This window comes from Actinophytocola sp. NPDC049390 (assembly GCF_044466355.1).
Classification (GTDB): Bacteria; Actinomycetota; Actinomycetes; order Mycobacteriales; family Pseudonocardiaceae; genus Actinophytocola.
Map to the genome: position 1 here is coordinate 1,402,675 of NZ_JBITMQ010000001.1, position 57,671 is coordinate 1,460,345.

Here is a 57,671-nt window from a genome sequence, read left to right on the forward strand (position 1 = left end):
GTGGTTCGGGGCGGCGCGGGGGGGGGGGCGGGGGGGGGGGGGGGGGGGCGGGGGGCGGGGGGGGGGGGGGGGGGGGTTGGGGGGGGGGGGGGGGGCGGGGGGGGCCCCCCCCCCCCCCGCCACGAGTCAGCGGAACACGCGTGTCACGGTGCGGTCCCGTTGCCGTGCTCGCTGGTTCAGCAGACGGCGAGGCTGACGTCGCTGCGGCACATGCCGATGCTGATCGTGCTCCACGAGGCCGCGTCCTCCCCGCTCTCGACGGCGAGCTGGGACATCTCCTGCAGGGCGAGGATGTTCTGCATTGTTTTCTCCTTTTCCTTGTGGTGATTCGTACGCTGCTATCCGGTGGTTCCGGGCAACGTGCGTTCGTGGCGCTGTCGGCCGCCGAGCCGGTCGACGGTGAACAGCGGATCCTGGCCTGGTTCGAGCAGCGTGTGCAGGAACAACAGCACTCCGGCTGAGCCGCTCCAGAGGTCGGCGCTGTACCGGCTGCGTCCCTCGCCGAGGAACCGGACCCCGTGCTCCCACGGGACGGCGTACTTGAACAGCGCCGTTCCGGTCCGGGTGGCCATGCCGGCGCTGGTGGTGTCACCGGTGAGCCTGGCGTGCTCGGCCAGCGCGAAGCCGAGACCGGTTATTCCCTGGTACAGGCCGGCCATGACGGTGAACGGGCCACCGAGCCGCAGCCGCAGCCGCTCCTGGGCGTCCTGGAGCCGCTCGTCGTCACGGGCCGCGAGGCACCGGGTGGTGACGAGCAGCATGCCCGCCGAACCGCAGTGCACGTACGGCATGCTGCGGGAGTCCCGGTCCGAGACCGGGAAGGCCAGGTCGGGCGCGTCCGGTGCGCTCGCGCGGTCGAGTTCCTCGTGCAGCAGCCGGACGGCACGGTCGAGCAGGCGGTCGTCCCCGGTGACCGCCGCGAGTTGCTGGAGCATCAGCGCGATCCCGCACCGGCCCTCGAGCAGGCCGGTGGCGTTGTCCTTGCCCAGCCCCGGAGTCAGGTCGTCGGGCAGCGCCAGCGTGATGGCCTCGGCGCGGTCGAGGTGGTGGCGGTCACCGGTGTGCCCGAACATCGCGAGGTGGGCCATGGCGACACCGGCCGACCCGCTGCCGTAGGTGTGGCAGCTGCCGGTGATCGGGTGCCGGTCCGCCGCGTCGAGCAACCGCCGTGCGTCGTCGAGGTGGCCGAGATCGGCGAGCACCCATGCGATCCCGCTGCCGCCGTACATGAGACCGGGCGCGAACTCGCCTTCCCTCGCCTGGGTGCGCAACCGGTCGACCGCGGCGGCGGGGACCGGCTCGTCCGCGGCGCGCAGCGCGTGGACCACGCCCGCGGTGCCGAACGCGACACACGCCGGGTTCGTGCCGAACCCCTTCGGCACGGTCGGGTAGGTCCACTGTGGATCATCCGGTCGCGCCATCGCGGCCAGTCCGGTCGCGACCTTCGCACGGAGCTCGCGCAGGTGCCGGAGCGGGTCCGCGGCGACCTCGCCGGGCGCCGGACAGCCGTTCCCGGCCGGGGAGGGGCGGTGGAAGCGCGTCGCGGCCGACCACAGCGCCTCCGGCACGTCACCGAGCTCGTCGAGCTCGTGGCGCAGGTGGGACAGGGCGTCCGGGTGCCGCTCGATCACCTGCGCCATCGGCGCCATGAGGAACTGGGCGATCGCGGCCAGCCCGTACTCGTCGTAGACGACCGGGTCGTCGCCGACCAGGGCGGGCGGCGGGGTGAACCCCTCCGTGCCCATCGGCCGCAGGTCGTCGGTGTCGAGGCGGTGGGCGGCCTCGAAGTCGACGAGGCGCACGCCGAGGTCGTCTGTGACGAGCACGTTGGTGGGGCTGACGTCGACGAAGACGTAGCCGTGCTCGTGCAGCACGGCGAACAACTTCTCCAGCGCCGTCATGATGCGGACACACTTGTCGTGGTACTGGGCCATCTCCGCCCTGGTCGGTGCGGAGCGGATCAGGGTGTTGTGCGCGACCATCCAGTTCTTCAGCGGCGTGCCCTCGACGAATTCCATGACGAGGAACTCGTGTTCCCACTCCGTGAAGTACTCGACCGGTTCCGGCGCGACGCCGGGGCAGGCCTCGTGCAGTTCGCGCAACGTCCGCCACTCGCGCCGCAGTCGTTCCGGCGCGCACCGCCCGCCCCAGTCGACCCCGGTGTGCCCGCGTGCCTCCTTGACGAGGACGGTGCGCCCGGTCGCCTCGTGCCGGGCGCGGTAGGCGCCGCCCGCGTTGCTGTGCTGGAGCGCTGCCTGGAACGTGATGCCGTGGAAGCTGGTGCTGGGCGTCTCTTCCGCGGTGTCCTCGAGGAACGGGTCCGTGACGGTCGGCGGGAGCACGAACGACACGTGCCTGCGGTCCTCGACGGGTTCGCCGTCCGGGCCGAGGACGACGGGCAGCCCGGTGCCGTCCGGTTGCCGCACCAGCTGTCTGGCGAACGAACCGTAGCGGTAGTGGACTGTCCTGGAGTCCCGGTAGCGGCGGTCGCTGAGGATGTACGGACCGTCCTCATCGGACAGGTCGGCGCGCAGCCGCTCCATGATCGCCCGCGCCGCCGCCTCGTCCGCCGGGTACAGGGCGCAGAACTTGCCGCTCTGTGGCCGTGCCGCGTGTTTGTGGTTCAGCAGCAGGAAGTGCAGCCGCGCCGACAGGTGCTTGAACGGGACCCCGTGGTCGGCGCAGGCACGTGCGACCACGTCGAGCACGGGGGAGAGCCGGTCCGGGCGGGCGGACACGTGCACCTTCCACCCCTGTCGCGGTGTCGTGTGCCCGGCCGGGCGCCAGAACCGCCACATGCCCTCGGTGACCTCGGCCCAGTCCGGCGGCATGGCCGAGGGCCGGTACGACGCGCCGACGTCGGCGGCCGCCTCGAGGGGCAGGTAGTAGTCGGGGTCGGCGAAGGTGAAAGAGATCTCCTGCATCGTTCCTCCTAGTCGCCGGGCCGAAGGTCGGCGGCGAACAGATCCCGGTAGACGCCCGGGCGTTCGATCAACGTCTCGTGCGTGCCGTGCTGGACGATCCGGCCCCTGTCCAGCACCACGATCTGGTCCGCGGCCCGCGCCGCGCTCAGCCGGTGGGAGATCACGACCCTGGTCACCGGCAGTGTGTCGAGGGCGGCGTTGACGGCGCGCTCGGTCCGCGGGTCGAGGTGGCTCGTCGCCTCGTCCAGGACCAGCAGGCCCGGCTTGCTGAGCAACGCTCTGGCCAGCGCCATCCGCTGTCGCTGTCCCGAGGACAGGGCCGCGCCGCCGTCGCCGATCTCCGTGTCGTACCGCCTCGGCAACGCCAGGATGTCGTGGTGCAGCCCCGCGATCGTCGTCGCTTCGACGATCTCGTCCTCGCTCGCGTCCGGGCGGCCCAGCGTGAGGTTGTCCCGGACGGTGCCGCTGAACAGGCTCAGGTCCTGGAGCACGGCGCCGCAGCGGGAGCGGAACGCGGACAGGTCCATCTCCTGGATCGGTACGCCGTCGTAGCCCACCGCGCCGGACTCGGCGGCCACGAGGCCGAGCACCAGCAGCCCCAGTGAGCTCTTGCCGGAACCGGTCCTGCCGACGACGCAGATCGTGCTGCCCGGCCGCGCCCGCAGCGTGATGTCCTGGAGCACGGGCGGCTGGTCGTCGCGGTAGCGGAACGAGACCCCGCTCAGCTCGACGCCCAGCGCACGGCCCGGCGCGGGTGTCCTGGTACCGCCGGACTCGGCTGGTGCGTCCAGGACGTCGAACACGCGCTCCATCTGCACCACCACCGTCTGGTAGATCTGGCCGACGTTCGCGAACGTGTCCAGTGGTGCGAGCACCGCCAGCGCCACGGCATTCGCCGCGAGCATCCCGCCGAGGCTCACCCGGCCGTCGATGACGAGCCAGGCGCCGACGACGAGCAACGCCAGGGGGCCGAGCGTGCTCACCGCGCGCTGCGCGCCCGTCAGCCAGGCCGCCGCACGTCCTCTGCGGAGCATTGCCTCCTGGTAGCGGGTGAACAGGCGGGACCAGCGGACCAGCAGGCGATCGGCCAGGCCGTTGGCCTTGATGGAGATCACGGCGTTGAGCAGCTCGGTCACGTGGTTCTGCTCGTCGGTCTTGGCGACCAGTTCCCGTTGGACCAGGTTGCGCAGTGCGCGGTGGCTCGCGCCGACCAGGGCCGCGTACAACACGATCAGCGGGAGGACGGCGGGCACATAGGCCGGGGCGAGCACGACCAACCCGATCAGGTAACCGGTCAGCAGGACACCGTCGAGGACGGTGGTCATCAGCTGCTGCGTCAGTGTCTCCCTGGTACTGGACACACTGGACAGTCGCATGAGGAGGTCGCCGCGGCCCCGGTCGAGGAAGAAGCCGACCGGCAGCCGCAGCAGGTGGCCGATGAGCCTGCCGGTCAGCGCCTCGTCGGCCCGTCTGCGCAGCGCGAGGAGAGCGAGGGCACGCAGCAGGCTGAGCACGCCGGCGAGGAGCGCGGTGCCGACGACGGCGACCGCGAGCACCCCGAGCAGCCCGGTGTCACCACGCGGGATGACGGAGTCGACCACGGCCTTGGTGAGCAGCGGTGTGCCGAGACCGATGCCGTGCATCGCGGCGGCGAGCAGCAGCGTCGACAGCAGGAGCCCGCGTCCGCCCGGTGCGCTGAACAGGGTCTTGACGTAGCGCACCACGACCGCGTCCCGGGTTCTGGTCCGCCTGGGACTGAAGTGGGCGGCCGGGGTGAGGTGCAGGGCGGTGTCGTCGTGGCGCCGGTCGAACTCGACCCGTTGCCACCGCTGCCGTCCGAGTGCCGGATCGACGACCCACGCGCGGTGGCGGTCGGCACGGGCCACCACGACGAAGTGCTGCTGGCCGCGTATGACGATCGCCGGTGTGGTCACCTCGGCGCCGAGCGGTCCGATGGCCGCCGACATGCCGGAACGCTCCGCGGCCACCGCGATGTCGTCGAGCGTGGCACCACTGCCGTGCCGGTGCAGGATCGCCCGGGTCTCGGTCACCGACGTGTCCCGGCCGTGGTGGCTCAGTACGGCCGCAAGGCACGCCGCTCCGGTCTCCCCGTGGTTGAGTGCGTACCGGACCGGCGTCCGGCGGCGAGTACGGGCCGGTGGTCGTTCGAGTGTCCGTACAGTCAACCCACTCACCTTTCCTCCGCCGTTCCCGCCTTGCTCTGGAACGGACAGTAGGAGCGGGAGCCGGGCACGCAGTAGGTGTTTCGCCGTCCACATGCGGCCATGGGCACTGACCGGATCAGGACACGTGCCGCCGAGATTGATCGTCCCTTGTGGACTGATGACGGTTCGCCGCACCCGGCATCCCGACAAACTTGGGTGGCGGTCACTCATGCGGCCACCGGGGCGGACGGCGCACTCTGCCGAAGTGATCCGACGACACGACGGAGGTGGTCATGGCATTGAGCGATCTCGGCTTCGAGCCGGTACAGGAACGCGTCTACAACGCCTTGCTGGACAGACCCGACCTGACGTTCGCAGACCTGGCCGCGGCGGCGGGCGGCGACGGGCCGGCCGTCGCGGTCGCCGTCGAGCGTCTGGTGGCTCTCGGGGCGGCGCGACCGGAGTCGTCCAGGCCCTGCGGGGTGGCACTGGTGAACCCGGCTGTCGCGATCGCCGGGTTGATCGAACGCCTCGAGAGCGACCTGCTGCGCAGGCACCGAGGCGTGGTCGAGACACGCGGTGAACTGATCGAGCTGGCGGCTCGGTTCCAGCACTCGCCCGGCCGGTCTGGCACCGCCGACGTCGAGCACCACTCCGGTGCCGACGCGATCGGGGAGGTGCTCGCCGAGCTCTCCTTCTTCACCAGGGACAGCGTTCTCACCGTGCACCGCGGCGGCCGTCATGGCATGGGACCGGACAGCGCCTGGTCCTCGCTGCACCAGCGTGCCCTGCGGAGAGGAGCGCTGTTGCGGATCCTGTGCCACCGGGAACTGCTCGCCGACGAACGTCAGGTCACCCGGGCGCGCGAGCTGGGGGCCTCCGGCGCGCAGTACCGGATCACCACTCTCGTGCCTGACCCCGTTGTCGTCATCGACCAGCGCGTCGCGGTGGTGCCCGCCGATCCCCAGGACATCGACCAGGGGATCCTGGTGATACGCCAGCCCGCGCTGCTCAACGGCGTCGTCCGGCTTTTCGAGCGGATGTGGGTCGACGGCGAGCAGGCGGCGTGGGACAGTCGTGGCGAACCGGAGCCCACCGATGCGGACCGCCGGGTGCTGGCGCTGCTCGCCGAGGGACACACAGACGAGGCGATCGCGCGCACCGTCGGCTGCTCGGCCCGCACTCTCCGGCGGCGGATCGCCGTGTTGATGACCTGGCTCGCGGCGGCCAGCAGGTTCGAGGCAGGTGCGGCTGCCGTCAGGAAGGGCTGGCTGTGAGTGGCCACGCCCGGAAACTAATTTGCGTGGCCGGTACCCATGACTTCGATCGCGGGGCTGGTCAGGATCCGACCATGGACAGCACAGCGGCGGGGATCGCGTCGGCGGCGGGGCTCGCGCCCGGTTGGTGGACGAACGCTCTCGCGTTGCACGAGCGGTTCACGCCGGCGCCATCGCGAACACCCCACGCGAACGCCGACCCGTTCGAACTCCGCCTGGCGGATCTCGGGCTGGATCCCGCCGACGTGGCGAACGCGGCCGCTGCCGTCGGCGGGCTCGCACCGGCATGGGCGGACATCGTGGACGAGGTGGTTCTCGGCGCGGACCACACTGAGAACCGCCGGGTCGACGGTGACTGGGAGGTCGCGTTCGGCCAGGTGTTCGCCCCGTTCGTCGCCTTCGCGGCCGAGCGGATCACCGCCGCGTTCACCGCCGGGGGGCCGTCGGAGTCGGTCGACCTCGACGCGTTCGTGGCCGCTGTCTCCCGCACCCTGACCGACCGGCTCGTGGCGACGGGAACCCGAACCCTGGTGACTGAGCTGCGCCTGCACGCCGACCGCGGTGCCCTCGTCGGGCGCGACCCGGTCAGCCGGTTCCACGACTTCGTCGCGCAGATGAGCACCGGCACCGCGCGAGCGCGGCTGTTCACCCGCTACCCGGTGCTGGCGCGCCTGCTCGCACAGATGACCGACGCTGCGGTGACGGCGGCGGTGGAGCTGCTCGACCGGTTCCGGCAGGACCGGCACGACGTGGTGACGACGCTCTTCCCGGACGGCGACCCCGGGGTTCTCGTCGGCGCCGACTTCGGGCTGGGCGACCCGCACCGCGGCCGGTCGGTGGCCACGCTCGCCTTCTCCGGGGGTGCCCGGCTGGTCTACAAGCCACGAGACGTGACGCTCCAGCGACACCTCGCCGGCATGGTGGCCTGGCTCAACGACCACGTCGAAGGCCTCGGTCTTCGTGCCGTGCCCACTCTGGTGCGGGAGGGGTACGGGTGGTCGGCGTACGTCGAGGCCGCACCTCTGACCGACGTCGCGCTCGCCGATCGCTTCTACTTCCGGCAGGGCGCACTGCTGGCGCTGTTGCACGCGGTCCGCGCCACCGACATGCACTACGCGAATGTCATCGCCGCGGGTGACACACCGGTCGTGGTCGACGTCGAGACGCTGTTCCACCCGGCGCTGACGGCGGACCAGGGCGGTGACCCGGCCGCCGCCGCGCTCGCCGACTCGGTCTACCGGACCGCGTTGCTGCCGTTGATCGCGGTCGGCGACCACGGGACATGGGACCTTTCGGGACTGGGCGGTGACGCCGACCGGTCTCCCGTGAGCAGGGTGTCGTGGCAGGACGCGGGCACGGACCGCATGCGCCTCGTCCGCGTCGCTGCCGAGGCACGAACCGCGTCGAACCGGCCGAGGGCAGGCACGGAGGCGCTCGAGCCGCGGGCACACCAGGCCGCGCTGTGCGACGGCTTTCGCACGGCCCACGACCGGATCGCGGCACACAAGTCCGCGTTCGCGGAGCTGGTCAGGGCCTGCGAGAACGTGCTCACCCGCGTGGTGTTCCGGCCCACCTGGATCTACACGAGCATGCTCGACGAGAGCACACACCCTGACCTGCTCGCCGACGGGCTGTCCCGTGACAGGGCGCTCGCGATGCTGTGCTCGGCGACAGCGACCGGTCCGCTTCGGCGGCTGGCGGCACACGAGATCGCGGACCTGTGGGCGGGTGACGTGCCGATGTTCACCATGACGGCAGGCCGTGCCGTCGTGTGTGACTCCGCGGGAGATCCGACCGGCGTTCGCCTTCCTACGCCGGGACTGCACCAGGCGCTTGACGCGCTCGACGCCATGGACGACACCACCCGGCGAGATCAGGAGTGGGTCGTCGCGGCGACATTGGCCACCCGCAGCCAGGCGACCGCACACGTCGCCGATCACGTCGCCGAGCCGCTGCCCGCCGGAGCCCCGGCCGACCCCGATGCCCTGATCGCCGCGGCGTGCACGATGGGGGACCGGCTCGTCGCTTCTGCCCACCGGGGGCGGGAGCGCGTCAACTGGCTCGGTGTCGAGTTGGTGGAGGAACGACAGTGGCTCGTGCTGCCGCTCGGCGCCGGGTTGGCGACCGGCTACCTCGGTGTCGCACTGTTTCTCGCGCAGCTGGGTGCGGCAACCGGGATCGCACGCTACACCGAGCACGCGGCGCTCGCCGTGCGTGCACTGCCCACCGCGCTCGGCCACATCGCCTCGCGGCCCGCGCTCGTGGACGCGGTCGGGTGTGGCGGGCTGACCGGGCTCGGGGGAATCGCCTACGGTGCGGCACGGGTGGGCGCGTTGCTGGACGACGCGGGCCTGCGCGATGCCGCGGAGTTCGCGGTCGGACTGGCCGGCGAGGTCGCGGGCCGCACCACCGATCCGACGTGGACCGCGGGTCACGCCGGTTGTCTCGCTGCGATGACCGCGGTGCACACCGACCTCGGGTTTTCGGCAGCGGCGGACGTCGCGAACGACTGCGCAGAACTGCTTGGCGCCTTCTTCGCCGGGCGTGACGGTCCAGGAGCGGGCCTGCCCGGCGGGTTCGCCAGGGGACGGGCCGGCATCGGCTGGGCCCTGGCCAACCACGGTTCGCCGGCACACGCGGACCTCGGTCGGCACGTCGCGTCGACGGCGACCGCCGACGCGGCGCGCGGTGGCTGGTGTTCCGGACCGGCAGGCGCGCTGCTGGCCGTTGCCTCCGCCGGGATCGGCGCGGACACCCCGTGGCCAGAACCGGACCCGGACGTCGGCCGACCAGGAGACCTGAGCCTGTGTCATGGCGAGCTGGGTGTCGTCGAGGTGCTCGGTGCGCTCGGACGCCAGGGCCCGGTACCCGACGACATCGCCGTGGGGTTGCGCCGACGCGTCAGCCGGGTGCTCGCCACGGTGCAGCACGACGAGCCGTGGTGCGGCGTCCCGGACCGGCTTGCCACACCTGGCCTGCTCAACGGCCTGTCCGGCATCGGCTACGCGCTTCTGCGGCTCGCGGCCCCGGACACGACGCCGTCGGTGCTCCTCCTCGAACCCGCGGACCCGCCGCGATTTCCCGTTTCACCAGCCCGAACAGAGAGGAACAGGGGATGAACGAGAACGACCACACGGCGCACGAGGCAGCACGACTGGCGACCGGTTCGGACCTGCTCGCCGACGAACACCCGGCCGGCCCGGTCTGGTGCTTCCCGGTCGTGACGTTCGGGAGGAGCGTCGCGGCTCTCGCCATCACGGCGGCACCGATCGGCATACTCGCGCTGGGGTTGCTCTCCGGGGATCCGGACATCGTCGCCGGCACACACACCACATGCTGTCCGACCGGCCCCTGATCGGCCCCAAGCCGTTGCGCCAAAGTTCGTCATCCTCGCTGAACCGCCGGTTCGTCGTACATCGCAGGCTTAAGGTGCGTTGGTGCTCCTCCACTCGCCGACCCTCGTGGGCAGAGACGACGTGCTCATGGCATTGCACCGCGATCTGGCCGCGGCCGCGGACGGCGGAGGCAGGACGGTTTTCGTCACGGGCCCCAGCGGTATCGGCAAGACCCGACTGGTGAACGCGGTGGCGGACGCCGCGTTCACCGGCGGGATGACGCTCATGCGGGGCAGAGCGAGCACGCTCGACCCGTTGATGCCGTTCCGGCCGCTGGCGGAGGCACTGCTGTCGATGTTGCGCGTGACCCCGCTCGACCCCGCCGACCTGGGGCCATACGGTCCCATCCTCGGTCGGCTGGTGCCGGACTGGAGTGTGCCCGGTGCGAGCCGGGAAGACGACCTCCTCGTCGTGCTGGCGGAAGGTGTCGTGCGCGTGACCCGGCTGGCGGCCGGACAGCGCGGATGCCTCGTCGTCATCGACGACCTGCAGAACGCCGATTCCGAGACCCTGGCTGTGCTCGAGTACCTGATCGACAACATCGGTCAGCAGCCGACCATGATCCTCGGCGCGCTGCTCGACCAGGACTGCGCTGCCATGACGATGGCGCGCTCCGCGGTGCGCCGGGGCCGCGCGACCCTGCTCGCGCTCGATCCGCTGACTCGCGGCGACCTGGAAGGCCTGATCGCCAACTGTCTCGGTGCGCCACCTGGGAAGGTGGCCGCCGAAGCGGTCGAGGTGGTGCTCGCGGGCAGCGGTGGCAACCCCTGCCTGGCCGAGGAAATCGTCGCCGACCTCGTGGACCACAAGGTTCTCGTCGAGACCGCGGGGCAGTGGCTGCTCACCGAGGCGGTGCCCGCCGGCGCGGGTACCGACCTCGCCCACCCGATCGGCGGCCGGTTCGTGAAACTCTCCGAGCAGGCCCGTGCCGTGCTGTCGGTCGCCGCCGCGTTCGGTATGCGGTTCCCGCTGCCGGTGGTCCAGCAGGTGATCGGGGCGAACGACCAGCACCTCCTGCGGCTGTTGCAGACGGAGGCCATCGCGCACTTCGTGCGGCCGGACGAGCAGAGCGCCGACTGGTATCGGTTCCGGCATCAGCTGACGTGGCAGGCGGTGACGGGTCAGCTGCCCGACGACGAACGGGCGGGGCTCGCACGCGTCGTGGCCGGTACGGTCGAGACCCTGTACCCCGGCCTTGACGGGGAGTGGTGCCAGATCGCGGCCACTCTGTGGCTGGCGGCAGGTGAGGGCGGCCGCGCCGGCGAGTTGCTCACCGAGCTCGGTCGCCGGACCCTGACGATCGGGGCGGCCAAGCCGGCCGTCGCGCTCCTCGAGCAGGCGTGGCAGTTGCTCGCCGATTCGAGCGTGGAACGCCGGGCCCAGACACTCGACGTGCTGATCCTGGCCCTTGTCGAGGCCGGGTACGTGCGCCGTGCCATCGCGGCGGTCGCCGAACTCGACCGGCTCGCGAGCGTGCCCGCACGTCGGCGGGCGGTCATTCACACGAAGGCCGCGTGGGCAGCCATGATCGCCGGCTACACGGACGACGGGCTCACTCATGTCGCGTCGGCGCGACGGCTGCTCGGCGACGACCCGGATGCCGTACAGCTCGCGGAGGTCGACATCGTGGCCGCGCACCTCGCGCTGGACCTGCCAGGTGGTGGGCAGTTGGCGATAGCCGAGGATCTGGCCCGCAACGCGGCACGCATCGCGGACCGCATGGACCTGCCGGAGATCGCCTGTCAGGCGTGGCAGCTGCTGGGCGCGGTGACCCGGCCACGTGATCCGGCGGAGGCGACCGCGTGCCTCGAGCGTGCACTGTCGATCGCGAGCAGGCGCGGTCTGCCGATCGCCGAGATGCACACGCTGATCCGGCTCGGCAACGATGACGCGCTGCGCGCGGGCGAGATCACCCGCCTGGAGCTGGCGCGGGAACGCGCGAGTGAGGTCGGCGCCGTCACCGCGCAGTGCCAGGCGGAGGCCAGCATCGCCCTGCACCTGGTCCTGAGGGGCGAGTTCGACGACGCCGCTGCGCTCGTCAGCCGGGTGCTCGACACCACGATCACGATGCAGCTCGTCGAGATCACCCAGTACGTGCTGCTGTTGCGTGCCGTGCTCGGCGCCCATCGCGGGTCGCGGGCGGAGCTCGACGACGCGCTGTCCGAGTTCGAACAGCACAAGGGTGACGCTGTTCTGCACGCACCACGGGTGCATGGCCTGGCCAAGGTGTTCTGCGCCCTGCTGGAGGAGCGGCGAGATGTCGCCGTCCAGGAGATGGCTGCCGCCGAGGCGGCGCACATCCCCAGTTCCACCGTGTTCCACCTCTCGGGCACGTACGGCATGCGTCCGCTGCTCCGGGCACTCGCCGGTGATCTCACCGTGGGCGAGCTGACCGAACTCATGGCCAATCCGGCGTCCGCTCTGCGCTGGGACCGGCAGTTCGCGACCTTCGCCAAGGCGGTGCTGCTCGGCCGGCTCGGGAGAGGTGCCGAGGCGGTCGCGGAGGTCGACGAGGCGCTGCGGGAGGGACAGCCGTATCCGATGGGCCGTCATCTCGGCCTGCGCCTGGTCGGTGAGGCCGCACTGGACGACGACTGGGGCGAGCCGGTGCCCTGGCTGCGCGCGGCGGAGGCCTACTTCCGGCGCATCGAGGTACCACCCGTGGTCGGCGCGTGCCGCCGCCTTCTCCGCCGCGCCGGCGTCCGCGTGCTCCAGAACCGGGACGGTGCCGAACAGATCCCGCCGGATCTGCGCCTTCGCGGTGTGACAGCTCGTGAGTACGAGGTCCTTCGGCTGTTGGCCGATCGCCTGGGAAACCGGGAGATCGCCGAACAGTTGCACCTGTCGACGAGGACCGTCGAGCGCCACGTCTCCAACCTGATCAGCAAGACCAATCTGCCCAACCGCGGTGCGCTGCGCGACTTCGTCATGACGAAGCTCCACCGCCTGCGGCAGGGATGACGAGCAAGCGCACCGGAGCCGTCAGGGCGAGGCGATCCATGACGTTCGTGTCTGAGGGCATCTAAATGAACCCGTGGCGGACCGCTGTCGCCACCGCGTGGGCGCGGTTGCGTGCATTGAGGCGGGACATGAGTTCGTAGATGACGTTCTTCACCGTGTGCTCCGAGCACGACAGGCTGCCCGCGATGCCCGCGTTGCCCAGTCCGTCGGCCATCAGGCGGAGCACCGCCACCTGGCGGTTGGTCAGCCGCGGGGGCGGGGCGGGCCGACAACCCGGACTCGCCGCTCCGCCCAGTGCGCGGACCAGCAGTTCGTTCGGCACGCGGCTGTCGCCGGCTCGCGCTGCCGTCAGTGCCGACGCCAGTTGTGCCGGTGTGGTCGTGGGGGCAGGGAGGACGGCGCTCACGCCGGCCCGCAGGGCGCACAGCAGATCCTCGCGGGTGAGCGTGTCCACCATGACCACGAGGCATTCGCACCCGGACGCCGCCGCGAGGGCCTTGGCCATCGTCGGTGCGGCGGACAGCACCACACCGGCCGGCACCGGCGACGGGACGACCGCCACATCGAGGCCGTCGAGCATGGCGAACACCGACGGACCGGCGATCACGTGGACCGGCAGCACGTCCGCGGACAGCGTCGGCGCGCTCACAGCAACCCCGCCCGCAACGCGTACGCCACCGCGTGCGCGCGGTTCCGCAGCCGGAACCGGCTGATCACGTCGTGCACCACGCTCGCCACCGTCCTCGGCGAGTAGCTCAGCTCCCGCGCGATCTCGTCCGTGTCCTGACCGTCGGCCACCAGCCGCAGCACGTCGCGTTCCCGCTCACTCAACGCCGAACGCGCGCCCCGCGCACTCGGCGCGCCGGTCAGGAGGTCCGCCAGCATCTCCGGCAACACGGTGGTGTCACCGTCGGCGGCGGCCACGACCGCCCGCGCGAGCCGGTCGGCGTTCGCCTCGCGCCTGCGCAGCAGCCCTCGGGCGCCCGCCGCCAGGGCGTGCAGGGCCGCTGTCGTTGTCAGCTCCGTCGCCACCAGCACGATGTCCGGACGGTGAGCGGCGTTGCGGGTGCGCCGCACGAGGTCCAGTTCGCGCTCGTCCACGTCGTCCACGACCACGACCACGACCCTCGGGTTCTCGACAGGGGACACCACCACGACGTCGGGCCGGGCGCGCAGGACGGTCATCGCGCCGGACTCCACCATCGGGTCCAGCGCCGCGACGCTCACGGGGACGGGGTCACGCATCTCTACTCCTCCTCGCCGGCCGGAACCATGGGAGAAGCCTCGCCTGCGGTGCGTACCCGCACATCCGGTGCGTGCCCGCACATTCACCCGTACGTCGCCACCTGCACGAACACGTCATCGGGACGTGCGGGGCCCGCGGTCCGCGGTGCGGGTGCGGGACGGCAGGCGCGAGAATGTGCGGGTTCGACCCTCATGACGTGGGTGTCGCCGCCCGGCAGTGTGTGGCACATGACGCCTACCAGCCCGAACACGGGGCCCACGACCTGGCCGGACCCGGCCTGGTGGGCACCGGCGCTGGCGCTGCACGAGCGTGGCACCGACCGCGGGCACGCCGCCGCGTCGGCCGCGGCCGACGTGCCCGCCGCGCTGGCGGCGCGGGTGCCCCGGCCCGCGTGGGTCGACACCGCCGAGCGGGTCGTGCGCGCGGCGGAACCCGTGACCGACCTCGCGGAGCTGGGGGAGACGTGGCGGGACGCCTTCGGCCGCGTGCTGGCGCCGTTCGTCGCCGACGCTGCCGAACGGATCGCCGCGGCCGCGCCGGAGCACCCGGCCCTGCCCGGTGTCAGCTCTGCCCTGCGCCACAGCCTTGTCGCACAGGCCGTCCGCACGCTGGTCACCGAACTGCACGCCTGGCGTGCCGCGGGTCGCCTCATCGGCGGCGACGGCCGCGCCCGCTTCCGCGACTTCGCCCGTGTGATCGCCTCCCCGGCGGGCCTGACCGAACTGTTCTGCCGCTACCCGGTGCTGGCGCGGCTGCTCGCCCAGACCACCGACGCCACCGTGGCCGCCACGCTGGAGTTGCTGGCACGCCTCGCCGAGGACCGCGCCATGATCGTGTCGGACCTGCTCGGCGGCACGGACCCGGGCCCGGTCACCGCCATCGTGCCCGGACGCGGTGACCGCCACAACGGCGGCCGGTCGGTGGCCTTCATCGACTTCGCCGACGGCAGCCGTATCGTCTACAAACCGCGTGACGTGACGACCCAGGTCCGGGTCGGCCGGTTCCTCGGACTGCTGGCGGAGGTGCTTCCCGGGCAGTGCCCGCGCGCGGTCACGACGCTCGCCCGGCCCGGGTACGGCTGGTCCGAGTTCGCCCCGGCCCGTGAGCTGACCGGTCCTGCCGGCGCCGACCGGTTCTACCGCCGCCAGGGCGCACTGCTCGCGGTGCTGCACCTGCTGCGCGCCACGGACATGCACTACGAGAACGTCATCGCCGAGGGTGACGTGCCGGTCCTGATCGACACCGAGACGCTGTTCAACGCCGAGCTCACGGCGGGCACCGGTGACCCGGCCACCGACATGTTGTCCTCGTCCGTCTACCGCACCTCGCTGCTGCCGCTCATGGTCGTCGGTGAGCAGGGGGTCGCCGACCTCTCCGGGCTGGGCGGCGACCGCGGCGGTGCCTCCCCGACGAGCGTGGTCGACTGGCTCGACGCCGGTACCGACCGGATGCGTATCACCCGTCGTGAGCTGGTGATGACCGGTTCGGCGAACCGGCCGCGCGTCGGCGGGGCCGACCTCGACCCCGTTGACCACGAGCAGGCCCTGCTGACCGGGTTCCGGCAGGCGTACGACGCCATCACCGCGCACGCCGCCGACTTCGCGGCGCTGATCAGGGCGTGCGCGGACCTGGAGGTCCGGGTGGTGGCCCGGCCGAGCTGGGTGTACGCGACTTTGCTCGACGAGACCACCCACCCGGACGTGCTGCGCGACGGGCTCGACCGCGACGAGGCGCTGTCCGTGCTGTACGCCGGTCGTGCCGGGCACCCGCTGTTCGGCAGGCTGGTCACGCACGAACTGGCCGCCATGTGGGACGGCGACGTGCCGATGTTCCTGGCTTGCGCGGGCACCGGTGAGCTGCGGTCGCCGAACGGGACACCCCTGCCGGTGGCGCTGCCCAAGGCGGGCGTGACGGCGGCGCTGGAGACGCTCGCCGGGATGGGCGAAGTGGACCGGCACGCACAGGAGTGGATCATTTCGGCCACCCTCGCCACTCGCGGCGGCTCCCACGCGCACCCGCGGGCCGGCGCGCTGCCCGGGGTCTCCGCGAACTCGGTGGTACACCCGGACGTGCTGGTCACGGCGGCCCGTGCGATGGCGGACCGGATCGTCGCCCACGCGGCGGGCGGGGAGCACGTCAACTGGCTCGGCCTGGAGCACGTCGACGGCCAGTGGCTGGTGCTGCCGATGGGCGCGAGCCTGGGCACCGGCTACCTCGGCGTCGCGTTGTTCCTCGCCCAGCTCGCCGAGGTCACCGGCATCGGCCGGTACGCGGAGCAGGCCGCCCGCGTTGTCGCGGACGCACCCGCGTTCACCGACGCGTTCGCGGCCCGGCCAGAGCTGGCCGAGGCGGCGGGCTGGGGTGGCCTGACCGGTCTCGGCGGCATCACCTACGCGCTGGCCCGGCTCGGCCGTCTGCTCGACACCCCGGTCCTGCGGGACTGCGCCGCGCACCTCACCGAGCTGGCCGCCAAGTCCGCGGGCAGCACGACCGAGCTCGGCTGGGCGAGCGGCCTCGCCGGGTGCCTCGCCGCCATGACCGCCGTGCACACCGACCTCGGGGTCGACACCGCGGCGACGGTGGCACGCGAGTGCGCGGACCGGCTCGCCGATCTCGTCGACCAGGACGCGGGCACGCGCCCGCTGTCCTTCGCCGACGGCCTCGCCGGCGCCGCCTGGGCGCTCCGCACGGCCGGTCCTGACGCGGTCCACCGGGACGCCGGGCGCCGTGCGGCAGCGCTGGTCGCGGCTCGTGCCACGGCCACCTCCGGCGGCTGGTGCGAGGGCGGGCCCGGCCTGGCGCTCGCCGCATCGTGTGCACCGGATCAGGTGTCCGCCGCCGACATCGTCGCCATGGCCGACGGACCCGTGCGCCGAGACCTGTCGCTCTGCCACGGCGAGTTGGGCGTGCTCGAGGTGCTCACCACGCTCGCGGGCACCGACCCGTACCGGGAGCTCGCCGCCCGCGCGCTGTCGCGCCGCATCGGTCCCGTGCTGGAACTGCTGCGCAGGCACGGGCCCGTGTGCGGCACGCCGGGCTCGACCCCCACACCAGGTCTGCTGACCGGCTTCGCCGGCATCGGCTACGGGATGTTGCGGCTCGCCGCTCCACGCGACGTGCCCCCCGTGTTGTTGCTACGACCAGAAGAACGCTGAACCGCACATCGAAATCCGTTGGAAGAGAAAGGAAACCCCATGTCCGGGATCCAGAACGAGACTGTCGCCGGCACCACCGCCGAGGCCGGGACCGACGCACCGGCAGGCCGCCTGCGCCTGCTGCCCTCGGTCACCTTCGGCGTCCGCGCCGCCGCTCTGGCCCGGGTCGCGCTGCCGGTGGCCATGGTGACCGCGGGGCTGGTCGCGGGCGGGCCGGTGGCGGGTGCCGAGAACCTGGTCACCATGGACACCACCTGCTGCCCACCGCAGGTCTGACGCCACCAGGGGACGGGACCGCCGCGCCGCGACGGTCCCGCTCCCGTTGCTTCGCCCACCACGTCCTTACGCAGTGGCCAAGTACCATTACTTCTCGTGTACCACGGATCGACAGCGATGATCGGGCGCGATCGCGAGCTGAGGACCGTCGGGACCGCACTGGCCCGTACCAGGAACGGCCAGGGAGGAGCGGTGTTCATCGCCGGTGATGCCGGCGTCGGGAAGTCCCGGCTCCTAGCCTCGATCAGCGAGTCGGCGTACGCGGCGGGCATGAGCCTGATGCGTGGCCGCGCCAGCACGATCGGGCCGACCGCCCCGTTCCGCCCACTGACCGAGGCGATTCTGTACCTGCTGCGCGCGGATCGGATCGACCCGGCCGCGCTCGGCCCCTACGGGCCGATCCTCGGCCGCGTCGTGCCGGGGTGGGGTGACCCGGCCTCCGGTCGCGACGGCGAGTCGCTCGTCGTCCTCGCCGAGGCGATGCTGCAGCTCACGGCGCTGACCGGCCGGGACCGGGGCTGCCTGCTCACACTCGACGACCTGCACAACGCGGATGCCGAGACGCTCGCTGTGCTGGAGTACCTGGTCGACAACGTCGACTCGCAGCCGACGCTGGTCGTAGGCGGCATCCGGGACCGGGACAGCACCGCCTACACGCTCGCGCGCACCGCGGCCCAGCGCGGCCGGTGCACGCTGATCGAGCTGGACCCCCTGAACGCCGACGAGCTGCGTGGCATGGCCGCCGCGTGCCTGGACGTACCCGCCGAACGGGTGCGCGCGGACGTGATGGCCCTGCTGTGGGCCGGTAGCACCGGCAACCCGTTCATGGCCGAGGAGATGCTCCGGGTCATGGTCGACGACGAGGTCATCGTGCGGGACGGGGACACGTGGGCCCTCGCCGTTGGTGCGGACAACGCGACGCTCGGGCTCGTCGGCCCGCTCGCGGGACGGGTCGCGAACGTCGGCCCGCGGACGCGCGAGGTGCTCTCGGCGGCCGCCACCTTCGGCACCCGCTTCCCGCTCGCCGTCATCCAGCTCGCCACCGGGCTGTCCGACCAGGTGCTGCTGAGTCTGCTGCAGGACGACCTGGCGAGCCGGCTGGTCACGATCGACGAGCAGACCGCGGACTGGTACGCCTTCCACCACCAGCTCAGCCGGGACGCGGTGCTGGCACAGCTGGACCGGGCGGAGCAGGCGCGGCTCGCGGGCAAGGTCGCCGACGCCGTCGACACCGTCTACCCGGACCACCCCGGCGAGTGGTGTGAGGTGGCGGCACGCCTGCGGCTGGACGCTGGTGACCGCGTGGCCGCGGGGGAGCTCTTCGCCGAGGCGGGTCGGCGCGCACTGGCGATCGGCGCGGCGACCTCCGCGGTGTCGCTGCTGGAACGGGCGTGGGAGCTGCTCGCCGAAGCGCCGCCGTCGCGGGCGGAAGCGCTGGAACAGCTCGTGCTCGCGCTGGCCGAGGCAGGTCAGGTGGAGCGGGCGCTGACCGAGATCAGCACGCTGGACCAGGTCAGCGGGTTGCCGCCGCGGCGGCGCGCGAACCTGCACACGCGGCTGGCATGGGCGGCGGCGGTCGCCGGGCGGGTGGACGAGGCCATGCGGCAGGTGGAGGTCGCGCGGGAACTGCTGGGTGCGGACGCGCCCGCGGAGGACCTCGCGCCGATCGACGTCGTGGCGGCGCACCTCGCCCTGGACCAGACCGGTGGGGACCGGTTCCCCGACGCGGAGCGGATGGCGAGGCAGGCGGCGACGGTCGCCGAGACCGTGCCGCTGCCGGTGGTCGCGTGCCAGGCGTGGCAGTTGCTGGGCGCGATCGTGCGCCATCGCGAGCCGGACGAGGCGACCCGGTGCCTGGAACGGGCGAACTCCCTCGCCGTGCGGCACGGGTTGCCGATCTGGGAGATCCACGCACTGATCCGGTTGGGCAACGACGACGCGCTGCGCACGGCGGACACGACGAGGCTCGAGCAGGCAAGGGACAAGGCGGGTGAGGTCGGTGCGGTGACCGCTCGATACCAGGCGGAGTCGAGCATCGCGCTGCACACCATCCTGCGCGGCGAGTACGCGACCGCGCGGACGATCACCGACGAGGTCCTGGCGTCGACCGCGCGGCTCAAGCTGCTGGAGACGACGCGGTACGTGGCCTTGCTGCGGGCCGTGCTCGCCGGGCACGAGGGCAACCGCGACGCGATGACCACGGCGCTGGGCGTGTTCGAGCACTGGGGCGGCAACCTGGCGCTGCACGCACCGAGGGTGCACGGGCTGGCCGGGGCGTTCTGCGCGCTGCTGGACGAAGACCGCGACCTGGCACAGGACGAGCTGGCCCGCGCGGTGAGCGGTGCCGACAGCGGGTCGAGCGTGTACTACCTGTCTGGCAGGCACGGGCTGGACGTGCTGCTGCGGGTGCTGTCGGCGAAGGCGGGCTGGCCGGAGTACGAGGCGGTGGCGGCGGACCCGGCGAGCACGTTGCGGTGGGACCGGCAGTTCACGTCGTTCGCGCACGCGGTGTTGCTCGGCCGCTCCGGCCGCGGTGCCGAGGCGGCCGGAGCGATGGACGACGCGCTGGCACTGGCGGAACCGTTCGAGATGAGTCGCCACCTGGGTCTGCGACTGGTCGCCGAGGCGGCGTTGGCGGACGGCTGGGGCGATGCGGCCGGGTGGTTGCGCACGGCGGAGGGGTACTTCCACCGCCGGGACGTGCGGGCGGTGTCGGCCTCGTGCCGGGCGTTGCTGCGGAAGGCGGGCGCGAAGGTCCCGCAGCACCGGACGGGCGCGGACGCCATCCCGGCCGTGCTGCGCTCGGCGGGGGTGACGGTGCGGGAGTTCGAGGTGCTCGGTCTGCTGGTCGGAAGGCTCGGCAACCAGGAGATCGCGGCGCGGTTGCACCTGTCGCCCCGGACGGTGGAACGGCACGTCGGGAACCTGATGACGAAGACGGGCCTGCCGAACCGCATCGCTCTCGGCGAGTTCGCGGCCGAGCTCGTGGCGGATCCGGCAGACCCGGCCTGATCTCACACGGGTACCGGGGCGTGGTCGAGAGCCGTTGTCCAGTCGACCGTCGCGCCGTGCGTGTGTGCTTTCGCCATGGCGGTCAGGAACCTGCGCTGTCCGCCGTCGTACCTTCTCAGTGTGGCGATCACCGTGGGGTCCGCCGCGCGGAGGGTGTTGGCGATCGCCGGGGCGAGGATCGGGTGCGGGCTCGTCTCCACGTAGGTGCCGTGGCCGTCCGCCCGCAGCGCTCGGGTCGCCTGTTCGAAGTGGACGGTCTGTCGCAGGTTCCGGTACCAGTACTCGGTTCCGAGTACCCTCGTGTCGGCGAGCAGGCGGCCCGTCACCGTCGAGTAGAACGGGGTTCGTGCCTGGCCCGGTGCCACCCCTGCGAGATCGCGCGCCAGCCGGTCGCGGATCGACTCCACCGCCGGGGAATGGGACGCGTAGTCGACCTTCACGTGCCGAACCGTCACCTCCTCACCCGCGAACGTCTCCTCCAGTTCCCGCAGCGCCCAGGTGGCTCCTGCCACCACCGTCGACGCGGGGCTGTTCACCACCGCCACCGCGATGTGGTCCGCCCACGGGGTGATGCGCGACGCCAACTCCGCGGCGGGCAACGAGATCGACACCATCGCGCCCGTGTCCGACAGCTCGGCGAGCGCCTTGCTGCGCAGTGCCACGATCCGCGCCGCGTCGGCCAGGGACAGCGCGCCCGCGACGTGCGCCGCCGCGATCTCGCCCTGTGAGTGGCCTACGACGGCGTCGGGCTCGACGCCGTACGAGCGCCACAACCCGGCGAGCGCCACCATGATCGCGAACAGTGCGGGCTGCACGACGTCCGTTCGCTCGAAAGGCTCCGGGTCCGCCGTGGTCAGCACATCGTGCAGCGACCAGTCGACGTGTGCGCCCAACGCGTCGGCGCACGCGTCGATGTGCTCGCGGAACACCGGCGACATCGCGTACAGGTCCTTCCCCATGCCGGGCCACTGCGAACCCTGCCCGGGGAACACGAACACCACCTTGCCCGGGTCGGCCGGACCGGCCTGCGTCAGGTTGCGGGCCTGTTCCCCTGCCGCGAGTGCGGCGAGCCCGTCGAGGAACTCCTCCCGTCCCGCGCCCACGATCACGGCGCGGTGCGCGAGGCCGGGACCACCGGCCAGGCCACGCGCGAAGCGGGCCGGGTCCAGATCGGGGAGTGACGTGGCGAACTCGTGGAGGCGAGCGGCGGTGGCCCGCAGGCTGGTGCCGGACTCCGCCGACACCAGCCACGGGACCACGGCCCTATTGTCGGCGAGCATCACTCCGCCACCCTGGTGCGGTAGGTCCACCGGTAGACGGCGACCTCGTGGTCGTCGACCCGGTCGACCCGGCCGGTCGGTTCGAAGTGCTCGTACCCGGCCATCCTCGGCACCCGGACGTGCCCGGGGTCCGCGGTCCGCCAGCGCCTGGGGAGGTCGACCGGACCGCCTTCGAGGAGTACTTCAGTCATCGTCATCTCCACTTCGTGACACGGTGTTCTCCTGGGTGTCGTCCACGGCCACGAAGCGCAGCTCCGAGGTGTAGCGGTTGCCGGCGCCGTCGGTGAGCCACGTCTGCTCGGGGCTGGGCAGCATCTCGCTGATGGTCATGCGTCCGTGCGGGTCGTCCCGCATGAGCCTGCGCACGGCCTTCGCGAATATGTTGACGTACACCGGGCTGTGGAAGTCCACGTAGAACGGGCGCGGTTCGGTCGGCGAGACCACGAAGACGAACCGGGGCAGGTCCCGCGCCGCACGCCACTGCTGGGCGCGGACGTACCGGCGTGCCTCGCTCTTCTCGTTCGCGAAGTCCATCGTGGACGGTTCGAACCGCCACGTCTCCCTCGTCACGACCATGCGGTCGATCGTGATGCGGGGGAAGTGGTCGGCGTCGGCGGGGACGATGCGGAACAGGTCCAGCGCGAGCACCGTCATCGCCTGGGAGAAGACGTCCACCACGTCGAACACCGCGCCGTCGGGGAGCACGGCCACCAGCTCGCCGTCCCGGTCCTCGACCCGGGCGTCCGCGCTCGCGACCGTGCGCGGGCGCTGCGGGTCGGCGCTTGCGTCCGCGAGCGCGACGGTGTAGTCCTGGTCGCGGACCAGCGCGTACCGGGTGCGCAGCGAGAGGCGGGCACGGCTCGCCTTGGGCTGCAACGGCATCAGCCGCGGTGTGGGGTGGTCGGCGTCGATGAGTGAGAGCAGCTCCGCGCGATCGGGGTGCTGGTGCACGAACAGCGAAGCGCCGAGCGTGTTCATGGCGATGTGCATCTCGCCGATCGCCAGCTCGTAGTCGCCGCGGTTCACCGCGTCCGCGTCGTCGGCGACCACCAGCATGTCCGGGCACGCGTAACGGGCCGTGGACCACTGGTGTCCGGTCTCACCGAAGGCCTCCCGGACCCGGTCGGCGATCTCCGCGCTGGTCAGCCGAACCCGGCGGGCGCCGGGCGGCGGAGCCAGGATGCTCTCCCAGTGCTTGCAGAACAGCCGGTGGATGTCGGTCGCGTCGGCGACGGCCTCGCCGTGCGTCATACCGATGCACGCGAACCACAGCGTCGACAGGTCCACGGCGGGCTGTCCGGCCTTGGCCGCCTGCTTGTCGAAGATGCGGCGCATGTGCTCGCGCACGCGCTCGGTCAGCGTGGACGTCAGCCAGTTCGCGCTCGACAGCAACAGGTCCATCGGGCCCAGCGCGTCGAGCAGGTCGGTGCCGAGCCGGACGCGGGTGGCGCGGCGGCTGTCGGAGTAGATCACCGCGCGAGACGTGCTCGTGCCCTGGCCCTTCTGCCGCTGCGCGGCCGTCTGGGTCATGTCCGTGAAGTCGGTTTCGAGCGCCTCCATCGCGGCCGTGAGCGCCTCGGGGTCGTGCAGCGACTCACGAACGCGGTCGCGGCCGGCCTCCAGGACGTCCAGCTTCGCCAACGCCGGATCACGCAGTGCGGGGTCGCCGATGCGGTTCAGGATCTCGCGCAGCCGCCGCTCCGGGTAGGTGTCGGCGGGCACCTCGAGCTGCCACACGATCCAGCGGCGCCGCACGAGGCCGTGCAGCACGGCGGGCACGTCCACGCCCTCACCGAGCTCCCGCTGGATGTCCCGGGCCGGGCGTACGCCGTCGCACAGCTCGAGCACACGGCGCTGCACGGGGTCGATCGTCACCGGGCGCAGGCCGGGCACGGCGATCTCGTCGCCGAGGATCCGCACGAACGGCATCCGCGTGGGGGCGACCCATTCGCGTACCGCCGGGTCGTCGCTGACTGTCCTGGCGAGCGCGTCGATGGCCCAGCTCGCGAAGTACACGTTCTGCTCGGCGATCAGGCCGTCGTGCTCGTGGTCGAACTCGACACCGCGAACGGACTCGTCCCACGAACCCCAGCCGACCGGGCCGAAGAAGCCGATGGTGTCGTTCTTGACGCAGAAGCGCTGCCAGTAGTGCGCGACGAACTCCTCGCGCTGGCGGGCCATGCTCGGCCGTTTCCCGAGTTCCGGTTCCCATTTCAGGAACGGCTCGATCCCCGATTTCAGCACGGCCCGGTTCTGCCACGCCACCGCCGCCTGGAATGACGGCTGGGCCGCGATGTCGAGCAGTGCCCTGGACATCTCCAGTGCCGAGACGTCGAAGAGGTTCTCGAATTCCTGCCACTTCGGCCCGGTCAGCTGCTTGGCCTCGGCGAACTCCGCCGCGGCCGCCGCCAGCTCGGCGGGCGCGAGTCGCAGCACCCCGTCGGCCGGGAAACCCGGGCCGCGCAGGCCGAACTGGTCCCAGAACCGCCACTTGCCGACCCGCGGCGCCGACGCGTCGTTCATCTCCGCTCTCCGTTCAGTCGAGGCCGTGCGGTCAGTCCAGATCGCCGACGGCGGTGGCCAGGTCGGCCGGGGTTGGGCAGGCGAAGACGAGCGCGATGGGGACCTCGACGTCGAGTGCGGCGGTGAGCCGCGTGACGATCTGGAAGGCCACCATGGAGTCTCCGCCAGCCTCGTAGAAGTCGCTGTAGGGCCCGAGCTCGTCGCGGCGGAGCGTCTCGCGGTACGTGGACACGATCAGGTCGAGCACATCGGTGGTGGCGCTGGTCATGATTTCTGCCGTCCTTCCGAACCTTCGTGGACTACCCGGAAAAACGTATGGCGGTAATCACGCCACGCGCAATTGATCCGGGGTGGTCGAAGGTGACCACCTCGTCGTGGCCGGAAGTGCCCAGCTGGCAACGGTCCCGTTCTCTGACAGGTTGGGAATCGCCAGAAAGAACCAGGCGCCGAACCCGGTGGAGATCAGCATGTCGATGACGATTGGCCCGCCCGTGGAACACGCGGAACCGCGGGCAGGCCGCACCCCGTTGTCGTTCGCACAGCAACGCCTGTGGTTTCTCGACCAGTTGGAACCCGACGGCGACGAGTACCTGATCCGTCGCGCCCTGCGCCTTTCGGGACCGGTGGACGTGACGGCCCTCGAGGTGGCGCTGTCGGGTGTGGTGGCGCGGCACGACGCGCTGCGCACCCGGTTCGCCGCGGGCGAGGACGGCCGCCCGTACGCGGTCGTCGACCCACCTGCCCCGGTGCCGGTGCGGGTGGTCGAGGTGACCGCCGACGAGGTCGACACGGAGGTGAACGCCGCGGCCGTGGCACCTTTCGACCTGGCCACCGGGCCACTGCTGCGCGCGGTGCTCGTGCGGTCCGGCCCGGAGGACGCGGTGCTCGTGGTCTCCGTGCACCACATCGTCTTCGACGGCCTGTCCGAACCGGTCCTCGCCCGCGAGCTGGGCGTGCTGTACGCGGTCGCCACCGGCGACCCCGCCGCCACGCTCCCCGACGTGCCGGTCCGGTACGCCGACTACGCGGTGTGGCAGCACCGGCGCCTCACCGACGACCGGCAGCGGATGCTGCTCGACTACTGGCGCGACAAGCTCTCCGGTCTGCAGCCTCTGCGGTTGCCGACCGACCGGCCGAGGAAGGCGGTGCGCAGCACCGCCGGTGACGCGGTCCGGTTCACCGTCCCCGCCGACACGCTCCGCGCGCTCGCCCGCACCGCGGGCCGGGCGGGTGCGAGCCTGTTCATGGCTCTGCTGGGCGGTTTCCAGGTGATGCTGTCCCGCTACAGCGGTCAGGACGACGTCGCCGTCGGCACCGCCGTCGCCGGCCGCGCTCTGCCCGGCACCGAGAACCTGATCGGGTTGTTCGTCAACAGCCTGGTCCTGCGCACGGACCTGTCGGGCGACCCGACGTTCGCCGAGCTGCTCGGCCGGGTGCGCGACACTGCCGTCGGCGCCTTCGGGCACCTGGACCTGCCGTTCGAACGACTCGTCGAGGAGCTGGCCCCGGAGCGGGACCTGTCCCGCAACCCGTTGTTCGATGCCATGCTGGTGCTGCAGAAGAACCCGCCGGGGTCCGCGTGGCAGCTCAGCGGGGTCGACGTCGAGCCGTACCCGCTGTCCGCCCCCGACTCCGAGACCGACCTGACCGTCCACCTCACGCAGCAGGACGACGGCAGCGCCGTCGGGAGGCTGTACTTCGGCACCGAGCTGTTCGACCGGTCCACTGTGGAGCGGATGTGCGAGCACTTCCTGGTCCTGCTGAACGAGTTCGCCGAGCACGCGGACGTGCCGATCTCGAACGTGAGCATGATCTCCGCCGTCGAACGCGAGAAGGTCCTGGTCGAGTGGAACGACACGGCCGGTGGCTTCCCGGCCGGGAAGCTGCTCCACGAGCTGGTCGCCGAGCAGGCCCTGCTACGCCGGGACGAGCCCGCGGTGGTCGGCGGCGGTGCGGTCCTCACCCACGGGGAACTGGACGCCCGCGCCTGCCGCCTGGCACACCACCTCCGTGCGCTGGGGGTGCGGCCGGGCGCGCTCGTCGGTGTGTTTCTGGAACGGCGGCCCGAGCTGGTCGTGGCCCTGCTGGCGATCCTCAAGGCGGGCGGCGCGTACGTGCCCCTCGACCCGGAGCACCCGGCCGACCGCGTCGGGTTCATGCTCGACGACACCGCCGCCCGGCTCGTGATCACCCGGGAGGATCTGAGCGACCGACTGCCGGCGACCACCGACCGCCTGCTGATCGACACCGACTGGCCGACGGTGGCGACGTACCCGGCGACCGGTCCCGCACCCGTCGCAACCCCTCGGGACCTCGCGTACGTCATCTACACCTCCGGCTCGACCGGCCGCCCCAAGGGCGTGATGGTCGAGCACGAGGGCATCGTCAACTACGTCGCGGGCATGCAGCACGAATTCCCGCTGTGGCCCGGCGACGCCTTCCTGCAGGCGACCCCGCTGACCTTCGACGTGTCGGCGTACGAGATCTTCTGGCCGCTGTGGCAGGGCGGCACGGTCGTCCTGGTCCCGGGCGCGACCCGTCTCGACATGGCGCACGTGTCCTCGCTCATGCGGGAGCACCGGGTCGTCGGCCTGCACTTCGTGCCCAGCCTCATGGACATGTTCGTCAACGAGGTGAACCCCGCGGACTGCACCGCGCTGCGGTACGCGTTCTGCAGCGGCGAGGCCCTGTCGCGGACGCTCGTGCGGCGGTTCGGAGAGCGGTTCACCGGCAACCTGATCAACCTGTACGGCGCCACCGAGGTCTCGGTCGACACCACCTGGTGGCGTGCCGAGCCGGACACCCCGGTCCTCGCCGGCCGCCCGATGCTCAACCAGACCGTGTACGTGCTGGACGCGGCGCGGCAGCCCGTGCCGGTCGGCGTGGTGGGGGAGGTGTACCTCGGTGGCCGGTGCGTCGGCCGCGGCTACTGGAACCGGCCGGACCTGACGCGGGAGCGGTTCCTCCCGGACCCGTTCCGGGAGGGCGGCCGCATGTACCGGACGGGCGATCTCGGCCGGTTCACCCCGGACGGGTGCCTGGACTTCCTTGGCCGCGCCGACACCCAGGTGAAGCTGCGCGGCGTGCGCATCGAGCTGGGGGAGATCGAGGCGGCGCTGCTGTCCGATCCGGACGTCGGGGCGTGCGCGGTCGTGGTGCGGGAGGACCACGCCGGCGACAGGAACCTCGTCGCCTACTGCGTGCGCGACGGTGACGGAGAACTGGACACCGCCGCCGTGCGCGAGCGGTGCGCGGCCACGCTGCCAACGGTGATGGTGCCCGCGGTGTTCATGGCTCTGCCCGAACTCCCGTTGACGGCCAACGGAAAGGTCGACCGCAAGCGCCTGCCCGAGCCCGATCCCGCGCACCTCGTGACCGGCGCCGCGCACGTGGCCCCGCGCGACGAGGTCGAGGAGGCCATCGCCGGGCTGTGGACCGACGTGCTCGGCGTCCGCGACCCCGGCGTCCACGACGACTTCTTCGCGTCCGGCGGCCACTCGCTGCGCGCCGTCCAGCTGGTGAACCAGGTGGAACGGCTCACCGGCGTCCGCATCAGCCTCCGGGCCCTCTTCCTCACGCCGACGATCGCCGGCATCAAGACCCAGCTGCTCGCACTGATCGAGGACCAGTCATGAACGACAGCACCACCGCAGGATCCCAAGCCCTCCTGCTGTCCCGCATCCGCGACCGGCGGAACCACCAGTTGCCCCGGCGGGACCCGTCCCGGCCGGTGCCGCTGTCCTCGGCCCAGCGCGGGCTGTGGTTCCTCGACCGTCTCGCGCCAGGGCGCAGCGACTACGTCGTGCCGATCGCCCTGCGGGTGACCGGGGACCTGGACGTTCCCGCCCTCGCGGACGCGCTCACCCGGCTGGTCTCCCGGCACGAGGTGCTGCGCACCCGGTTCGTGGCGGACGAGTCCGGACAGCCGCGCCAGGTCGTCGAGCCGCCGGTACCGGTGACGGTCGCGGTGGACGACCTCACCGGGCAGGACGAGGCCGCGGTCCGGGCACGGATCGACGCCGTCGCGGCCGAGCCGTTCGACCTCGCGGCAGGACCGCTGCTGCGTGCCGTGCTGGTACGCACCGACCCGGACGTGGCGACGCTCGTGCTGTGCCTGCACCACATCGTGTTCGACGGCTGGTCCGAAGCGGTCCTCGCCCGTGAACTGCGGGACCTGTACGCCGGGGAAGAACTGCCGGAGCTGCCGGTCCAGTACGGCGACTACGCCGCCTGGTACGACGAGCAGCTGGGCACCGACCGCATGCGGCGGCAGCTGGAGTACTGGCGCACCCGCCTTGCGGGCCTGCAGCCGTTGCAGCTACCGATCGACCGGCAGCGCCAGGCGGACGGGTCCGCCGGCGGCGACGCCGTCCGGTTCACCGTCTCGGCCACGACCGTCACCGCACTGCGGGCCGCCGCCGCGACGGTCGACGCGAACCTGTTCATGGCCGTGCTCGGCGCGTACCAGATCCTGCTGTCCCGCTACACCGGCCAGACCGACCTCGCGGTCGGCACCCCGTCTGCGGGGCGCAACCGCACGGAGACCGAGAACCTCATCGGCCTGTTCGTGAACAGCCTGGTGCTGCGCACCGACCTGTCCGGTGACCCGACGTACACCGAGGTGCTCACGCGGGTCAAGGAGACGGCGCTGGCCGCGTACGACAACCAGGATCTGCCGTTCGAGCGGATCGTCGAGGAACTGGCCCCGCGGCGGGACGCGAGCCGCAACCCGTTCTTCCAGACCACGTTCGTCCTGCAGACCGTCGACGAGACCCAACCGTGGCAGCTGCCCGGCGTCACGGTCGAGCGGACCCCGGTCTCCGGCGGGCTCGGCAAGTTCGACCTGAACCTGACACTCCGCGAGACGAGCGACGGCGCGCTTACCGGGTACGTCGACTACCCGGTGGACATGTTCGAGCGCGTCACCGTCGAGCGGCTCGTCGGCCACTTCCAGACGCTCCTGGCGCGGCTCGCCGAGCAGCCCACCGCACCGCTGTCGAACGTCTCGCTGCTCGCCGCCGACGACCGCCACCGGATGGTGGTGGAGTGGAACGACACCGCCGGTGAGTTCCCGAGTGGACGGACGATCCACGACCTCCTCGCCGAGCAGGCCACCGCACACCCGGACGCGCCCGCGGTCCGGTACGGCGACGTGGTGCTGTCCAACGGCGAGCTGGACGCGCGGGCGTGCCGGCTAGCCCACTATCTGCGTGAGCGGGGCGTCGGGCCGGATGTGATGGTGGGGGTGTTCCTCGACCGCACCCCGGACCTCGTCGTGACGTTGCTGGCGATCATGAAGGCCGGTGGTGCGTGGGTGCCGATGGACCCGGAGTACCCGGCCGACCGGCTGGCGTACCTGATGGCCGACACGGCCGCACCGCTCGTGGTCACCCAGGAGAACCTGACCGACCGGCTGCCCGGGCACATCAACCGCCTGGTCGTGGACGAGGAGTGGCCCGCGATCGCGACGTACTCGTCCGGCGAGCCGGAGCCGCTCGCCGGTCCGCACGACCTCGCGTACGTGATTTACACGTCCGGGTCCACCGGCAAGCCCAAGGGCGTGATGATCGAGCACGAGGGTGTGGTCAACTACCTGCACTGGTGCGACCGGAACTACCCGCCCGCCGGTGACGTCGGCACGCTGCTGTACTCGCCCGTCGCGTTCGACCTGACCGTCACGGCGTTGTTCCTGCCGCTGCTGCAGGGACTTCCCATCGACATCCCGGTGCCGCAGGCTGGCGAGTCCGCGTTCAGCGCGGCGGTCGAGCTGCTGCTGTCCGGTGCGTCGGTGAGCTTCCTGAAGATGACGCCGTCGCACGCCGAGCTGCTGGTGACGTCGGCGGAGGCGGCCGGTGTGACGCTCGACGTGGGCACGATGGTGCTCGGTGGTGAGGAGCTGACCGCTGACCTCGCACGCCGCATCCTCGCGGTGTGCCGGCCGGGCTGCGCGATCTTCAACGAGTACGGCGCGACGGAGTGCTCGGTCGCGAACGTCATGTCGGAGACCCGGCGCGTCGCGGACAGCGCCACCGGCGGTGTCTCCGTCGGCGGGCCCATCACCAACACGACCGCCTACATCGTGGACGCGCACGACAACCCCGTTCCGATCGGTGTGGCGGGGGAGGCGCTGCTGGGCGGTATCTGCGTGGCCCGTGGGTACCTGAACCGGGAAGAGCTGACGGCAGAGCGGTTCGTGGAGCTTGACCTGGGTGACGGGCCACAGCGCCTGTATCGGACGGGTGACCTGTGCAAGTGGCTGCCCAGCGGTGAGATGGAGTTCATCGGCCGCATCGACAACCAGGTGAAACTCCGGGGTTACCGCATCGAACTCGGCGAGATCGAGGCGACGTTCATCGACCACCCCGCGGTCTCGGCCGCGGCGGTCGTGGTCCGTGAGGACACGCCAGGTGTGAAGCGGCTAGTCGCCTACCTCGTCGGCACGGACGTACCGGACGCCGACGAGCTGAAGGCGTACGCGGGACGCACCCTGCCCGCGTACATGCTGCCCAGCGCGTTCGTGACGCTCGACACGCTTCCGTTGACCCCCAACGGGAAGACCGACAAGACGGCGCTGCCCGCCCCGGCCGCCGAAGCCGCGGACCACACCCCGCCCCGCACGCCGACCGAGCACCTCGTCGCAGGCATCTGGCAGGACGTCCTCGGCGTGACCCGCCCCGGCGTCCACGACAACTTCTTCGACCACGGTGGACATTCCCTGCTCGCCATCAAGCTCACCACCCGGCTCGGGCGGGAGCTGGGCGTCGACGTCCCGCTGCGGGCGGTGTTCCAGGCCCCGACGATCGCGGAGCTGAGTGACCTGCTGCCGCGCCTGCACGCCGCGGACGAGGACACGATCCCGGTCGCACCGCGCCACCAGGCGATGCCGCTCCCACTGTCGTCGCCGCAGCGTGCGCTGTGGTTCCTCGACCAGCTGGAGCCGGGACGCAGCGACTACGTGGTCCCGATCGCGCTGCGGATCACCGGTGACCTGGACGTGGCGGCCCTCGAAGAGGCACTGACCCGGCTGGTCGCCCGGCACGAGGTGCTGCGCACCCGGTTCGCCGCCGACGAGACGGGCAGGCCGCACCAGGTGGTCGACCCACCGTCCGATGTGGACGTGACGGTCGTCGACGTGACCGGCGACGAGCAGGCAGCCGCGCAGATCAGCGCGGCCGCCACCGCGTCGTTCGACCTCACCGCGGGGCCGCTCCTGCGCACGGTCCTCGTGCGGACCGGCCCTGGTGCGGCGACGCTGGTGCTCTGCCTGCACCACATCCTGTTCGACGGCTGGTCCGAGGCGATCCTGGCGCGCGAGCTGCGCCACCACTACGCCGCCGCCACCGGTGTGACGCTCGGGAACCTGCCCGAGCTGCCCGTCCAGTACGCCGACTACGCCGCCTGGCAGCACGGCCGCCTCGCCACCGACTCGCTGCGTGCCCAGCTCGACTTCTGGCGCGAGCGGCTGTCCGGGCTGGAGCCCCTGCGGCTGCCCACCGACCGGCCACGCCTGGCGAACCGGTCGATGCGTGGTGACGTCGTCGGCTTCACCGTTCCGGCCGAGACCGTCACAACGCTGCGGGACATCGCGGGCGGCGCGAACGCGAGCCTGTTCATGGCTCTGCTGGCCGGGTTCCAGGTGATGCTGTCGCGCTACAGCGGCCAGGACGACATCGCCGTCGGCACTCCCATCGCGGGCCGAGGAAGGGCCGAGGTCGAGAACCTCATCGGGTTCTTCGTGAACAGCCTGGTGCTGCGCACGGACCTGTCCGGTGACCCGACCTTCGCCGAACTGCTCGGCCGGGTGCGCGACACCGCACTGGCCGCCTACGACCACCAGGAACTGCCGTTCGAGCGGATCGTCGAGGAGCTGGCGCCGCAGCGCGAGGTCGCCCGCAACCCGTTGTTCCAGGCCATGCTCGTGCTGCGCACCGGCGGCGAGGCCCAGGCGTGGGAGCTGCCCGGGGTCACGGTCCGGCCCGCGCCGGTCGACGGCGGCCTCGGCAAGTTCGACCTGAACCTGACGCTCCACGAGACGGCCGACGGCGGGCTCACGGCCCAGTTCGACTACCCGTCCGACCTGTTCGACCGCGCCACCGTCGAGCGGATGGGCACGCACTTCGCGACGCTGCTCGGCCGCCTCGCCGCCGACCCGGCCGCCCGGCTGTCGACGGTCCCCATGCTTACCGCCGCCGAGCGCGCCGTCCTCGAAGCGTGGGAGGCCGCGGCGCAGGCACGGGTGCTCGACGCCGCCGGGCACCCCGTGCCTGTCGGTGTGCCCGGCGAGCTGGTCCGGGACGGCCAGCGCACCGGTGACCTCGTGACGTGGTCGCCCGCCGGCGAGCTGCGGTTCGTCTGCCGGATCGAGGACCGGGTGACGGTCCACGGCGAGCAGGTCGTGCTGAGCGACGTGGACGACGCGCTGTCCGCGCACCCGGCGGTGACCTCGGCCGCGACCGCGGTGCACGACGGTGAGCTGGTCGGGTACGTGACCGGCACACCGGAACCAGGCGACCTGCGGCAGTTCCTCGGCGACCGGCTGCCGGCGGGTTCGGTGCCCACCGCGTTCGTCACGCTGCCGGAACTGCCCCGCACGAGCGCGGGCACCGTCGACCGTGCCGCGCTGCCCAAGCCGGGCGTGGCGCCCGCGGACGTGCCGTACAGCGCGACCGAGAGGGTCATCGCCGACATCTGGCGGGAGCTGCTCGGTGTCCCCGAGGTCCGCGTGACCGACAACTTCTTCGCGCTCGGCGGTGACTCGATCATCAGCCTGCAGGTCATCGCGCGGGCGAAGAAGTTCGGCATCCAGCTGACCCCGCGGCTGTTCTTCCAGCACCAGACCGTCGCCGCGATCGCGGCCAACGCCCGCGCCACCGGCTCGGTGCTCGCCGACCAGGGCAAGATCGTCGGTGACGTGCCGCTCACCCCGGTCCAGCACTGGTTCTTCGAGCTGGACATGGCGGAGCCGGCGCACTTCAACCAGGTCGAGCTGCTCGAGACGGACGGTCTCGACGACGAGGTGCTGGCACGTGCGCTGTCGGCGCTCACCGACCACCACGACGCGCTGCGCCTGCGGGTGCGCCGGGGCGACGACGGCCAGTGGCGACAGAACTTCGCCGACGACGCCGGGCCCGGCGTGCTCACCTGCCACGACCTGTCCGGTCTCGGCGGGAACGAGGTGTGGCCCGCGATGAAGCGGATCGCCGACGAGGTCCAGCGCGGCATGGACCTCGCGGACGGGCCGGTCATCCGTGCCGCCCTGTTCGACCTGGGCGCACAGCACGGGCAGCGGCTGCTGATCGCGGTGCACCACCTGGCGGTCGACGGCGTCTCGTGGCGGATCCTCCTGGAGGACCTCGGCACGGCGTACCGGCAGGCGGCGCAGGGCCGCACCGCGTTGCTGCCCGCCAAGACGACGTCGGTGCGCACGTGGGCGGAGAAGCTCGTGCGTTACGCCCGCTCGCCCGGCGGGCTCGCCGAGCTGGAGTACTGGACCGCGCAGGCCGCGGGCCGCCCGCTGCCGCGCGACCACGAGGGCGGGAACACCGAGCGCTCCGCCGCCACGGTCCGGGTCGAACTCACCGAGGACGAGACGACCGCGCTGCTGCAGGACGTGCCCCGCGCGTTCCACACGCAGATCAACGACGCGCTGCTGATGGCCGTCGGCACCGCGGTGCACGCGTGGACCGGGGACGACGCGGTCACCGTCGGCCTGGAGGGCCACGGCCGCGAGGACCTCTTCCCCGACGTCGACACCTCCCGCACGGTCGGCTGGTTCACGAGCGTCTTCCCGGTCGCGCTGACCGGCATGGCGCAGTCGGACCCGGCGATCCGGCTCAAGGACGTCAGCGAGCAGCTGCGCGGGATCCCGCACCGCGGGATCGGCTACGGCATCCTGCGCTACCTCGGAGACACGCCCACCAGGCAGTCGCTCGCCGACGCCACACCGGAGATCAACTTCAACTACCTCGGCCAGTTCGCCGCGGACGTACCCGGCATCGGCGGGTACGCCGCCGCCGGTGAACCCCGGGGCCGGTCCTACAGCGACACCGGCATCCGCCGCCACCTGCTGGACATCCTGTCGGCGGTCGAACGCGGCCGCCTCTCCGTCGACGTCTCGTACTCCACGGAGATCCACGACCGGGCGACCGTCGAACGGTTCGCCGAGAACATCACGAAGACCCTGCGCGCGCTGCTCGACCTCGCCGCCGAGCGGAACGAGGGCGGCGCCGGCACGGCACAGGTGCCCCTCGCCGAGCTCGAGGCGGATGAGCTGGCCGCGATCATGAGGAGGTTCAGCGCATGAGCGCCCCGAACGTGGAAGACGTCTACGGCCTGTCGCCGATGCAGTTCGGCATGCTCTTCGACTCGCTGCGCGACGACGACGGCATCAGCCCCTACCAGGTGCAGATGGTCGAGGAGATCACCGGGCCGCTGGACGACGAGTGCTTCCTCGACGCGTGGCAGCACCTCGTCGACCGGCACTCCATCCTGCGCAGTGCGTTCCTGTGGGAGGACGTGTCGACTCCCGTCCAGGTGGCGCAGCGCGGCGCGGAGCTACCTCGGGAGGCGCTGGACTGGCGCGAGCACGACGCCGCGACGCAGGAGGAGATGTTGCGGCAGCTGCTCGCCGACGACTGGCGTGCGGGTTTCGACCTGGCGCGGCCGCCGTTGCTGCGCGTGAAGGTCGTCCGGACCGCCGACGAGACACGCACGGTCGTGTGGTCGTTCCACCACCTCCTGCTCGACGGCTGGAGCATCCAGGTCCTCAAGAAGGAGCTGTTCGAGATCTACGACGCCGCCGTGCGCGGCAGGGAACCCGGCCTGGCACCCGCCGTCCCGTACGTCCGGTACGCGACGTGGCTGCACGAGCAGCCCGCCGAGCCGGCCCGGGAGTTCTGGCGCGGGTACCTGCGTGGCATGGGCGAGCCGACCGAACTGCCCGTCCAGCACAGCGCCCGGCGCGGTGTCGACGAGCACGTGCTCGTCCTCGACCCCGAGCGGTCCGCCGCGGTGCGCCGGTTCGCCCGCGAACAGCGGATCACGGTCAACACGGTGGTGCAGGGTGTGTGGTCGGCGCTGCTGTCCCGCTACACCGGCGGCGACGACGTGCTCTACGGCGCCACGACGTCCGGGCGGTCGATCGAGCTGCCCGGCGTCGAGGAGATGGTGGGGCTGTTCATCAACACGTTGCCCGTGCGGTCGCGTGTGGACGGTCAGGCCGCGGTCGCGGACTGGCTGCGGGACCTGCAGGTGGCGCAGATCGAGCTGCGGCAGTGGGAGCACACGAGCCTCGTCGATGTGCGGGAGTGCGCCGAGATCCCACACAGCAAGCCGCTGTTCCAGTCGATCCTGGTGTTCGAGAACTACCCGGACCTGGGCGGTGGGGACGGCCCGGTCCTGCGGACCGTCGGGTGCGTCGAGCGCACCGGGTACCCGCTGACGGTCGTGGTGTCGGCCGGTGAGGTGGTGGACGTCAAGTTCGCCTACGACCGCGCGCTGTTCGACGCGGAGACGATCGAACGGCTCGCCGGGCACTTCGCCGCGCTGCTGAACGGGTTCGTGGCCGCACCGGACGCGCGCCTCGCCGACGTGCCGATGCTGGGCGCGGACGAGCTTCGGCGGATGGTGGTGGAGTGGAACGACACCGCCGGTGAGTTCCCGAGTGGACGGACGATCCACGGACTGCTGGCCGAACAGGCGGTGGCACACCCGGACCGGCCCGCGGTGACGTGTGGCGATGTCGTGCTGTCCAGTGCGGAGCTGGACGCGCGGGCGTGCCGGATGGCGCACCACCTGCGTGCACGCGGCGTCGGGCCCGACGTCTTGGTGGCGGTGTTCCTGGATCGCTCGCCGGACCTGGTCGTCACGTTGCTGGCGATCATGAAGGCGGGCGGTGCGTGGGTCCCGATGGATCCGGAGTACCCGGCCGATCGCCTCGCGTACCTGGTCGAGGACACGGCCGCGCCACTGGTGGTCACGCAGGCGAGCCTCGCCGGCCGGCTGCCCGCCCGCACCACGAAGGTGCTCGTGGACGAGGAGTGGCCCGCCATCGCCGCGCACCCCGCCACCGAGCCACAACCCCTCGCCGGTCCGCACGACCTGGCGTACGTCATCTACACGTCGGGTTCGACGGGTAGGCCCAAGGGTGTGATGATCGAGCACGAGGGTGTGGTCAACTACCTGCACTGGTGCGCGGAGAACTACCCGCCCGCCGGTGACATCGGCACGCTGCTGTACTCGCCCGTGGCGTTCGACCTGACCGTCACGGCGTTGTTCCTGCCGCTGCTGCAAGGGCTTCCCATCGACATCCCGGTGCCACCGCCGGGGGAGTCGGCGTTCAGCGCCGCCACCGAGCAGCTGCTGTCCGGAGCGTCGGTGAGCTTCCTCAAGCTCACGCCGTCGCACGCCGAACTGCTCGTCACCGCCGCCGAGGCCGCCGACATCACCCTCGACGTGCGGACCATGGTGCTCGGCGGTGAGGAGCTGACCGCCGATCTCGCACGCCGCATCCTCGCGGTGTGCGGGCCGGACACCGCGATCTTCAACGAGTACGGCGCGACGGAGTGCTCGGTCGCGAACGTCATGTCGGAGACCCGGCGCGTCGCGGACGGCGCCACCGGCGGTGTCTCCGTCGGCGGGCCCATCACCAACACGACCGCGTACATCGTCGACAGCCACAACCGGCCGGTGCCGGTCGGTGTGGCGGGCGAGGCGCTGCTGGGTGGGATCTGCGTGGCCCGTGGGTACCTGAACCGGGAAGAGCTCACGGCAGAGCGGTTCGTGGAGCTTGACCTGGGGGAGGGCCCGCAGCGGCTGTACCGGACGGGTGACCTGTGCAAGTGGCTGCCCAGCGGTGAGATGGAGTTCATCGGCCGCATCGATAACCAGGTCAAGCTCCGGGGTTACCGGATCGAGCTGGGGGAGATCGAGGCGACGTTCATCGACCACCCGGCTGTGTCGGCGGCCGCGGTGGTGGTCCGTGAGGACACGCCAGGGGTGAAGCGACTCGTCGCCTACCTCGTCGGTGTGGACCTGCCCGGCACGGACGACCTCAAGGCACATGTCGCGCGGACCCTGCCCACGTACATGCTGCCCAGCGCGTTCGTGACGCTCGACGCGCTTCCGTTGACCCCCAACGGGAAGGTCGACCGCGCCGCGCTGCCCGTCCCGTCCGCCGAGGTGACGCACACCCCGCCGGGCACCCCCACCGAACAGGCCGTCGCCGCCGCCTGGCAGGACGTCCTCGGCCTGCCGGCCGTCGGCACCCGCGACAACTTCTTCGACCTGGGCGGCCACTCGCTGCTCGCGATCAAACTCGTCACCCGACTCGGCCGCGCCGGCCTGCGCACCACGCTGCGGCAGGTCATGGCCAACCCGACCGTCCACGAGCTCGCCGCCGCCCTGGACAGGGTCCGCGACGAGCCGGCCGGGCTGGTCACGGAGGTGCGGCCGTCGCGGCCCGCCGACGCCGAACTGCCCGCGTTGTTCTGCATCCACCCGGGCGGTGGGCAGATCCACTCGTACCACAAGCTCGCCGACGCGCTGCGGGATCGCTACCGGCTCCTCGGTGTGCAGGCCGCCGGGCTCGCTGAAGGTGAGCAGCCCATCGACGACGTACGTGCCATGGCCGAGCGGTACTGGAAGGAGATCGCGAACGTCGCACCCGAGGGGCCCTACCGGCTGCTCGGCTGGTCGGCAGGGGCGGTGATCCTCCACGAGATGGCCGCCATGCATCCCGACCAGGTAGCGGCCGCGTACCTGCTCGAACCCGCCGTCACCGGACCCGGCCGCGAAGCCCGCTTCGCGGACCTGGCGGAGATCTTCTCGGCCGCCGAGTCACTGTGGCGGCGCGGGCAGACCGAGACCGGTACCGCGCGGGCGAGAACGGAGCGGGAGCTGAAAACCCTGGCCGGTCCGATGAACATCCCGGTCGAATCGGTCAACCTCGACGAATGGTTGCCGTTCAACGTCCTCCGAGCGGAATCGCGTGCGCTTGGCGGTTATCGCGCACCCGAGTCGAAAGCGGCGGCCACACTCGTCGTGAGCGACGAGATCCACCGCGAGGGGCAGGAACTGCTGCCCTCCGGCGACCGCGGCGAGTACATCGGCCACTGGCGGGCTCTTTACCCCGAAGGACTGCGGATCGTGGAGATGGCGGGTGGCCACTACGACATGATCGGCACCACCGGTGTGTCCACAGTGGCCGACGCGGTCCGGTGATGGCGGAAATGACCGGGAATCGGTGGTCAGAAATCCCTGCCGAACACCCGGGTCGCCGACGCATTGTGGATGTGACCGATTCTTCTGCAGAAAGGCCGGAGGCCGAGAAAATGTCGCCCCGCTGCACCGTGGAAACCCGACCGAAACCCCGTGCGGTCCTCGCCGGCACACCGTCGGACTCCCACACCTGGAACCTGTTGTTCGTCCAGTTGCTGCTGGAGGAGAACGGCTGGACCGTGCACAACCTCGGCGCGTGCGTGCCGCCCGCGATGCTCGTGGACGAGGCGCTGCGCACGATCCCCGACCTCATCGTGCTCAGCACGGTGAACGGGCACGGCGCCCAGGACGCCCGCCAGGTGATCGCGGCGCTGCGTGCCGAACACGCACTGGCCGAGGTACCGGTCTCGATCGGCGGCAAGCTGTGCGTCAGCGAGGACCGGTCCCGCGACGCAGCGCCCGGCCTGCTGGCGGCGGGCTACGACGCCGTGCTCGTCGGTGACACCGCCGTGCCGGACTTCCAGAAGCTGCTCGCCCGCGTGGCGGCACAGCGGTACGCGAGGCGGGCATGACCGGCACCTTCCACGCCTTCATGGCCGAGGCCGCGCGCACGGGCGAACTGGTCGTCCAGCCCCGCATGGGTTTCGGCACGGTCGACCGGATGCGCGCCGGACTCCTCGCCACCAGGAACGCGGGCCCGCGAACCGTCGGCACCCTGACTCTCGACAGCTACACCCGGGTCGGTGACTTCGCCACGGCCGCACGCGCCATCCACGCCGGCGACGAGCTGAACGGCTACCCGATCGTGAACCTGGGGCCGGAGGTCACCCGTGAGATGCTGGCCGGGGTGCGGGCACCCGATTTCCCCGTGCAGGTGCGTCACGGTTCCGCGGCACCCGGCCCGATCGTCGACGCGCTCGTGGCCGCTGGTCTCGACGCCACCGAGGGCGGCCCGATCTCGTACTGCCTGCCCTACGGCCGCACCCCCGTGAACCGCTCGGTCGCGGCGTGGCGCGAGGCCACGAAGCGGTTCGCCGAGCTGGCCTCGTCCGGCGCGACCCCGCACCTGGAGAGCTTCGGCGGGTGCCTGCTCGGCCAGTTGTGCCCGCCGTCGCTGCTGATCGCGGTCGCCGTGCTGGAAGGCATGTTCTTCGCACAGCACGGCATCACGAGCGTCTCGTTGAGCTACGCGCAGCAGACGCACCCGGGCCAGGACGAGGAGGCCGTGCGCGCGCTGCACGACATCGCGGCGGACCTGCTTCCCGGCATCTCCTGGCACGTCGTGGTCTACGCGTACATGGGCCTCTACCCGGCCACCCGCAGTGGCTCGCTGGAGCTGCTCGCGGCCGCGGCCCGGCTCGCCAAGCGCGGCGGCGCGGCCCGCCTGATCGTCAAGACGCCCGCGGAGGCCAGCCAGATCCCGTCGATCGACGACAACGTGACGGCCTTGCGCATCGCCGCGGCCGCCGCGGCGCACGTCGAACGAGCGGACCGCGCCCCCGAGTCCACGGGTATCGAGGCCGAAGCACGGCAGATCATCGACCGGGTCCTCGACCTGCACGACGACATCGGCCGTGCGCTCACCGCCGCGTTCGCCCTCGGCTTCCTCGACGTGCCGTACTGCCTGCACCCCGACAACGGGGGCCGCACCAGGAGCTACATCGCCGGGGACGGCCGCCTCCGGTGGGCGGCGACCGGCACCCTGCCCGTCCTCGAGCCGGCCACCGGGGCGGACACGAACGGGATGACCGCCACCGAACTCCTGGGGGCCCTGTCCTACGTCAGGAACCACTACGACACCGCACCACTCTCCGGACGACAGAAGGAACTGCTCTCATGACCACACAGCTGAACCGGCCCTCCACAGTGGACGTCGTGCCCAGCCCGCGCGAGCACCTGACGTCGCCGAGGACGCAGGCGGTGCTGAAGATCCAGCAGGCACTCGTGGCAGGCGCACGCGAGCTGATGGCGGGCGAAGGCGCCGTCGAACTGTTCCAGCCGCTCATCGGCCCGGTCACCGATCCTGGCGCACGTGGCGCGAAGCAGGTCGACGTGGACTACTACGGCCACAAGTACAAGCTCATGGCGAGCGCCATCCTGTACAAGCAGGCCTCGCTCGTCGCGTTCGACAAGGTCTTCTTCATCGCGCCGAACGTGCGGCTCGAACCCCTCGAAACCAGTGCCACGCACCGCCACCTCGCGGAGTTCCACCAGATCGACGTCGAACTGGCCGGCGCCTCCCGCGAGGACGCCATCTCGCTCGTCGAGCGGCTCGTGCGCCACATGGTGCGCACGGCCATCGAGACCCAGGGCGACGCGCTGCGCGCGATCGGCCGCGACACGGACGTGCTGGCGTCCTTCGTGGAGCATCCGTTCGACGTGCTCACCCACGGCGAGGTCCTCGGCAGGATCGGGCACTCGCACCCGGGCACGGAGATCGAGTGGGAGGCCGAGGAGCACATCTCCGGGCAGTCCTCGCGGCCGTTCTTCATCGTCGACTACCCCAAGGGCTCGCGCGGTTTCTACGACAAGGAGGACCCGGAGCGGCCCTCGACACTGATGAGCTTCGACCTGATCGCACCCGAGTCCTGCGGCGAGATCTGCAGCGGCGGCGAGCGGGAGTCCGACTACGCGCGGATCGTCACGCGCATGCGGGAGACCGGCGAGAACCCGGCGAAGTACCGGTGGTATCTCGACGTCGTGCGCCAGGGCATCCCGGGTAGCGCGGGCTTCGGCATCGGCCTGGAGCGGCTGACCCGCTGGGTCGCGGGCCTCGACTCGGTCTGGCAGGCCAACGCCTACCCGAAGCTGCCGGGGGTGGTGTCGCCGTGAGGGAGCTTGCGAGCGAACCGATGACTCCGAACTCGTTGACAGCACACGGTTTCCCCGAAGCCGACGTGCGGCGCCGGGCACGCGAGGGTGCGGCGGCGATCTTCCCGGACCTGTCGGAGTACGGCTCCGCCGTGTTCGGCGCGAACCCCGCCGCGCCCCGGGACGGGATCGACGCGCTGCGGCTGGTGCCGCCGGTGTTCATGCCGCGACGGCTGGAGATGCTGATCGAACTGGGCCGGGAACCGCTGTACGACGACGCCTCACTGGCGACGTCGATCGGCGGGTTCGACGCACCCATGCCGCTGTACCTGTCCGCGCTCGGCTCGACGAGCGTGGCCGCCGCGGGCACGGCGCTCGCGGCGCAGGCGGGCAGACTCGGCCTGCCGATGGTCATCGGCGAGAACGTCGCCCCGGTCAGTGGTTTCCGCGCCGACGGTGAGCACCGGGCCCTGCTGGCCCGCATCGCCGCCTACACCGACGCCAACGACACCGGCATCGGCGGCGTGGTCGTCCAGCAGAGCACCGAGGACGCCAACGCCGAGGTGTGGAACAACGTCTACACCGACCCTGCCGTGCGGGAGCTGATGGACTCCGGGCGCCTGGCGTTCGAGCTGAAGGTCGGCCAGGGCGCCAAGCCGGGGCTCGGCGGCCTGACGATGGTGGACGAGCGGACCGCGGCCCGGCTGGAGGAGCAGTACGCGCTGCAGCGCATGGGCGACGGGCAGGTGCTGCGTGCCAGCAGTCCCGGCACGTTCATCGGTGAGATCCTGCGCCAGCAGGTCCACCTCATGCGCAACAACTACCCGCGCGCCAGGTGCTGGGTGAAGCTGCCGCCCGCCCGTGACGTCGCCGAGGCCGCCGCCATCGCCTGGGAGGCCGGCGCCGACGCGGTGACCGTTGACGGCGCCGAGGGCGGCACCGGCTGGGCGCCGAACGTCTTCGTCGACCAGGTCGGCCTGCCGCTTGCCGAGTGCCTGCGGCGGATCGGCCGCCCGGTGGGGACCCTGCTCGCGAGCGGACGGATCCACGACGGCGCACGCGCGGTGAAAGTGCTGGCGCTGGGCGCACGTGCGGTCGGCGTCGGCCGCGCCGCGCTCGTCGCGGTCGACGAGGATTCCGAGCACGGCCTCGTCCGGTTCGCGGAGTCGCTCGCGTGCGAGATGCGGATGCTGATCAGCGCACTCGGCAAGTACGCGGCGCACGAGCCGGGCCCCGAGGACCTGTGGGACCCCGCCACCAAAGTCTCCGCTGTCCACAGCAAGGGGGAGGTCTTCGCGTGATCTACGCCAACGCCATGGACGTCGTCATGGACGACGTGTTCGTCGCACTGCCGTACCTGTCCCGGCACGCCGACGTCTTCCTGAAGGTCGAGGGGCTCAACCCGGCCGGTTCGATCAAGCTGAAGACGGCGGTCGGGCTCGTCGAGGACGCAGAACGCCGAGGGGCGCTGTCCGTCGGCGTGCCGGTGATCGAGTCCTCGTCCGGGAACCTCGGCGTCGCGCTGAGCTGCATCTGCGCGGCCAAGGGCTACGACTTCACCTGTGTGGTCGACCCGAACACGTCCGAGTCGTCCATCGCGCACATGCGCGCGCTGGGCACCGAGGTCGTGATCGTGCGCAAGACCGACGTCAACGGCGGCTACCTGAACTCCCGCATCGACTACATCCAGGAGCAGCTGCGGCACCGGCCGGAGATGGTGTGGCTCAACCAGTACGCCAACCCGGCCAATCCGGCCGCGCACTTCGAGCGGACCGCGAAGAGCCTGCTGGACGGGTTGCAGCACATCGATTACCTGTTCGTGGGCGCGGGCTCGACCGGTACGTTCGTCGGCTGTGCCACCTACCTGCGGGAGCACTCGCCGCACACGCGGATCATCGCCGTGGACTCGGTGGGTTCGGTGACCTTCGGCGCGGCTTCCGGTCCCCGGCGCATCCCGGGGCTCGGTGCGAGCCGCCGTCCCGAGCTGTGCCGGCCGGCGCTCGCGCACGAGATCGTGCACGTGGCGGAGCGGGACGCGGTCCGTGAGTGCCGCCGCATCGCCCGCAACACCGGGTTGCTGGTGGGCGGTTCGACGGGGTCGGTCCTCGCGGCGATCACGGCGTACGAGGAGCGGTTCCTCGGCAGGCCGAGGGTCGCGGCGATCTCACCCGACCTCGGCGACCGGTACCTGCGGACCGTCTACGACGACGAGTGGGTGCGCGAGCAGTTCGGTGAGGTCGCCGACAGCCCGCTGGTCACCGCCGCGGACAGGTGACGACGAACGCCGTGCCCCTGGGGTGGCGCCGGGGGCACGGCGGTGGCTTCAGAGGATCTCGGACGGGTCGATGAGGTTGCGGGTGATGGCGACGGCACCGAGCTGGAAGCGGCCGCGGGTGCCGAGGCGTTCGGTGAGCCGGTCGGACAGGCGCCGGACGGTGCGCAGGGAGACCGCCATCCGGCGGGCGGCGGAGGCGTCGGTGTGGCCCTGGGCCCACAGCTTCAGGACGTGCACCTCCTGCGGGGACAGCGAGTCCCGACGGCGCGACGTGCGGTCGGCCAGCGGCTCGGCCTCGGCCCACAGTTTCGCGAAGAGGGTGACGTAGGAACCGACGACGGCGTCGCAGCTGACGACCAGCTCACCCACGACACCGGTGAGGTTGTCGACCGAGACGACGGCATGGCGCTGGTCGAAGATCCGCACGTGCGCGGGCAGCACCGGCAGGGTGCGAATCTCCGCGCCCGCTTCCGCCTCCCGCCGCAGCGCGGCCATCGCCTGCTTGTCGTTGCGGGCGCTGTCCAGCACGATCGAGCGCGCGCTGATGCCACGGGTGAGCAGGTCCTCGTCGACGGTGCGGGCGGTGCCGGGGTCGGTGGCCGTCCGCATCGACAGGCACTCCTCGGCGCACCCGGCAGCCAGTTCGACCGTGCGGGCCCGCACGGTCGGGCCGCCGACGACCCACTCGACGCCCACGGTGTCGTGCCGCTGCCGCCGCCCGACGTTGGCGAGCAGCCGCGCCACCGTCAGCCTGCTGTCCTCGACCTGTTGCTGGTGGCGGGCCAGCTCGCCCTGCTGCCGGGCGAGCAGCGCGGCCAGGCCGAGCTCGGGCTCGATGGCCGTCCAGCCCTCACCGCCGTTCACCCGGGTGACCAGGCCGAGGCTCGCGAGGTGCTCGACGGCGAACCGGACGGTGACCTCGCTCTGCGCCATCAGCTCGGCGAGCGCACCAGCGCTGACACCGGGGTGCTCGTGTACTGCCTGGTAGACGGACTCGGTGGTCGCGTCGAGCGCGAAGCCGGTCGCCGGTCCGGTTTCCATGCGGGGTAACGCCATCAGATCAGGCAGAACGGACATGCTCGATGCCTTTCTCTTCGTGCTGGATCGGTGCCGGCTCGTCGACCGGTGAGGCGGTCCGGCGCATCTGTGACCACTCGGGCCGCATGCCGGGCAGGACGATCGCGGCGAGGTAGAGGCCGCCGGCGATCAGGAGGGAGCCGGTGAGCCCTGACGTGGTGAGCAGCAGGGCCGCGACCGGCCCGCCGAAGGGGATGCCTGCCCACGCGAGCGCGTTGCTGAGCGTGCGCACCCGGCCGAGCAACCGGTCCGGGATGCGTTCGTAGGTGACGGCGCCGACGATCGGGTTGATGAACCCGGAGCCGAGGCCGCCTACGGCGAAGACCGCGAGCACCGCCCACAGCGGCAGACCCATGGCCATGGCGACGAACCGGGGCACGCCGCCGATCACGAAACCGACCATGTAGACGGTGCGGCGGGGGAGCCTGCCGCCGATCGTGGCGGCGACGAGCGCGGCGAGGATCGACGTGGCCGCGAAGACGCTCACGACCAGGCCGACCGTCTCGGCGCCGTGCCCGGATTCGCGGGCCCACACGGGCAGCAGCACCGTGATGAACGCCTGGTCGAGCAGGTTGGTCACGACGACCATGCCGGTGATGGCGCGCAGCAGCCCGTCAGCGCGCAGGAACGTGGCACCAGCCCGCAGTTGGTCGGCGTACCCGCCGACCTCGGTCGTCTTCGGCCGCTCCGGAGTGAGGTCGTCGGTGAGCGCGACGGTGACGATCAGCGCCGCGAACCCGAACAGGCCTGCGGCGAGCCACAGCGCCTCGGCGTTGCCGAGCGCGGCGACGACGAACCCGCCCGCGGCCGGCCCCGCGACGGTGGCGGTGCGCTCGATGGCGGTGGAGAGCCCGGTGCCCCGCTCGATGGGTGCGCCCGCCGCGCGGGTGACCGCCGGGATGAAGACGGACTTTGCGGACCGTGCGGGTCCTTCCGCCGCGCCCGCCACGGCCATGAGCGCCATCAGCGCCCACAGGTGCAGCCCGCCCACGGCGTGCAGCAGGCCGACGACGACCATGACACCCATCGAGACGACATCACCGGCGATCGCGATGCGCCGCGGGCCGATGCGGTCGATGACCGGACCCGCGAGTGCCTGCGCCAGCACGAACGGTGTGATCTGGCAGAAGGCGACGAGACCGGTCTGGGCCACGCTCCCGGTGGAGGAGAGCACGAACCACGGCACCGCGACGAGCAGCAGGCGGTTGGCGGTGAGCGAGACGAGGTCGGCGCCGAGCACCCCGGCGAGCCCGCGCACCGAGCGGGTGCGAGGGGGGCCATCGTTCATGTGGAGCCTCCTTGGTCGAACCGTCCGTGCCGGTCGCGCACCGGCTGGTTCCCGACCTTGCCGGTCGAGATCGACATCCCCCAGGGAAGGACCGGCAACGTCCGTTGCCGGTTCTGCTGCAGGTTCTTCTCTGCCGCCGCCGCGCTCGCGCGGACATGCTGGCGGGGCCGCCATCCGTCCGGCGGCCAGAGCGAAAGGGAACGGCGACGATGTTGATCCTCAGCAACGCCGATGTCCGGCACGTGCTCGACGGCGAGGAGGAGGCCGTGCTCGCCGCGGTGCGCCTGGCCTACGTCGAGCACGAACGTGGCGCGACCGCGGTGCCGGAGTCGTTGTTCCTGCGCTTCCCGGACAACACCCGCGACCGCATCATCGCGTTGCCCGCCTACCTCGGCGGTGCCGAACCGGTCGCCGGCATGAAGTGGATCGCGTCGTTCCCGGGGAACGTGGCGGCAGGCGTGGAACGCGCGTCGGCCGTGGTGGTGCTGAACTCACCGGACACCGGGAGGCCGCTCTGCCTGCTGGAGGGGTCGGTGATCTCGGCCCGGCGAACGGCGGCGAGCGCGGCCCTGGCGTCGGCGACCATGCCGGGCCCGGGCCCCGTGACGGGGGTGACGGTGGTCGGGTGCGGCGTGATCAACACCGAGGTCCTGCGGTTCCTGCGCGCGGTGCACCCGTCGCTGCGCGAGGTGGCCGTGTTCGACCTGAACGCCGACCGGGCAGCGGCGTTCGCCGGGCGGTGCGCGGTCGACCTGGGCCTGGCGGCGACGGTGGTGACCGACCTGGACACCGCCCTCGCGGCCCACCAACTGGTCAGCATCGCGACGACGGCCACCACACCGCACATGGACCTGAGCGCCGTGCGTCCGGGCACACTGGTCCTTCACGTGTCCCTGCGGGACGTCACGGTCGACGGCGTACTGGCAGCGACCAACGTGGTCGACGACCGGGACCACGTGTGCCGTGCGGCGACGTCGGTCCACCTGGCCGAACAGACGGTCGGCCACCGCGACTTCATCCAGTCGACGATCGGTGAGCTGCTGGCCGCCGGGGCGACCCATCCCCGCAGCGGTGAGCGCGTGACACTGTTCTCCCCGTTCGGCTTGGGCGTCCTGGACATGGCGGTGGCGAACCTGGTCTTCCACAGCGCCCGGGCCCGAGGTCTGGGCGTCGATCTCCCGGAGTTCCTGCCGGAGCGGGTACCGGCAGCGGGTTGACCCCGGCCAACCCCAACCCGGCCGTCACGTTGTCACCGTTCGGCTTGTGTGGTCGCCATGTCTCATGGCTCGGGTGTGCGCGGCCCCGTCACCTACACAGTGCGCAAGCGGCTGCAGCTGATCCCCTCGCGCGATCTCAAGCAGGACGAGTTCGACGACCTGGCCGGTTTCAACGGCCTGGACCGTCGCTGTCTTCAACCAGCGGTGGTGCCAACCGGACGGAGCCGGGGCGGATCAGGCGTTGAGGACCTGGTCGCCGGCGGTCCGGAGCATCTCGCCGAGCTGGTGGTCGAGCCACTCCCTGATCGGGCTCTTGATCTCGTCGACCGACTTCCGGGGGAAGCCGAACCAGGCGACCATCTCGTCGATCCAGTCGGAGTCGTTCGAGAGCTGGGTGTACTCGCGCATCTGCTCCGTGATGTGCTGAGCCCCTTCCGCCTCGAAGTCGTGGATCACCTGCTCGAAGCTGTCGTCGACTTTCTCCTTCAACGCGGCGACGCCGGCCAGGAGCCCCTGCTCGAGGCCGGGCACCATGCTCTTCGTCGCCAGCTCGTCGACGAGGTCGGTGAGCACGGCGCTTTTCAGCTTGTCGTAGACCCAGCCGGCCATCCCGCCCGGCCCGGCGAACGCGAGCCCGAGAGCGCTGTCGAGCCCGTCGACGATCATCGACCACGGCAGCTCGACCCGCGCGTCCTCCTCGAACTGGCGCATCTGCGCCGCCCACTGCCCGATCGACGCGGTCGACGAGGCCGCGAACTCGCCGACTGCCTGGTGGAACCACGGCACCTGCTGCTGCACGTTCTGCCGGGCGCGCGTGATCATGTCAGTCTCCACCTCGTTCCAGTCGACGACGGCACCAGGCGTGACGACGATCTCCTCCTCGCTCATGTCGAGGACCTTGACGCCGTCGACCACCCGGTACCGGCTGTCGTCGGTCATCGAAGGGTCATGCGGGTTCCGCGCCATCCGGTCAGCAGCCTGGTCCTCAGCCGTCGGCCGGTAGTCGGTATGGGCAGCGGCGTTGGCCTTCCCCGTGAGAGCCGCCCACGTGTCTCGGCCGATCTTCCCGTCGCGGCTGAGACCCTCGCGCTCCTGGAACGACTTGACCAGGTCTTCCATGGCCTCGTCGAAGACGCCGTCCTGGTCCATGGGCAGCGCCATGCTGCCGGGCGTGATCCAGTACTGGTCGAGGAGCCGTTTGGCGTAGTTGACCCAGTCCGCCTCTGTGGAGCCACGCTTGATGGTGGGCTCGTTCATCGGGATACCTCCGGTGCTTGCCACCCCCGGCTCGAAACACCCGCGATGTTGCCAGCCGACGGATCACACACGACGCCCAACAACGTGACCTATCGGGCGACCGTCGCTGCCCGGTCGCGCACCCGCCGGATCGACACCGCTTCCAGCTTCAGCGCGCGTTGAGCAGGCCAGAGACATTGGCCATGGCGTTGTCGGTGACCACCGCACCTCCATGGTCTCGGGCAGGAAGTCGAGCCGTACACGCGAGCTGGTCGAAGGCCGTGTGCCGGGCGGCGTGTGCGCGGAATGTGCTGGATTTCTGCGGCCGGTTCGCCACCGTTGTGCAGCAGAGGCAATCACGGTTTCGCTGCACAGGGGGCAGGTATGCGTTCCTTCGAGGAATCGCTGCGCCGCGTCGAGGCGCTCGAGCGGGAGGTGGTCGACCGGTTCCGCAACGCGGAGGCCATGCGGGAGGCGACTGAGCGGATCACCGCGACGTCGTCGTCGGCGAGCGGTGCGTTCACGGTGACCGTCGATCACACCGGGGGGGTGATCGACGTCGTCGGCACCGACGCCGTCCGCAAGCTGGCGACCAACCGAATCGGAGCCGCGGTGTTGGAGGCCATCAGGTCGGCGCAGGCCCAGCTACCAGGCCTGCTGCGCGCCGAACTCGGGTCGATCGGCGGCGACCCGGCGATGGCGGTGGTGGTCGAGCGGTACGAGCAGCGGTTCGCGGCCGAGCGCGTCGCGGAGCGGCCGGAACGGCACCTGCCTATCGGGGAGATCGAGGACTAGCCATGCCAGAGGGTTTCGAGGTCGTGATCGACGCGCTGCGGAGTCACGCGAGCGCACTCGGCGAGGTCGGTGACCTGCTCGAAGAGGCGAGTCAGTCCGCAGAGGAGACGCTGCCGTCGGGCGCGTACGGCGTGCTCGGCGAGGCACTCTCGGCGCTGTTGGAGCAACTGGCGGCAAAGGGCCGCGATGCCCTGCTCGCCTCGGTGCAGTGCGCCGACCAGATGGCCTTCGAGGTCTCGACGACGGCGCAGGAGTACCAAGCCGAGGAAGACGACGTCGCCGCGACGATGGACGGGATGCACGGATGACCGGGCCGGGCACCGAACTGAACCGGGGTTCGGATATTTACGAGGCCGCAGGGAAGGCCAGCCAGCACATCCTTGGCGGCAGCTGGTTCACGAAGACCACTGTCCCCCCGGCCATGATCGGGGTGCTCGGCCTGCCCATGCTCCCGACCGTACCCCTGCGCATGGAGCCGCTGCTCGGGTTCGCGGTCGACCTCCTGCAGCCCGTACAGGACATCATCGACGATCTGGCCGGCGATCCCGGCGCGATCATCTCGTTCGGTGACGCCTGGCGGCGGAGCGGAGCCATGGTCGCCGAGGCTGCCACGTTCCTCGACCAGCGGACCGAGGCGGACCTCGCGGAGTGGGAGGGCGAAGCAGCCGACGCCTATCGCGGGTTCGCCGACGTGCGTGTCGACGCGCTGATGGGTATCGGCGTGCTGAACGACACCACCGGCACCCTGGTCGTCCGCGTCGGCGAAGTCGTCGCCGGCGTGCGGCTGCACATCAACGACATCGTCGTGGCGCTGGTCGACTGGCTGATCAGCACGGTCGTTCCCGCGCTCATCGCGGCCGGCACGTATACGAGCGCGATCGTTGCCGAGACGACGTCGGTGATCATGCGGGTCGCGGCCGAGGTGATCAGGATCGTCCAGGCGCTGTTCGCGACGATAGCCGCGCTGGGCGCGACCATCGGGGAGGGAATGGCGCTGCTGGACGCGGCGATGAAGGAGCTCTCCGGTCCCGGCGGCGGTGGTGCCGGGAAGCCCGGCGACCCCGTCGAGGACCCACCCAAGGATCCGCCTGACGACCCACCCGACGATGGCCCGGGTATCGATCTCGGCCCCCTCATCACTTTCGCTTCGGAGCTCCTCGCTGGTCTCGGTGGTGCTCTCGCCGGCCTCGGCAGTGGTCTTGGCGGCCTCGGTACCGCTCTTGGTGCCGCCCTCGCCGGTCTCCTCGCTGGCGTCGGCACTACTACCCTTCTCCCCGAACCGGAGTCCGAGCCGGATTCCGACCCCGGCCCTACTCCCGTACCACAACCCGGCGGTAACCCCGGCCCACAACCCGGCGAACGGCCAGGTGAGAAGCCCGGCCCCGACCCCGGCGGAGACCCCGGCCAGCAACCCGGCGATGAACCTGGCTCCCAGCCAGGCGACCAACCCGGCGAGAAGCCCGGTCCCAACCCCGACGGTGACCCTGGCCCACAACCCGGCGACAACCCGGGCAGCCAACCCGGTTCCCAGCCCGGTCCCAACCCCGGCGGACAGCCCGGTCCGAACCCTGGCGGTCAACCCGGTCCGAACCCCGGCAGCCAACCCGGTTCCCAGCCAGGTCCCAGCCCCGGCGATCAACCCGGTCCGAATCCTGGCGGTCAGCCCGGTCCGAACCCCGGCGGTCAACCCGGCATCGAGGACGGACCGCAGGGCGACCCGGACGGGGAATCCGGCCCCGGCGGCGAACCCGGGTCGGAGCCCGGCGACTCCGAGCCGGGCCACGACCCCGATTCCTGGGACGGGCCGGCGCCGTCGGACGAGCCGCTCGGCGACGGTGCCGATGACGGCGAGCACGACACGTCGACACCACCCGGAGACCGTCCGACCGAGGCGGACCCGATCGACGTCGTCACCGGCGAGATGATCCTGGCCCAGCGCGACATCATGCTGCCGGGCGTGCTGCCGCTGGTGCTGCGCCGGGTGCACGTCTCGTCCTACCGGCACGGCGTCTCGTACGGCCGTTCCTGGGCGTCCACGGTGGACCAGCGGATCGACGTAGCCGATGACCGGGTGGTCTTTGCCTCCGAGGACGGCATGCTGCTGCGGTATTCCAGTCCGGAGCCCGGCACGGACGTCCTGCCAGAGAGGGGGCCGCGGCTGCGGCTCGCCGTAGCCGGAGACGAGCACGTCATCACCGATCCGGCGACCGGCCGCCGCCTGCACTTCTCCGGGCAGAACCGGATCAGGCCGCTGCGGGCGATCACCGACGGGAACGACAACCGGATCGACTTTCTCCGCGACGCCCGTGGAACTCTGACCGAGATCAGGCACTCGGGTGGGTATCGGCTCTCGGTGCGGTCCGACAGCGGCCGGATCACCGCGCTTCGGCTCGGTCCGGACACCGTGATGACCTATGGCTACGACGGGGCCGGCCGGCTCACGGAGGTCGTCAACTCCTCCGGAACGCCGATGCGGTTCACCTACGACGCGAACCGGATCACCGCCTGGGAGGACCGCAACGGCAGTGGGAACCGCTACGACTACGACGAAACCGGTCGCTGCGTGCACACCAGCGGTACCGACAGCTTCCTCGACTACCGGTTTGCCTACGACCGGGAGAACAAGGTCACCACGATCACCGACTCCCTCGGCAACACCAAGGTGTACCACTACAACTCGGCAGGCAGGGTGACCCGCGAGATCGACGCGCTCGGCAACGCGACAGTGTCCGAATGGGACGCTGTCGGCCGAATGGTGGCCAGGACGGATCCCCTCGGCCGGACCACCCGCCGCCGCTTCGACGGCAACGGCAACCCGGTGGAGATCGTGCGGCCGGACGGTGGCGTGACCACCATCGACTACGCGGACAACGGCCGTCCGATCGCGGTCACCGATCCGACCGGTGCGGTGTGGCGCCAGGAGTTCGACGATCGGGGTAACCGGGTCGCGGAGAGCGATCCGACCGGTGCGGTCACCAGGTTCGACCACGACGCCCGAGGCGCGCTCAGCCGGGTCACCGACCCGCTCGGCAACCAGCTGACCATCGAGGCCAATGGTGCTGGCCTTCCGGTCAGGGTCACCGGGTTCGGCGGCGAGACCACGCGCTACGACCACGACGCGTTCGGCCGCATATCGTCCGTTGTGGACAGCGTGGGCGGCGTGACCAGGTTCGGTTGGACGATCGAGGGGCGGCTTGCTGTGCGGACCCGACCGGACGGCGCGACCGAGCGGTGGCGCTACGACGGCCAGGGCAACCAGATCGAGCACGTCGATCCACTCGGCACCGTCAGGCGCACCGACTACACGCACTTCGGCCTGCCCACCTCGGCTGTCGACTCCGACGGCACCCGGCTCGAGTACGGGTACGACACCGAACTCCGGCTGACGACGGTGACCAACCCGGCTGGGCTGGTGTGGCGGTACGAGTACGGCCCGACCGGCAACCTGATCCGGGAGACCGACTACAACGGCCGGGTCACCGGCTACAGCTACGACGCGGCGGGCCAGCTCGTCGAGAAGGTCAACGGAGAAGGCCGGCGCATCCACTACGTGCGGGATCTGCTCGGCAACGTGGTGGAGTCGCGCCGGGACGACGGGGTCACGACGTTCCGGTACGACGCGGTGGGCAGGCTGCTCGCCGCGGCGAACGCGGACTCGGAGCTGTCCTACCGACGGGACGCCCTCGGTCGGGTGATCGCGGAGACGTGTGACGGGCGGACGGTCACCTCCACCTACGACGCGCGCGGCAGGCGCGTGCACCGGCGTACGCCCTCCGGTGTGGACAGTGCATGGGACTACGGCGCGAGAAGCAAGCCGATGGCGTTGCACACGTCCGGTCAGACGCTGCGGTTCGACTACGACATCGCGGGCCGCGAGGTCCGGCGGACTATCGGATCGGCGGTAACGCTGGCCCAGCAGTGGGACGAGAACAACCGGCTGAAGGTCCAGCACCTCACCGTCCGCGGCGAGGACCCCCGCGGTCCGGCGGTGCTCCAGCGCCGTTCCTACGGGTATCGCGCGGACGGGTACCTCGACGCGGTGGTCGACCAGCTGACCGGCGCGCGTCGCTACGAACTCGACGCGGACGGGCGGGTTGAAGCGACGTACCACGACCTCAGCTATGAGCGGTACGCCTACGACGCCAGCGGAAACCTCGCCAACGCCGAACTGCCCGGCCACTCCTCGGACGGCGGGCGGGAGTACCACGGAACGCTGATCCGGCGTTCCGGCCTGAACCGGTACCGGCACGACCGGGAGGGCCGGCTCGTCCTCCGGCAGGAGACCACGACGGCGAGCGCCCCTCGGATCTGGCGTTACGAGTGGAACGACGACGACCGGCTGACCGCCGTCACCACACCGGACGGCCAGTTGTGGCGCTACCGGTACGACCCGCTCGGCAGGCGGACGGCGAAGCTGCGGATCGGGCCGGACGGCACACAGGTCGAGCGGATCGACTTCGTCTGGGACGGTCCACTGCTGGTGGAACAGACGACGGCGACCGCGACGACCACATGGGACTGGCAGCCGGACGGATTCCGGCCACTCACCCAAGCCGAACGGCCGGCAGGCGGCAACGACGCCGCGTTCTACGCCATCGTCACCGATCTCGTCGGCACGCCGACCGAACTGGTCGACGCCGACGGGAACGTCGGTCTCAGCGGCAGGACGACGCTGTGGGGCGAGCCGCTCCGGACCCATGCACCGGCCGACCGGACGCCGCTGCGATTCCCCGGCCAGTACTTCGACGTCGAGACCGGGTTGCACTACAACCTGAACCGGTACTACGACCCCGCGAACGCGCGGTTCACCAGCGAGGACCCGCTCGGCCTCGACCCGGCACCGAACCCACACGCCTACGTGCACAACCCGCTGACCTGGTTCGACCCCTTGGGCCTCGATCCACACGACGACGGTGATCCGGAGTTCACGCCCGAGGAGATCAAGGAGATCGTCAAGTCCGAGGACAACGCCGCCCATCGGCGCGCGATCGACGACGCGGAGCAACTCGCCGAGCTCGCGGGCAAGGCCGGGAGTGCCATCGACTCCATCATGAAACTGGCCGGTAAGGACACTTCGTTCGGGGACGTGGGGGAATGGGTTGCGCGGTTGGGGAAGTACTACTGGGACAGGCGGGGATAGAGGTCTACGTCCGGGATCCGTCGAGCCGGCGGCCGATGGCGTCGGCCTGGGGGTCGCCAAGGTCGGTGTAGATGGCGAGCGCCTCACGCAGGTTCTCCCTCACGGCCGCCGGGTTCCCGGCGGCCGTGAGGGAGTCCGCCCTGCGGCACAGCAGCGAAGCGACCCGGCTGCGGTCGTCGATGGCCTTGCTGATCACCACCGCGTCGCGGTAGGTGACGATTGCTCGCTCGTGATCGCCGGTCGCCTGGTATAGGTCGCCCAGCGTACCGAGGGTGAACCGTTTCGCGTCGCGGTCACCCGCGGCGTCCTGAACCGTCAGTGCGTCCCTGAGGTATCCGACCGCCTCGGCGAACTCCTCTCGTTGCCGGAACACGTCGCCGATGTTGTTCAGCGCCAAACCCTCGCCGCGACGGTCACCGACCTCGCGGAACAACGCGAGCGCGGCGCGATAGCACCGCAGCGCCTCGGTGAACCGGCCGAGGTTGTCGTGGACGACGCCGACGTTGTTCAGATTCCAGGCGGCATCACGGGTGTTGCCCACCCTGGCGAACAACTCCTCGGCCGTCCGGTGGCAGCTGATCGACTCATCCCACTCGTGCAGATCGCTGTACGCGACACCGAGACCGTTCAGCGCGTGCGCCTGCCCGGTCGGGTCACCGGCTTTCGTGGTGGCGTCCAGCGCCCAACGGTGGGTGGCCACCCAGTCGTCCCAGTGCTTGGTCAGGTAGAAGAAGGTCAGCAGTACGAGGGTGAGCCGCCAGGCGATGTCGGCGTGGCCGCGCTCGGCGGCGGCGCGAACGCTGGCGACCAGGTTGAACCGTTCCAGGACGTACCAGGCCATCCCTTCGCCCGCGGTGCGAAACGTCGGCACCATCGAGCGGTCGACCTCGATGTCGTCCACCGGAACCGGACGTGCGTGCGGGTCACACGCCAGGCGTGCGGCCGCCGTGGTGTGCAGGTAGCCGGCCAACAACCGTCGCACGGCGGCGTTCTGCTCGACCGGAGAGTCCTCCCGGCTCCCGCATTCCCTCGCATAACCCCGGAGCAGGTCGTGCAGGCGGTAACGGCCCGGCGTGCTCTCCTGCACGAGGTTCTCGTCGACCAGCTCATCCAGCAGGTCCTCGGCCTGTTCCCGGCCGACCCCGGCGAGCAGAGCCGACGCGCCGACGCAGCATTCGTCACCGTAGTGCAGGCCGAGCCCGCGGAACATGCGCCGCGACTCCGGACTCAGCTCGCGGTAGGACAAGTCGAACGTGGTCCGCACCATCTCCCTGCCCGGGAGCCGGTTCATCTGGCCGCCCTCGACCGCGAGCCGGTCGGCCAGCCCCTTCAGGGACCACTGGGGACGATTGCGCAACTGGCGGGCGACCAGCGCGAGCGCGAGCGGCAACCGACCACACAGATCGGTGATCCGCTTCGCCTGGTCCGCCTCGGCCGTGACCCGCTCCTCTCCGGCGATCGTGGCCAGCAGCGCGACCGCGTCGTCCGTACTCGGCGTGGACAGCCGGATCTGCTGGACGCCGTCCAGGCCGATCAACGCGCGCCTGCTGGTCACCAGGACGAGGCTGGCGGTCGCGCCACCGGGCAACAGCGGCCGCACCTGGTCCGCCGACTCGACATTGTCCAGCAGTACCAACGATTTCTTGCCGGCCAGCCGGTCCCGGTACAGCGCCGAGCGATCTTCTCGCCCAGCCGGAACGAGTTGCTTCGGCACCCCGAGCAGGCTGAGGAAGCTCTCGAGCACCCTCGACGGGTCGACCGGCGACAGCTCGGGATCGAATCCGCGAAGATCGGCCCACAGCTGGATCTCGTCGAACTGCCGCCGGTGCACCAGCTCGTGCGCCGCGTGCACGGCGAACCGCGTCTTGCCGACGCCGGCCATACCCTCCACCGCCGCGACCACGGGGACGCCGACGGCGTTCTCCGCGTGCCGGTACAGCGTACGGAGCTCGTTCTCGCGGCCAGTGAACTCGGCGATGTCCATCGGAAGCTGGCGATGCGCGCTGATCCCGGACACCACCGACCGCGCCGGGGCGAGCGCCGGGTCACCGGCGAGGATCAGCTGCTGCAGCCGGCGCAGTCGCGGACCTGGTTCGATGCCGAGATCGGTCGCCAGCACCGCGCGGGCCTCTCCGAACGCGGCGAGTGCGTCGCCCTGCCGGCCGCAGCGGTACAGCGCGAGCATCAGCAGTTCCCAGAACGGCTCGGCCAACGGGTTCGCGACCGTCAGGGTGCGCAGTTCACCGACGAGCTCCCGATGGCGACCGAGTTCCAGCCGCGCTCGCACGTGTTGTTCCTGGGCGAGCAGGCGGTTCTCGTCCAACGCGGCGATGTCGGCACGCAGGAACGGTCCGAGGGACAGCTCCCGCAGCGCCGCTCCCCGCCACAACCGCAGCGCTTCGCCGAGGTGACGAGCCGCCTCGGCGTTGTCGCCGCTCGCGAGGGCCACGCGGCCGCGGCCGGCGCGCTCGGCGAACGTCTCGAGGTCGAACTCGCCAGGACGAACGGTCAACCGGTAGCCACCCTGAGTGGTGGCCAACCGGTGTCCTTCCGGCCCGAATCCGCGGCGCAGCTTGGCGACGTAGGTCCGCAGATTGGACTCGGCGGCAGGCGGCCGCTCGTCCCACACCGCATCGCAGAGCTGACCGGTGAGCACGGTCTCGTTGGCACGGAGCAGCAGCGCGGCGAGCACCGTGCGCGGCCGGGCACCACCGAGCTCGACCGCGCTACCGTCCAGCTCCGCGGTCAGCTCACCCAGTACACCGAACTCCATGTTGCACTCCTCCGGGGCACGGACAGCGTCCGCACGAAATACGCCTGCCGTGGTCCGAGACCACGGTGTCCATCCCGGCGCACCAGGACAACCGGTTGGGCCCATGTTGGGACGCTGAGACGAGTTCGACGGGCTGACCTGCGGAGACGCCGCCCCATGGGATGGAAATTGTGAAATTTCGGGATGGTGTGGTGTCGCCAGTGGGACACTGCTCCGCAGGAGGTGCGATGACGGGCGGGGATCCTGGGGGCGCGCTGACCGCGGCCCTCGCGGAGCTGAAGCGACGGAGCGGGTTGAGCTACGAGCAGCTGGGCCAGAAGGCCCACCTGAGCCGATCGACCGCGCACCGGTACTGCACGGGGCGTGGTGTGCCGGCGACCTTCGCGCCTGTCGAGGCGATCGCCATCGCGTGCCGTGCCGACCGCGACGAGCTGGCCCGGCTGTACCGCCAGTGGGAGCGCGCCGCCCTCGGCCGTACCACCGCACCGCCCCCGGAGCCGCCCCCCGTGGCCGCGCCGCGGTCACGCCACCGGCGCACCCTGGTCGCGCTCGCCGCTGTCGTCGCGGTGACGGGGCTGCTGCTCGGCGGAGGTGGCGTCGCCGACCCGCCCGCCGAGCGCGCGGAGCC

Annotated in this window: 34 protein-coding genes (1 of these 34 running past the window's edge); 20 read left to right on the forward strand and 14 right to left on the reverse strand. The window is 71.3% G+C overall.

Going from position 1 to position 57,671, the window contains the following annotated elements; genetic code table 11:
• Positions 1–176: 176 nt before the first annotated feature.
• From ACIBVP_RS06155 to ACIBVP_RS06165, 3 genes are read right to left on the reverse strand one after another with little or no spacing between them, the layout of a single operon-like run.
• Positions 177–302 (reverse strand): hypothetical protein, encoded by a 126-nt coding sequence (locus ACIBVP_RS06155; protein ID WP_396104858.1) that lies wholly within the window; start codon positions 300–302, stop codon positions 177–179.
• A gap of 36 nt (positions 303–338) precedes the next feature.
• Positions 339–2,924 (reverse strand): class III lanthionine synthetase LanKC, encoded by a 2,586-nt coding sequence (lanKC, locus tag ACIBVP_RS06160; protein ID WP_396104859.1) that lies wholly within the window; start codon positions 2,922–2,924, stop codon positions 339–341.
• 8 nt (positions 2,925–2,932) lie between these two features.
• The gene (locus tag ACIBVP_RS06165) at positions 2,933–5,110 is read right to left on the reverse strand and encodes a peptidase domain-containing ABC transporter (RefSeq protein WP_396104860.1); all 2,178 of its coding nucleotides are present in this window, start codon (positions 5,108–5,110) and stop codon (positions 2,933–2,935) included.
• A 272-nt stretch (positions 5,111–5,382) separates the two neighbouring features.
• Between ACIBVP_RS06165 and ACIBVP_RS06170 the strand changes: the two genes are divergently transcribed.
• The 4 genes from ACIBVP_RS06170 (at position 5,383) to ACIBVP_RS06185 (ending at position 12,722) form a co-directional block, all read left to right on the forward strand.
• Positions 5,383–6,366: a hypothetical protein gene (locus ACIBVP_RS06170; protein WP_396104861.1), complete on the forward strand. Its 984-nt coding sequence runs from the start codon at positions 5,383–5,385 to the stop codon at positions 6,364–6,366.
• Between the two features lie 74 nt (positions 6,367–6,440).
• Positions 6,441–9,485, forward strand: a complete 3,045-nt coding sequence (locus ACIBVP_RS06175; RefSeq protein WP_396104862.1) for a type 2 lanthipeptide synthetase LanM family protein — start codon at positions 6,441–6,443, stop codon at positions 9,483–9,485.
• Positions 9,482–9,721, forward strand: coding sequence for a hypothetical protein (locus tag ACIBVP_RS06180; RefSeq protein ID WP_396104863.1), 240 nt, complete (start codon positions 9,482–9,484; stop codon positions 9,719–9,721). Before ACIBVP_RS06175 ends, ACIBVP_RS06180 begins: the two co-directional genes overlap by 4 nt.
• 82 nt (positions 9,722–9,803) lie before the next feature.
• Positions 9,804–12,722: an ATP-binding protein gene (locus tag ACIBVP_RS06185; protein ID WP_396104864.1), complete on the forward strand. Its 2,919-nt coding sequence runs from the start codon at positions 9,804–9,806 to the stop codon at positions 12,720–12,722.
• A 61-nt stretch (positions 12,723–12,783) separates the two neighbouring features.
• Here the strand turns inward: ACIBVP_RS06185 and ACIBVP_RS06190 are convergent, their stop codons facing one another.
• Both ACIBVP_RS06190 and ACIBVP_RS06195 read right to left on the reverse strand, forming a co-directional pair.
• Positions 12,784–13,371 carry a LuxR C-terminal-related transcriptional regulator gene (locus ACIBVP_RS06190; protein ID WP_396104865.1) on the reverse strand — a complete coding sequence of 196 codons (588 nt, stop codon included), beginning with the start codon at positions 13,369–13,371 and terminating at the stop codon, positions 12,784–12,786.
• The gene (locus ACIBVP_RS06195; RefSeq protein WP_396104866.1) at positions 13,368–13,967 is read right to left on the reverse strand and encodes a LuxR C-terminal-related transcriptional regulator; all 600 of its coding nucleotides are present in this window, start codon (positions 13,965–13,967) and stop codon (positions 13,368–13,370) included. Before ACIBVP_RS06195 ends, ACIBVP_RS06190 begins: the two co-directional genes overlap by 4 nt.
• Before the next feature lie 228 nt (positions 13,968–14,195).
• On the opposite strand from ACIBVP_RS06195, the gene ACIBVP_RS06200 reads away from it, so the two are divergent.
• From ACIBVP_RS06200 to ACIBVP_RS06210, 3 genes are all read left to right on the forward strand, one after another.
• On the forward strand, positions 14,196–17,123 hold the full coding sequence (locus ACIBVP_RS06200; protein WP_396104867.1) for a type 2 lanthipeptide synthetase LanM family protein: 2,928 nt from the start codon (positions 14,196–14,198) through the stop codon (positions 17,121–17,123).
• A gap of 39 nt (positions 17,124–17,162) precedes the next feature.
• On the forward strand, positions 17,163–17,399 hold the full coding sequence (locus ACIBVP_RS06205; protein ID WP_396104868.1) for a hypothetical protein: 237 nt from the start codon (positions 17,163–17,165) through the stop codon (positions 17,397–17,399).
• A 117-nt stretch (positions 17,400–17,516) separates the two neighbouring features.
• Positions 17,517–20,411 carry an AAA family ATPase gene (locus tag ACIBVP_RS06210; RefSeq protein WP_396104869.1) on the forward strand — a complete coding sequence of 965 codons (2,895 nt, stop codon included), beginning with the start codon at positions 17,517–17,519 and terminating at the stop codon, positions 20,409–20,411.
• A gap of 2 nt (positions 20,412–20,413) precedes the next feature.
• Here ACIBVP_RS06210 and ACIBVP_RS06215 read toward each other — a convergent pair whose 3' ends face one another.
• Genes ACIBVP_RS06215 through ACIBVP_RS06235 form a run of 5 tightly spaced genes read right to left on the reverse strand, consistent with a single transcriptional unit; the run spans position 20,414 to position 24,683 of the window.
• On the reverse strand, positions 20,414–21,691 hold the full coding sequence (locus ACIBVP_RS06215; RefSeq protein ID WP_396104870.1) for an acyltransferase domain-containing protein: 1,278 nt from the start codon (positions 21,689–21,691) through the stop codon (positions 20,414–20,416).
• A complete protein-coding gene (locus ACIBVP_RS06220; RefSeq protein ID WP_396104871.1) occupies positions 21,691–21,882 on the reverse strand; it encodes a DUF5988 family protein in 192 nt (63 codons plus the stop codon). The genes ACIBVP_RS06215 and ACIBVP_RS06220 overlap by 1 nt, the downstream gene beginning before the upstream one ends.
• Positions 21,875–24,214: a lantibiotic dehydratase gene (locus tag ACIBVP_RS06225; protein WP_396104872.1), complete on the reverse strand. Its 2,340-nt coding sequence runs from the start codon at positions 24,212–24,214 to the stop codon at positions 21,875–21,877. The genes ACIBVP_RS06220 and ACIBVP_RS06225 overlap by 8 nt, the downstream gene beginning before the upstream one ends.
• 31 nt (positions 24,215–24,245) lie before the next feature.
• On the reverse strand, positions 24,246–24,482 hold the full coding sequence (locus ACIBVP_RS06230; RefSeq protein ID WP_396104873.1) for a phosphopantetheine-binding protein: 237 nt from the start codon (positions 24,480–24,482) through the stop codon (positions 24,246–24,248).
• A gap of 57 nt (positions 24,483–24,539) precedes the next feature.
• Positions 24,540–24,683 carry a hypothetical protein gene (locus ACIBVP_RS06235; protein WP_396104874.1) on the reverse strand — a complete coding sequence of 48 codons (144 nt, stop codon included), beginning with the start codon at positions 24,681–24,683 and terminating at the stop codon, positions 24,540–24,542.
• On the opposite strand from ACIBVP_RS06235, the gene ACIBVP_RS06240 reads away from it, so the two are divergent.
• The 8 genes from ACIBVP_RS06240 to sbnA all read left to right on the forward strand — a co-directional run bounded on the left by ACIBVP_RS06240 (position 24,682) and on the right by sbnA (position 43,517).
• Positions 24,682–27,849, forward strand: coding sequence for an amino acid adenylation domain-containing protein (locus ACIBVP_RS06240; RefSeq protein ID WP_396104875.1), 3,168 nt, complete (start codon positions 24,682–24,684; stop codon positions 27,847–27,849). The two genes, ACIBVP_RS06235 and ACIBVP_RS06240, sit on opposite strands and share 2 nt — an antisense overlap.
• Positions 27,846–34,517, forward strand: coding sequence for an amino acid adenylation domain-containing protein (locus tag ACIBVP_RS06245; RefSeq protein WP_396104876.1), 6,672 nt, complete (start codon positions 27,846–27,848; stop codon positions 34,515–34,517). The genes ACIBVP_RS06240 and ACIBVP_RS06245 overlap by 4 nt, the downstream gene beginning before the upstream one ends.
• On the forward strand, positions 34,514–38,434 hold the full coding sequence (locus tag ACIBVP_RS06250) for an amino acid adenylation domain-containing protein (RefSeq protein WP_396104877.1): 3,921 nt from the start codon (positions 34,514–34,516) through the stop codon (positions 38,432–38,434). The genes ACIBVP_RS06245 and ACIBVP_RS06250 overlap by 4 nt, the downstream gene beginning before the upstream one ends.
• 128 nt (positions 38,435–38,562) lie before the next feature.
• Positions 38,563–39,003 (forward strand): cobalamin B12-binding domain-containing protein, encoded by a 441-nt coding sequence (locus ACIBVP_RS06255; protein WP_396104878.1) that lies wholly within the window; start codon positions 38,563–38,565, stop codon positions 39,001–39,003.
• Positions 39,000–40,271: a methylaspartate mutase gene (locus tag ACIBVP_RS06260; RefSeq protein WP_396104879.1), complete on the forward strand. Its 1,272-nt coding sequence runs from the start codon at positions 39,000–39,002 to the stop codon at positions 40,269–40,271. Before ACIBVP_RS06255 ends, ACIBVP_RS06260 begins: the two co-directional genes overlap by 4 nt.
• A complete protein-coding gene (locus ACIBVP_RS06265) occupies positions 40,268–41,263 on the forward strand; it encodes an asparagine synthetase A (protein ID WP_396104880.1) in 996 nt (331 codons plus the stop codon). Before ACIBVP_RS06260 ends, ACIBVP_RS06265 begins: the two co-directional genes overlap by 4 nt.
• Positions 41,260–42,543, forward strand: coding sequence for a glutamate synthase-related protein (locus tag ACIBVP_RS06270; RefSeq protein WP_396104881.1), 1,284 nt, complete (start codon positions 41,260–41,262; stop codon positions 42,541–42,543). Before ACIBVP_RS06265 ends, ACIBVP_RS06270 begins: the two co-directional genes overlap by 4 nt.
• Positions 42,540–43,517 (forward strand): 2,3-diaminopropionate biosynthesis protein SbnA, encoded by a 978-nt coding sequence (sbnA, locus tag ACIBVP_RS06275; protein WP_396104882.1) that lies wholly within the window; start codon positions 42,540–42,542, stop codon positions 43,515–43,517. The genes ACIBVP_RS06270 and sbnA overlap by 4 nt, the downstream gene beginning before the upstream one ends.
• 48 nt (positions 43,518–43,565) lie before the next feature.
• Here the strand turns inward: sbnA and ACIBVP_RS06280 are convergent, their stop codons facing one another.
• Positions 43,566–44,594 carry a LuxR C-terminal-related transcriptional regulator gene (locus ACIBVP_RS06280; RefSeq protein WP_396104883.1) on the reverse strand — a complete coding sequence of 343 codons (1,029 nt, stop codon included), beginning with the start codon at positions 44,592–44,594 and terminating at the stop codon, positions 43,566–43,568.
• Positions 44,578–45,882 (reverse strand): MFS transporter, encoded by a 1,305-nt coding sequence (locus ACIBVP_RS06285; protein ID WP_396104884.1) that lies wholly within the window; start codon positions 45,880–45,882, stop codon positions 44,578–44,580. The genes ACIBVP_RS06280 and ACIBVP_RS06285 overlap by 17 nt, the downstream gene beginning before the upstream one ends.
• 209 nt (positions 45,883–46,091) lie before the next feature.
• Here ACIBVP_RS06285 and sbnB point away from each other — a divergent pair, with 209 nt between their 5' ends.
• Entirely contained in the window at positions 46,092–47,099 is a 1,008-nt protein-coding gene (gene sbnB / locus ACIBVP_RS06290) for a 2,3-diaminopropionate biosynthesis protein SbnB (protein ID WP_396104885.1), read from the forward strand.
• Between the two features lie 234 nt (positions 47,100–47,333).
• Here the strand turns inward: sbnB and ACIBVP_RS06295 are convergent, their stop codons facing one another.
• Positions 47,334–48,356: a peptidoglycan-binding protein gene (locus tag ACIBVP_RS06295; protein WP_396104886.1), complete on the reverse strand. Its 1,023-nt coding sequence runs from the start codon at positions 48,354–48,356 to the stop codon at positions 47,334–47,336.
• Between the two features lie 363 nt (positions 48,357–48,719).
• Here ACIBVP_RS06295 and ACIBVP_RS06300 point away from each other — a divergent pair, with 363 nt between their 5' ends.
• Genes ACIBVP_RS06300 through ACIBVP_RS06310 form a run of 3 tightly spaced genes read left to right on the forward strand, consistent with a single transcriptional unit; the run spans position 48,720 to position 54,270 of the window.
• Positions 48,720–49,130, forward strand: coding sequence for a hypothetical protein (locus ACIBVP_RS06300; RefSeq protein WP_396104887.1), 411 nt, complete (start codon positions 48,720–48,722; stop codon positions 49,128–49,130).
• Positions 49,131–49,132: 2 nt separating this feature from the next.
• Positions 49,133–49,438, forward strand: coding sequence for a type VII secretion target (locus tag ACIBVP_RS06305; protein WP_396104888.1), 306 nt, complete (start codon positions 49,133–49,135; stop codon positions 49,436–49,438).
• Positions 49,435–54,270 carry an RHS repeat-associated core domain-containing protein gene (locus ACIBVP_RS06310; protein ID WP_396104889.1) on the forward strand — a complete coding sequence of 1,612 codons (4,836 nt, stop codon included), beginning with the start codon at positions 49,435–49,437 and terminating at the stop codon, positions 54,268–54,270. Before ACIBVP_RS06305 ends, ACIBVP_RS06310 begins: the two co-directional genes overlap by 4 nt.
• A gap of 4 nt (positions 54,271–54,274) precedes the next feature.
• Here ACIBVP_RS06310 and ACIBVP_RS06315 read toward each other — a convergent pair whose 3' ends face one another.
• The gene (locus ACIBVP_RS06315; RefSeq protein WP_396104890.1) at positions 54,275–57,043 is read right to left on the reverse strand and encodes a BTAD domain-containing putative transcriptional regulator; all 2,769 of its coding nucleotides are present in this window, start codon (positions 57,041–57,043) and stop codon (positions 54,275–54,277) included.
• A 227-nt stretch (positions 57,044–57,270) separates the two neighbouring features.
• Here ACIBVP_RS06315 and ACIBVP_RS06320 point away from each other — a divergent pair, with 227 nt between their 5' ends.
• Positions 57,271–57,671: the beginning of a helix-turn-helix domain-containing protein gene (locus ACIBVP_RS06320; protein WP_396104891.1), read on the forward strand. It continues 1,165 nt past the right edge of the window; only the first 401 of its 1,566 coding nucleotides appear in the window; it begins with the start codon at positions 57,271–57,273; the stop codon falls past the right edge of the window.

Bases quoted from the DNA above. Each gene is read 5' to 3' on its own strand.
- ACIBVP_RS06300 (WP_396104887.1), top strand. From the start codon at position 48,720: ATGCGTTCCTTCGAGGAATCGCTGCGCCGCGTCGAGGCGCTCGAGCGG.
- ACIBVP_RS06195 (WP_396104866.1), bottom strand. From the start codon at position 13,967: ATGCGTGACCCCGTCCCCGTGAGCGTCGCGGCGCTGGACCCGATGGTG.
- ACIBVP_RS06240 (WP_396104875.1), top strand. From the start codon at position 24,682: ATGTCGATGACGATTGGCCCGCCCGTGGAACACGCGGAACCGCGGGCA.
- ACIBVP_RS06315 (WP_396104890.1), bottom strand. From the start codon at position 57,043: ATGGAGTTCGGTGTACTGGGTGAGCTGACCGCGGAGCTGGACGGTAGC.
- ACIBVP_RS06245 (WP_396104876.1), top strand. From the start codon at position 27,846: ATGAACGACAGCACCACCGCAGGATCCCAAGCCCTCCTGCTGTCCCGC.
- ACIBVP_RS06225 (WP_396104872.1), bottom strand. From the start codon at position 24,214: ATGAACGACGCGTCGGCGCCGCGGGTCGGCAAGTGGCGGTTCTGGGAC.
- ACIBVP_RS06230 (WP_396104873.1), bottom strand. From the start codon at position 24,482: ATGACCAGCGCCACCACCGATGTGCTCGACCTGATCGTGTCCACGTAC.
- ACIBVP_RS06180 (WP_396104863.1), top strand. From the start codon at position 9,482: ATGAACGAGAACGACCACACGGCGCACGAGGCAGCACGACTGGCGACC.
- ACIBVP_RS06235 (WP_396104874.1), bottom strand. From the start codon at position 24,683: ATGCTGATCTCCACCGGGTTCGGCGCCTGGTTCTTTCTGGCGATTCCC.
- ACIBVP_RS06200 (WP_396104867.1), top strand. From the start codon at position 14,196: ATGACGCCTACCAGCCCGAACACGGGGCCCACGACCTGGCCGGACCCG.
- ACIBVP_RS06170 (WP_396104861.1), top strand. From the start codon at position 5,383: ATGGCATTGAGCGATCTCGGCTTCGAGCCGGTACAGGAACGCGTCTAC.
- ACIBVP_RS06155 (WP_396104858.1), bottom strand. From the start codon at position 302: ATGCAGAACATCCTCGCCCTGCAGGAGATGTCCCAGCTCGCCGTCGAG.
- lanKC (WP_396104859.1), bottom strand. From the start codon at position 2,924: ATGCAGGAGATCTCTTTCACCTTCGCCGACCCCGACTACTACCTGCCC.
- sbnB (WP_396104885.1), top strand. From the start codon at position 46,092: ATGTTGATCCTCAGCAACGCCGATGTCCGGCACGTGCTCGACGGCGAG.
- ACIBVP_RS06310 (WP_396104889.1), top strand. From the start codon at position 49,435: ATGACCGGGCCGGGCACCGAACTGAACCGGGGTTCGGATATTTACGAG.
- ACIBVP_RS06175 (WP_396104862.1), top strand. From the start codon at position 6,441: ATGGACAGCACAGCGGCGGGGATCGCGTCGGCGGCGGGGCTCGCGCCC.
- ACIBVP_RS06280 (WP_396104883.1), bottom strand. From the start codon at position 44,594: ATGTCCGTTCTGCCTGATCTGATGGCGTTACCCCGCATGGAAACCGGA.
- ACIBVP_RS06205 (WP_396104868.1), top strand. From the start codon at position 17,163: ATGTCCGGGATCCAGAACGAGACTGTCGCCGGCACCACCGCCGAGGCC.
- ACIBVP_RS06220 (WP_396104871.1), bottom strand. From the start codon at position 21,882: ATGACTGAAGTACTCCTCGAAGGCGGTCCGGTCGACCTCCCCAGGCGC.
- ACIBVP_RS06285 (WP_396104884.1), bottom strand. From the start codon at position 45,882: ATGAACGATGGCCCCCCTCGCACCCGCTCGGTGCGCGGGCTCGCCGGG.
- ACIBVP_RS06305 (WP_396104888.1), top strand. From the start codon at position 49,133: ATGCCAGAGGGTTTCGAGGTCGTGATCGACGCGCTGCGGAGTCACGCG.
- ACIBVP_RS06210 (WP_396104869.1), top strand. From the start codon at position 17,517: ATGATCGGGCGCGATCGCGAGCTGAGGACCGTCGGGACCGCACTGGCC.
- ACIBVP_RS06295 (WP_396104886.1), bottom strand. From the start codon at position 48,356: ATGAACGAGCCCACCATCAAGCGTGGCTCCACAGAGGCGGACTGGGTC.
- ACIBVP_RS06250 (WP_396104877.1), top strand. From the start codon at position 34,514: ATGAGCGCCCCGAACGTGGAAGACGTCTACGGCCTGTCGCCGATGCAG.
- ACIBVP_RS06215 (WP_396104870.1), bottom strand. From the start codon at position 21,691: ATGCTCGCCGACAATAGGGCCGTGGTCCCGTGGCTGGTGTCGGCGGAG.
- ACIBVP_RS06260 (WP_396104879.1), top strand. From the start codon at position 39,000: ATGACCGGCACCTTCCACGCCTTCATGGCCGAGGCCGCGCGCACGGGC.
- ACIBVP_RS06265 (WP_396104880.1), top strand. From the start codon at position 40,268: ATGACCACACAGCTGAACCGGCCCTCCACAGTGGACGTCGTGCCCAGC.